This window comes from Corynebacterium sp. 1103A, assembly GCF_055700955.1.
In genome coordinates this window covers 1-56,856 of the sequence record NZ_JASTTF010000015.1, presented here as the reverse complement: position 1 = coordinate 56,856, position 56,856 = coordinate 1, and the positions used below count along the sequence as shown (strand labels likewise).

The window sequence follows — 56,856 nt, the reverse complement described above, 5'->3', positions numbered from 1 at the left end:
CTACCTGCCAGAACCCACTCGCTCTTCCTTGACAATACGAAGCCAGAAAACCTCGACTGCCTGGCGATTTGTGTTATTCGGAGGTTTCCTAATATAGTTATGTCTCGTTGCAGCGAGCAGTCGTTGCTGCGAATAGATATTCCTCCATAGCTCAGTTGGCAGAGCATTCGACTGTTAATCGAAGGGTCACTGGTTCGAGCCCAGTTGGAGGAGCAAACCAAGCCCGCTGTTTACAGCGGGCTTTTCTTTTGTCTATATGCGGCGCTCCTCCTTGCCTCGTGAGGTATAAATAGAGACATCCACGCCATCTCCTATCGATGGCCGATGCCCTGTTTCCCTGCCCCTGAAAGGCCTCACAATGCGCCGCGTCTTACCCCTGATTTTCGCTTCACTTCTTTTCGTCAGCGCATGTGGAGACGAGCAAGGCAACTCTTCCGAGGCCCCCACTTCCGCCTTCTCTGCTAACAGCCCGTCGACAACTTCCAGCGAGAGCGTCAAGCCAAGCACTCCGCAGGAAACCAGTGAAGAACCGAGTTCCGAAGAACCTGCGGCACAATCCCAAGATCCCACAGCATCGGCTACGGAACCACAAGAGCCCTACGTTGTCGAGTGTCTCCCCGGGACACCGGGTCCTTCGCGGATGTCGGACGGAACCACTCAATCTACTGACTTCTGCGCCAACCAAGAAGGCGCTGAAGAGTATCGTGAGGCCGAGGCCAACGCCGGACTTCCCGATCCCGCGACCATCCCCTATGCCGACGGGGGCACGTGCCCTGCGGCAATCTGCGGATACGGCCACGATGAGAGCGGCAACCCGAACCCCTCCAGCGGTGAAATCCAAAGTTGGTGGATGAACTGCATTTCCACCAACTCGGAAGAATACTGCCGAGCGAACGATCCCTACACGAATTAGGCCGCCTGCTACCTCCCTAGCAAGTCAGCAGGCTCCACAGCACGTATGAGGCGTCCGGCTTTGCGTTACCCCCAAGTCCCCAGCAATCAGGAGTACAACCCCACTAATGGTTTCTATTCGGGGCAACCGCGTTTACCCCGTGATTACCCCCGGTATAGGGCATTGTTGCAGTATAGGGGTGTGTGAAAGCGTTTGTGGGCAAACGTAGAGTGCAATAGACATATTCGCCTGGTTTCGGTGCGGGGGCAAAACGCAAAGTGGGTGCGGCGCGTGGGTGGCTTCTATACGCTGGGCCGTACGACCTTGGATTTCGCAGTCGCGCGTTCGCGGGTGAGCCAAGGAATCTTTTCGCCGCGAGCCCGCAAGCGCGCTCAACACAGAAAGCAGGCCCATGACAACAAGTGAACAACCTGATACCCGAATAGACCTCATCTGGTTGTCCGAACAAGACATGATCGACGCCGGTGTGACGGATGCCGCCAAGTGCGTCGAAACGATGGAAGAAACCCTCATCCTGCTCGACAAGGGTGACTACCGCATGGCTGGTGCCTCCGCTAACAGCCACGGCGCGCAGATCAACTTCCCCGATGACCCGGAGTTCGAGGGTATGCCGGCCAACGGCCCCGACCGCCGCTTCATGGCCATGCCGGCCTATATCGGCGGCCGCTTCAACAACACCGGTGTGAAGTGGTACGGCTCCAACGCGGACAATCGAAACCACGGGCTGCCGCGTTCTATCCACGTCTTTGTCCTCAACGACACGGTCACGGGAGCGCCGAAGGCCATCATGTCCGCGAATTTGCTCTCCGCCTACCGCACCGGCGCCGTGCCCGCCGTGGGCGTGAAGCACCTGGCCGTGGACAATGCCGAGGAGGTCGGCATCATCGGGCCGGGCGTGATGTCGCGGACCATCCTGGCTTCCTCGATTACCCAGCGCCCGTCCATCAAGCGCGTCAAGATCAAAGGGCGCACGGCAGCCTCCACTGAGCGCACCGCGAACTACCTGCGCGAACAGCACCCGGATATTGAGTTCACCGTCGTCGACAGCGAGCAGGAGGCGGTCGAAGGTTCCGACATCCTCATCGCGGGCACCTCGACCTCCCAGGACGGCCCGCAGGGCTTCCCGTACTTCAACAAGGACTGGCTCAAGCCCGGCGCGCTGGTGCTGGCCCCAGCCGCCGCCCGCTTCGACGATGACTTCGTCGCTTCCGGCGGCGCCCGCCTCGTGGTGGACTACAAGGGCCTGTATGCCGAGTGGTTCAACGAGAACGGCCCTGACGTGACCTACGAGCGCCTGCTCGGCATCCCTGGCAACCGCTGGTGGGACATGGTGCAGGAGGGCAAGCTGGAAGAGTCCGACATTGCCAATATCGGCGCCATCGCCGACGGCCAGGCCCCCGGCCGCGCCAACGACGAGGAAATCTTCTTCTACTCCATCGGCGGCATGCCCGTCGAGGACGTCGCGTGGGCCACAGACGTCCTGGAGCAAGCCCGCGACAAGGGCTTGGGCACACCGCTCAACCTCTGGGACGTGCCGGCGCTGTCCTAGGGCGTCGGTGCCAGCCCAGCCCCATCTATGTCCCATTAATTCCCATCCCCAACTACACCCTAAGGCGTGTTTTCCACAGTGAGCTTGCAGGCTTCCTCAGTCCACGATGTCATCGACTTCATCCAGGCGGAGCAGGTCCGATACCTCGATATTCGCTTCAGCGACGTGTTCGGCGCCGAGCATGCCCTGACCGTGCCCGCCCGCCTACTGACGGAGGAGACCGCCCACGAGGGCTTCGCCTTCGACGGCTCCTCCATCCCCGGTTTCGCCACCGTTGATAAGTCGGATATGACGCTCATTCCCGATCCGGGCACGGCGTACCTCGACCCGTTCCGCGCCCACAAGACGCTGAACATGCAGTTCTTCGTCCGGGATCCCCTCTCCCAGGCCTCCTACTCCCGCGACCCACGCTCCATTGCCCAGAAGGCGGAGGCCTACCTGCAGGAGACGGGCATCGCCGATACCTGCTCCATCGGCGCGGAGGCGGAGTTCTACGTCTTCGACTCGGTCCGCTACTCCTCCGGCGTGAACCACTCCTTCCACCAGGTCGACTCCGACGAGGGCTGGTGGCGCTCGGGGGAGGAAACCATGATGGACGGCAGCCCGAACCGCGGTAACCAGATCCGCATAAACGACGGCTACTTCCCGGTTGCGCCCTACGACAAGACCATCCCGGTGCGCGACGACATCGCCTACAACCTGGAGCTCATCGGCTTTGATGTCGAGCGCTTCCACCACGAGGTCGCCACGGGCGGCATCCAGGAGGTCAACTACCGCTTCGCCGATCTTCTCAAGGCCGGCGACGACATGCAGGCCTTCAAGTACGTGGTGCGCAATACCGCGGAAAGCCACGGGCAGACAGCCACCTTCATGCCCAAGCCTTTGGCCGGCGATGGCGGCTCCGGCATGCACGCCCACCAGTCGCTGTGGAAGGACGGCAAGCCGCTCTTTTACGACGAGAACGGCTACGCCGGCCTGTCCGATACCGCTCGCTACTACATCGGCGGACTGCTCAAGCACGCACCGGCCGTGCTGGCGTTGACCAACCCCACGGTCAATTCCTACCGCCGTTTGTTCTCCGGCTTCGAAGCCCCGGTCAACCTGGCCTATTCTCAGTCCAATCGCTCCGCGGCCATCCGCATCCCCCTGAGCGGTGAAAACCCGAAGGCCAAGCGCATCGAGTTCCGCGCGCCCGATCCTTCGGCCAACCCCTACCTGGCGTTTACCGCGCAGATGATGGCCGGCCTCGACGGCATCCTCAACCGCATCGAGCCCGGCGAGCCGGTGGACAAAGACCTTTACGAGCTCGCCCCGCAGGAGCGCAAGGACATCCCCCAAGTCCCCCACTCCCTGGAGTCCTCACTCGCGGCACTCGAGGCCGACCACGAGTTCCTCACCGCCGGCGACGTCATGACCGAGGACTTCCTCGAGGCCTACGCCCGGCTCAAGTTCGACCGGGAAATCCTGCCCCTGCGACAGGGCCCGTCCCCGAAGGAATTCGAGCTGTACTACAACGTCTAATTCTTGTAAGACTACCCCGTCCCGGGCTTTGTATTCCCCAGGACAGTTGGTTACAGCACTGCCGAAGAACTGGTTTTGTGCTAAAGCAAACGCCCCACTTTTTCAAGTGGGGCGTCGCGATAAGTACGGTAAGTGTTGCGGTATGGGATCCGCTTTCCATGGGTAATGAGTCTGAGACTCGGCCCATCGGGCGCTTGCTTCTAGTCTGAGACTAAGGCTTCAGCGCCTAATTGGATCATACCCCACCCCTAAGTTCTGTCAAGGACAGCTCATGGCTTGTTTGGAGTTTCAGCAGGTCAGTTCGACAGTCTTTAAAACACGTTTCGCCCAGTGCAGCCGCAATATCTTTCGCCAATCGAGCCTTAGGTGTTTTGTCGTCGAGAAAATGCTCCAATCCATTTTCTTCAAACTTCTTTCTCGTGTGAAAGACCGCGCTAGCCAACAAATCAGCGATTTGTAGTGGAGGGCAAGTCCTAGAATCGAGACTAACTGCGGTGACCACTCGCTTGTTTCCAAACCTCTTATTTAAACCGGCTGCAAGCTCATCACCATACGAAATCCCTTCCGGGACATCAATGTCATCCACCATCAGCACACTCACTTCGCGCCGAGTTATAAGCCCTCGAAGCAACCGGTCGGTGGCAAATCGGTGTCCCTGCCACTGATCCCTGTTAGACCAGGGGTCAAAATGCCGTTTATCTAAAACAAACGCTCCAAAGGTGCACCCTGCTGACACTGCTTCCGAAAATAGCTCAGCAAGTATCGGCTCGGAATTCTTTGTCACCTTGGAAAATTTTATTTCTTCGGCTTTCGTAAAATTATTTCTATCGCGACAGGCTTTGATAGCCCTAGAGAGCTTGTCCGGATCAGAAGTCCTCACCGCTGCTGTCACAAAGTGTTTCCCGAGAGAGCCCTTACTCCCCGCCTCATCCACGAAGTACGCCACTCCCCCTGTTGACAAAGGAAGGTGGACTTGAGGAGGGCTCTTGGGAGACAAGCTATCCATGAGTTCAGTTTACCGAAGCCGTCCAGATCGAATTGTGTATTCTACCGAGTCTGAAACTCCGCAATCTCCAACACCATCAAAACCCGCCCTGGTGTGTTCTCCCAGGGCGGTGCAATAAGTCACTAGTCCTGCGGGTAGAGCCCCTTGGCGGCGCTCAGCTGCGTGGCGGGCTGGCTGGGATCGGCCGGGGCGTCGTCGTCCGGCAAGAGACCGGGGCGGACGTACTCGTCGGCGGCGTCGATGAATTCCTGCGGCGGGGCGAAGAAATTCGCGCCCGTCAGCGGGGTGGAGAAATCGAGGATGCGGTCGTAGTTGCCGCGGGGCTCGCCCAGGAACATGCGGCGCAGCATCAGCTCGGTCACGCGCACGTCGTTGGCGTAGCTCATGAAGAAGGTGCCCTGCTCGCCGGTGCCCTTGCCGAAAGCCAGGTTGTCGCGGACGATCTCAAGGGAGTTGCCGTCGGCGTCCTTCACAGAGTTCAGGAAGACGTGGCTGTTGTGCGGTTTCTCGGCGTCGTCGAACTCGATGTCCTCGGCCTTGGTGCGGCCGATGACGCGCTGCTGCTCCTCGACGCCGATTTCCTCCCAGTCCTTTAAATTGTGGGTGTATTTCTGCTCCACGATGTAGCTGCCGCCGGCCCACTGGCCCTCGGCAATCAGCGCGGCGTCGGCGCCGGCGCGCCCCTGCGGAGACTCGGTGCCGTCCACAAAGCCCAGCGGGTCGCGGAAGTCCATGTAGCGGAAGGCGTGGACCTCGTCGAGGGTCTCCACCCCGTCCCCCAACAGCCTCTTAATGCGGCGGGTCAGCTCGAAGGCGCGGTCGAATTCGTCGGAACGGATGTGGAAGAACAGGTCCCCGCCCGTCGAGGGCGCGGAGTGCTTGTCGCCCTCCAACGGCACAAAGTCGTGCAGCCCCTCCGGCTTCGGCGCGGTAGACGGGTCGAAAAGCCGGTCCCACAGCTGGGAGCCAATGCCCACCACAGCGCTCAGGTGTGAATGCGGATCACGGAAGCTGACGCCGTCGACGGTGCCGGACAGGCCGGTCAGGGCATCGATAGCCGCCTGCTCCTGCCCCTCGGGCACCTTGAGGTTGATAAAGAAGGCCACCTTGGTCTGCGGCAGGATGATCGTCTGGGAAAGCTCATAGGGTTGCATGTCCCCCAGTATAGAATGTCGGGTGCGTCCCAACCGGCGGAACGCGGCGTCAAATCCCGCAGCGGGGCGGGCACCCTAGTCAGCGGCAGACGGCGCGAAGTCCGGCAGGCGCTCGCCCAGGCCGAACAGGTTCGCGATGGCGGCCACCGAGCGCGCCGCGCCCTGGCCGTCGCCGTAGGGGTTGACCGCATTCGCCATGGCGGCGTAGGCAGCGTCGTCCTCGAGCAGGAGTCGGGCCTCCGCGATGATGAGGTCGCGGTCGGTGCCGACCAGCTTGACGGTTCCGGCCACGACGGCCTCCGGGCGCTCGGTATTCGAGCGCATCACCAGGACCGGCTTGCCCAGCGCCGGGGCCTCCTCCTGGACCCCGCCGGAGTCGGTCAGGATGATGCTCGCGCGGTTCTGCAGCTGGGTGAACTGGTCGTACGGCAGCGGATCCGTGATGATGACGTTGTCCAGATTTTCGACCTCCGGCAGCACCGCCTGGCGCACCTTCGGGTTCAGGTGCAACGGCAGGGCAAAGTAGGTGTCTGGATATTCTGTGGCCAGGTCGGCGACCGCGTCGCCGATATTCTTCATCGCGTCCAGGTTCTCCCGGCGGTGGGTGGTTACCACGACCAGGCGCTTATCCGTGGCCGCGGCGGCCTGCAGCGCCGAGTCGGCGAACTCGGTGTCCCAGCCAGCGGCCTCCAGCAGCGCGTCGATGACGGTATTGCCCGTGACCACGATGTCCTTGCTGCGGAAGTTCTCCTTGCGCAGGTTTTCCATCGCACCCTCGGTCGGCGCCAGGTGCAGGGCCGCGACCTGCCCGATGAGCCGGCGGTTGGCCTCCTCCGGGAACGGGGAGGAAATATCGCCGGTACGCAGGCCGGCCTCCAGGTGGATGACCTTGACGCCGCGGTGGAAGCCGGCCAGTGCCGCTGCCATCGCGGTGGAGGTATCCCCCTGGGAGATGATCGCGTCCGGGTTCTCCTGGGCGATGACCTCGTCTAGGCCCACCAGCGCGCGGGAGACCAGTTCGTTCAATCCCTGCCCCGGCTTCATCAGCCCCAGATCGTGGACCGGAGAGATCCCGAACATGGAGTTGACCTGCTCGAGCATCTCCTTGTGCTGGCCGGTGGACACCGGCACGGATTCAAAACGATCATCCTGGTCGAGGGCCTTGATGACCGGCGCCACCTTGATGGCTTCTGGGCGGGTACCGTAGACCGTCATGATCTTCGGGGCAGGCATTACGCTCCTTAGGCGAATTTAGGAATACAAAATAAGTAGGTTAACTAGTTAGAATCTTACCGAGGCCGAAACAATCCCGCTACCGTTATGTCGCCCGCAGGAGGGTGAATTTCGCGCGCGCTCCCCCGCCGCGCCCGCACGGGCTCGCCGCCCGCGCCGTTTCGCGCGGTCTTTTCTAGGTCGATTCCTGTGAACCCGCCAGCAACAAAGCGGCCCACGCCAGGCCCGCTGCGGTCTCATTAACAGCGGGTACGGCCGGTATCATTCCCATGTCCACCCCCTAAATATATAGTGCCGAATGCATATACGGAAGACTTGGAAAACACTTCGTGGATCTCACCCCCGTTCGGGCGAGGAGGGAAAATAGGTAGGCTGGGAGCGTAAAAAGCACCACACCTATCGCCGATTTTTCGCAAGGGAGTAATCTACCGCCCATGATTCAGTTCGTTGTTGGCGCCGCAGCCGGGTACGTCTTCGGCACTAAGGCCGGCCGCAAGCGTTATCACCAGATCAAGGGTGCCTACCAAAAGGCCGTCAATTCCCCCGCCACCAAGTCCGCCTTGCGTTCCGCACGCAAGGCGGTAGCCAACCGGCTGGACCCGGAGCCGCGCATGCGGGAGGTCAAGGACCTGCGTTCCCGCGGCACCCGGTCGACCGGGCAGCCGGATATCCCCCGGGATCGCATCTACGAACCCGACGAGGACTAGCCTCGCTTAATCTCGATTAGCCCAGCGCGCGGGCCCAGGAGGGCCTGCGCTTGATCTGTGCCTTTTCAAGCCGCCCGCCGGCGGTCAGCTTGGGTTTAGCCGTGCTTTGGGAGTGCTTTGGGTGCGCGTTCGGTGTGCTAGAGCGCGCGCTCGTTGAGCTCGCGGCGGGCCTGCTCCAAGGCGACCAGATCGGCGAAGAGGCTGTTGTAGGCACGCTCGTCGTCGCTGGGGCGCATGCGTCCCAGGCGCGCCTTGAGCTGGGCGATCTGGTCGGCCACGCGGGATTCCTGCAGGCGGGACAGCACGGAGTCCGCGTAGCTTTCCAACAGGATATCGCCGGTGGGCAGGATGGTTTCCACGGCCAGCTCCGAGACAAAATTGCGGCCGGTGAGATCGCGCATCTGGCCGGCGACGTCGGCGAGCCACTCGACGTTGGGCAGCTGCGCGCCGCGCACGGCGCCGCCCTCCGCGGCGATCGCCTCCCGCACGATCCGGTAGGCGTCGTTGGTATAGGAATCCGCTGGCAGGCCATCGAAGTACTCGCCCACCACGGCCGGGTGCTGGAGGGCCAGCTTGAGGGCCTCGCGCTGCGGCCACAGATGGGTCTCGTTGGGGCTGGGCGGGCGAATGGCCGGCACGTCCTGCTGGGCGGGCTGGGCCTGCGCGTTGTCGAAGCGCTTGGCCTGCATGACCGGCTTGCGCTGGGCGTTGGAGCGGTTGTCACGGGCGGCCTGGTCGACCTGGTGCATGACCTCTTCTGGCTCCGGCCAACCCACCCAGCCGGCCAGGCGGCGGGCGTATTCACGCTGCAGGGGCTTGTCGCGGATCTGCGCGACGACGGGAACAGCGCGGCGCAGGGCCTGCAGGCGGCCTTCGGCGGTATCGATCCGGTAGCCGGAAATCAGCGACTCGATGACGAACTCAAACATCGGGATGCGGTCGGCGACCAGCTCGCGCACGGCGGCATCGCCGCGCTTGAGCCGCAGATCGCACGGATCCATCCCGTTCGGGGCGATAGAGACGAAGGACTGGCCGGTGAACTTCTGCTCGCCCTCGAAGGCGCGCAGGGCGGCCTTCTGCCCGGCCTCGTCGCCGTCGAAGGTGTAGATGAGCTCGCCGTTGAAATAACTGTCATCCAGCATCAGGCGCCGCAGCAGCTGCAGGTGCTCCCCGCCAAAAGCCGTGCCGCAGGAGGCTACCGCGTTGGGCACCCCGGCGGCGTACATGGCCATCACGTCCGTGTAGCCCTCCACGATGACGGCCTGGCGCTGCTTGGCGATGCTCGACTTCGCCACGTCCAGCCCAAAGAGCACCTTGGACTTGTGGTAGAGCATGGTCTCCGGGGTGTTCATGTACTTGCCCAGGTTGTCGTCGTCGAAGAGCTTGCGCGCGCCGAAGCCGATGACGTTGCCGGCCATGTCCTTAATCGGCCAGAGCAGGCGGCGGTGGAAGCGGTCGATGGGTCCGCGCCGGCCCATCTTGGACAGCCCAGCGGCCTCCAGCTCCTCGTAGTCGAAGCCCATGCGCAGCAGGTATTTGGTCAGCGTGTCCCAGCCGTCCGGGGCGTAGCCGCACTCAAAGTCGTAGATGACCTGCTGGGAAAAACCGCGATCCAGCAGGAAGTTGCGGGCCGTGGCGGCCTCCGGGGTCTCTAGCTGCTGGCGGTAGAACTCGTGCGCGGCCTTGTTGGCCTGGATGAGCCGCTGGCGGGTGCCCGGTTTCACGTCGCGGGCGCCGGTGGTCCCGCCCTGGTAGTTGATGTGGTAGCCGATCTTCTGTGCGACGGCCTCGACGGCCTCGGGGAAGCTGAGCTGTTCCATCTCCATCAGGAAGGTGAAGACGTCGCCGCCCTTGCCCGTGGAAAAGCAGTGAAAATAGCCGCGCTGGGGGCGCACGTGGAACGACGGGGTCTTTTCGTCCTTGAAGGGAGACAGGCCTTTCATGGAGTCGTGCCCCGCCGGTTTGAGCTGGACGTATTCGCCCACGATCTCCTCAATCGGTGCACGCTCTCGGATCTGCTGAATATCGCTTTCCGGAATCCTGCCTCGCGCCATGTGTAACAGCGTACCCAGCGCGGCAAACCGACGCCCAATTTCGGTATCGGCTGGCACACCTGTTACAACTTAAAGCCATGAAAAGCGGTAGCTCCCAAAAATCGTGGCCGGTGGCCTTAGGCGGGCTCGCGGTGGTTCTCATCGCGGGCTACTTCGGCCTCGACTTAGGCGGCAATAGCTCCGGCTCGGGTGCGGGCTCGGAGACCGGTTCCGGCGGCACGGGGAGTACAGGGAGCTCGGCGACTGCCGTGTCGGCAGAGAATGATACGTGCGAGCTGTCCACCCTGCCGGGCGAGGCCGCCGAGACCGTGGAGACCATCCAGGCCGGCGGGCCCTACCCGCACCCGGACAACGACAACCAGCGCTTCGGCAACTACGAAGGCGTGCTGCCGGACCAGGCCTCCGGTTACTACCGCGAGTACACCGTGGAGACCCCGGGGCTTAACCACCGCGGCGAGCGCCGGATCGTGACCGGCGGCGGCAGCGAGACCGACCCCGAGCACTGGTACTACACCTCCGACCACTACGAAAGCTTCTGCGAGATCCCAGATGCCGAACACTAAACGCGTACTGATAACGGACCGCTTGCGCAGCGAGGCCGACTTCTACTGGGCGCTGGGCAACCTGCGCCAGGCTGGCGAGCGCCCCGCCCCGCGCAACCTCGACGCCCTAGCCGATTTCCTGCGCGAGCTCGGCCTGGATTCCATCGTCTGCGCCGACTGGTGCCTGCCCGAGGCCGACTCGCGGCGGCTGCGACGGGTGCTCGACGAGCTCGGCGTGCGCCTGCTGCGCTAGCCGCACCTATTCGCGGCGAGTTCTACCTGGTTGTTCCTTGGTCGCACTTGGTCGTGGCTAGTCGTGACTAGTCGTAGAAGCCGGCCAGGTCCGCGGACTGGCGGGCCAGCCGCTCCAGGCGGGACTCGGTCATTGACGCGATCTGATCCACGATGACGCGGCAGCGCTGCGCCGGGGTCTCCGCCTGGTCGTACCAGAGCCTGAACATCGGGTCCAGCGCCCCCGGCGCGCCGGCGGTCAGGTAGTCGAAGACGCGGTAGATGCGCTCGCGCTGCCTATCCTGGCGGGCCAGGTGGGTCGGCTCGTCCATGACGTAGAGGACCGCGATGGTTTTCAGCAGCCGCACCTCCGCATCCGCTAGCGGCGGGACCACCAGGCGGCCGTGCTGGCGGCCCAGCTGGTTGCTGGCCAAAAGGTCCGCGTTGGCCGCCCGCGTGGCCTCCACCGTCGCGCCGACGTAGCGGCCCACCAGCTCCGAGGTCAACTGCTTGAGCGCGACGTAGTCGTCCAGGGTGTGGTTGAAGTCCGCGGCGCGGTTGACCACCGGCAGGCGGCGCAGGGAATCGGCAGCAGCCAGCAGCTCCTCGGCCGTGCCGCCGAAGGCGCCCGCGCCTTTGTCAGCCAGGGCGGCCAACTCCACCAGGTCCCAAAGCACCTGCAGAGAGATGCGGCCGGAGACCACCCCGTCCTCGACGTCGTGGACGGAATAGGCGATGTCGTCTGAGAAGTCCATGGCCTGGGCCTCCATGGAGGGCAGATCGTCGGCGTGCCCGTCGCGCAGCCACTCGAGCGTGGCCGCGTCCTCGTCGTAACAGCCGTATTTGCGGTTGGTCGTGCCGTCCGGGTTGGTCTTGGTGCGCGGGTACTTACACGCCGCGTCCAGGGCCGCGCGCGTCAAGTTGAGCCCGTAGGAGGTCTCGCTTTCCGCGCCGATCCCGAGGATCTTCGGCTCCAGGAAGCTCAGGATGCGCAGGGTCTGCGCGTTGCCCTCGAAGCCGCCGCAGTCCGCGGCGACCTCGTTGAGCGCGTTCTCGCCGTTGTGCCCGTAGGGCGGGTGGCCGATGTCGTGGGTCAGGCCGGCCATGTCGCACAGGTCCAGATCCAGCCCCAGGCCGGAGCCGATGCCGCGGGCGATCTGGGCGACCTCCAGCGAGTGGGTCAGCCGTGTGCGCGGAGTGTCCCCGTCGTGGGGGCCGACCACCTGGGTCTTGTCGGCCAGGCGGCGCAGCGCGGCCGAGTGCAGCACGCGGGCGCGGTCGCGGGCGAAGGCACCGCGATGGTCGGCATCGGCAGGGCTGCCGGAAGGAAAGCTCGAGCCCTTGGCCCCTTCCGGGCTGCGGCGCTCGCGGTCAGCGGGTTGGTAGCTATAGGTCACCTTGCCAGTCTAAACGCCGGGCCGGGCCGCGGTCGGTTGGCTAATCGGCGCGTAGGAAATGGTTGCGGCGGGCGCGCGAGGGCCGCAGGCGGTTTTCGATGCCGTGCAGCACCCCTCGTAGCTGCCGCGCCCGGCGGGGCCCTACAGTCATTTCCGCGCCGAGGACGGCCAGTCCCCCGCCCTCGTGGGCAGCCGCGCGCCACCAGGAACGGTGCGGGAAGCGCTGCGGGCAGTCGCGCGCCCCGCAAGTGCTAGCGCGCAGGCCGGCCCGCCGGGCCAGGGCGGCAGTCCGCGCGCGGTGCAGCGGATCCGTGACGATGACGCCGGCGCCCAGCCCGCGCGCAGAGACCTCGCGGGCCAGCGCGGCCAGGGAGCCGGCCGTGTCGTTGCCCTCCGGCAGCGCCGTGACCCGGGCGCTGTCGATGCCGCCTGCCACAATGTCCCGGGCCGCCACACCGGCCTCGGTGAAGCGGTCGCCGGGCAGGTTGCCGCCCAGGGTGCAAACCGCCGCGGCCGGGTGCCTATGGGCGAGCTGGATGGCGGTGGCGATGCGCGCAGCGAGCACACGGGAGGCCACCCCGTCGTATTGCGCGGTGCCAAGGACCGCGATCCAGGCCGGCGCCTCAGGCGTGCGGAAAGGTTGTGTTGCGGCTGGTTTCACCGTGCCCAGTATGCCAGCAACACGGTATTCTGGTGGCCATGACAAAGCGCGTTCACCTGCCCCACCCCGTCGCAAACTCCCGGCTGCCACTGCGGCTGTCAGCCATTTCCGCCGCCGCGCTGGTGGCCTGCGCCGCCCCGGCCGCCCTGGAGGCAACGGCGGCGCCAGGCGAGCACGGGCCGGTCCTCGCGCTGGCTCCCAGCCAGGTGCGCCAGCCTGTCACGGACGAGACCGGCGTGCTCTCTGATGCCGAGGTGAGCCAGCTTTCCGAGCAGATTTCGGAGCTGCAGACCGAGCAGCAGCGCCTTCTCTACATCATCTATTCCAACGACCTGTCCGGCCTGCAGGCCCAGGACTACGCGCAGCAGGTGGTCAACTCCCGCGGGCAGAACACCGCCGCCTTCGTGGTCAACGTGGACGCCCGGGACGCCGGCGTCTACGTGGGCGGCGAGTGGAACCAGAGCGATATCGACCGGCTCTACGACGCCGCCTATACCCGCCTGGCCGCCGACGACTTCCCCGGTGCGGCGCAGGCCGTCGTCGAGGAAGCGCTCAACAAAGGGCACGGCGACGAGGGCGCCGGCGGCACCGGCTGGTTGCTGGGCGGCGGGGCCGCACTCGCCGCGGCCGGCGGCGGCATCTGGGCCTATTCGCGCCGCAAGACCAAGAAGCAGTCGCAGGCCACGCTGACCGATGCCCGCAGCATCGACCCGGCCGACACCCGCCGGCTGGGCGCCCTGCCGCTCGAAACCCTGGAGGAGCGCGCCCGCGAGGAGCTGGTCTCCACCGACGAGTCCATCCGCCGCGGCAAGGAGGAGCTGCAGCTGGCCCAGTCCGAGTTCGGGGCGGAGCGCACCCGCCAGTTCACCCGCGCGATGAACCACTCCACCGCCACGCTGCGCAAGGCCTTCGACATCCGCCAGCGCCTGGATGATTCCATCCCGGAATCCGAGTCCCAGCGCCGCCAGATGCTGGTCGACATCATCTCCTCCTGCGGGCAAGCGGACCGGGCCCTAGACGAGCAGGCGGAAGAATTCGCCGAGATGCGCAACCTGCTGGCAACCGCGGACAGCAAGCTGGACGAGCTGACCCAGCGCGTGGTCGACCTGCGCGCCCGCCAGCCGCAGGCGCAGGCCACCTGGGAGTCGCTGCAGGCCGACTACTCGGCCGAGATGCTCGAGTCCATCGCCGACAACGTCGAGATGGCCGCGGTCAGCCTGGACGAGGCGGACAAGGACTTAGAGCGCGCCCGGGGAATTGCCGCCCAGCCGGCGGGCCAGCAGGGCGGGCTTATCGACGCCATCCGGTCCTGCGAGCACGCCCTCGAGGTGGCCAACCGGCTGCTGACCGGCGTGGAAAACGCCGAGACCAATATCGCCACCGCCAAGTCCCAGCTGGGCGCGTTGATTGCCGAAGTCGACGAGGAGCTCGCCGAGGCCGAGCGCCTCAAGCAGCAGGGCCAGTCCCAGGGCACCGCCGCCGACTGGGCCGCCCTAGACGGGCTGATCGGCCGCGCCCAGCGCTCCCTCGAACGCGCCCGCACCGAGGGCGAGGCCGATCCGCTGGGCTGCTACACGGAGCTGGCCACCATCGACACCGAGGTCGATCAGGCCTTGGACCGTGTCCGCGAGGTCACCTCGACCCACGCGCGCCAGCTGGCGCTGCTGGACCAGCAGCTGAACGCCGCGGCCGCGCAGATCCAGGCCGCCGAGGATCTTATCTCCTCGCGCGGGCGGCTCATCGGCGCCTCCGCGCGTACGGCCCTGGCGGATGCGGAGCGCCTGCACGCCCAGGCGCTGCAGTACAAGAAGTCCGATATCCAGCGCGCCCTCGATTCCGCCCGGCAGGCGCTGGCCGCCGCCCAGGCCGCGCTGCAACGGGCCAAGAGTGACATCGACGACTACCGCCGCTCCCAGCGCCGCGCGCAGGCCAGCAACGTCGCCGGCAACGTGGTCACCGGCATGGTCATCGGCCAGATGCTCGGCGGCGGCAACCGCGGCGGTTTCGGCGGCGGCTTTGGCGGGGGCGGCTTCGGTGGGGGCGGCGGCTTCAGCGGCGGTGGCCGCGGCGGCGCCTTCTAGCCTTTCTAATTTCCGCCCTGTCCCTCCCGCTCGCGGGAGGGCTAGATGCGCCGGGTCTGGCCCGGCAGGTCCACCAGGCTAATCCCCCAGGTCAAAAAGGCCAGGTCCGCCAGCGGGAGGGCCTCGCCGGCCGGGGTGCGGGTGATCACAAGGTCCCCGCCCAGCTGCGGTCTGGTGCGCGCAATGGTCACCGGGGCGTCCTCCCCCGTGCCCAGGACCTTCACGCAGCGTTCCCGCTTAAAGGGCCGGGTGCGTTCCAGGATGTAGCGGCGGGGCCCGCAAATGGCGGACAGGCGGGAGACCGAGAAAGTGGTCTGCTGGAGGTTGAAAAACGTTCCCTGGGAGGACGTTCCGCGCAGACGGAAGCGCATCTGGCTGCCCAGGTTCTCTAGCAACAGATGGTCTCCGGCCACGGTGAGGACCTCGTCGTTAGCGCTGGCGATGACGCCGTCTGCCTCATCCAGCAAACGACCACCGCTCCAGCGCAATTGGGCCTCTACCCGGTGGCCGGAGTGCCCGTTAGATACACCCGCCTTGTCATTCACGGATGCAGTTTAAATCAGAACCGCCAGCACCGCCACCGCAGAGAGCAAAACCAAGGTGCCGATGATGGCCACGGAGCGCTGGGACAACCGGTTCTCCAGGACGACGCGGCTAAACCAGCTCAGCGCCGCCACCTCCTGGCGGCTCAACTCCAGCGCGGAGTCCGGGTCGGAATCATCCTCGTCGTTGTCGAATTCCAGGATCGACTCGCGCACGCCGTTGTTGGCGCCGCTGAACTGGGCGACCTTGTGGTCATTGACGTCGAAGATGACCCAGTTGCTGCCCGATTCGTTGACTAGGCTGAAGGTGCGGCCCTCCAGGGAGGCCTGTAGGGTCTTGTCCTTTTTCAGGTTGCCGGCCAGGCGGTAGGTGCGCCCGTCGTCCGAGGTGGCCGAGGCTCCCAGCTGCTCATCGACTTCGGTGCGCCAGTGCTGGCCGTCGACCTCCGCGCCGGAGGCGGTGAAGGAGGCCAGCTCCTCCGGCCCGCGTCCCACCAGCAACGCCAGCCGCTCCTTGTCACTGCGGTCCCAACTGGTGAAGTGCATGGTTGCGCCTTCTCCCTCTTAGCAGCCGATGAGGCGAGCGGCCAGGTAGGCTTCCAGCTCGTCAATTTTGACGCGCTCCTGCTCCATAGTGTCGCGCTCGCGTACGGTGACCGCGCCGTCCTCCAGGGAGTCGAAGTCGAAGGTCACGCAGAACGGCGTGCCGATCTCATCCTGGCGGCGGTAGCGGCGGCCGATGGCGCCGGAGACGTCGTAGTCGATGTTCCAGTGCGCGCGCAGCTTGTCCGCCAGCTCCTTGGCCGGGGTGGACAGCTCCGGCTTCTTGGACAGCGGCAGGACCGCGACCTTGACCGGCGACAGGCGGCGGTCAAGGCGCAGCACGACGCGCTTGTCGGTGCCGCCCTTCGCGTTCGGGGCCTCCTCCTCGTGGTAGGCGTCCACCAGGAAGGCCATCATGGAGCGGCCCAGGCCGGCGGCCGGTTCGATGACGTACGGGATCCAGCGCTCGTCGGCCTGCTGGTCGTAGTAGGACAGGTCCTCGCCGGAGCCTTCCGCGTGTACGCGCAGGTCGTAGTCCGTACGGTTGGCCACGCCCTCGAGCTCGCCCCACTTGGAGCCGGTGAAGCCGAAGGCGTATTCCACGTCCACCGTGCGCTTGGAGTAGTGGGACAGCTTCTCCTTCGGGTGCTCGTACAGGCGCAGGTTCTCCGGGTTAATGCCCAGGTCTACGTACCAGTTGTAGCGGTCATCGATCCAGTACTGATGCCACTGCTCGTCCTCGCCCGGCTTGACGAAGAACTCCATCTCCATCTGCTCGAACTCGCGGGTGCGGAAGATGAAGTTGCCCGGCGTGATCTCGTTGCGGAAGGACTTGCCGATGTTGGCGATACCGAACGGCGGCTTCATACGCGCCGAGGTCAGCACGTTCTTGAAGTTGACGAAGATGCCCTGGGCGGTCTCCGGGCGCAGGTAGTGCAGGCCCTCCTCGTCATCGACCGGGCCCAGGTAGGTCTTCAGCAGGCCGGAGAAGGCCTTCGGCTCGGTCCAGTTGCCGGGCTGGCCGGTCTCCGGGTCGTTGATATCGGCCAGGCCGTTTTCCGGGGCGTGGCCGTGCTTTTCCTCGTAGGCCTCCAGCAGGTGGTCCGCGCGGTAGCGCTTGTGGGTGTAGAGGGACTCCACCAGCGGGTCCGTGAAGACCTCGACGTGGCCGGAAGACACCCAGGTCTGACGCGGCAGGATGATGGAGGAGTCAATGCCCACGACGTCGTCGCGGGACTGGACCATGTGGCGCCACCATTGGCGCTTGATGTTTTCCTTGAGCTCCACACCCAGCGGGCCGTAGTCCCACGCCGAGCGGGAACCGCCATAGATTTCACCCGCCTGGTAGACCAAACCACGTCGTTTACACAGGTTAACTACGGTATCAATGACGGATGCCATGAGTGTTTCTGACTCCTCTAGTCGGGATTTCAATCCCCGGCCGGTTGCAGGGGATATAGGTCAACCACAGTCTAGCGTGTCCACCAGCCCAGCTCGCAGCGGGGGCACTCTGCGACCACCCAATCCAAAATGTGGACGGGGGTACTCCATTTACTTTTCCGGCTGCCTGCTGGACGGCCAGTATATCATTGTGACTACACTAACCAATATAGATTTGGTATATCTTGGCGTTGCAGTATGGCGATATTTTATAGAAATTAGCCCATTATTGGTCTAATGCGAGAGTAAAAACTTCCTATACCCCCGCGCCCGCAGGAGAAAGAACACCCGCACATGTGTAGAAAGCAGGACGCCGCCGACGTTGAACCCGCGGTTCGGGTTCTCAGCGCGCTCGATTCACCGCTCAGGCTCCACATCCTCCTCCTTCTCCGCGAGCGCGAACACTACGTCCACGAGCTGGTCAAGGCGCTCGACAAGTCCCAGCCGCTCATCAGCCAGCACCTGCGCGTGCTCAAGCAGGCCGGCCTGGTCCGCGCCGAGCGCTCCGGGCGCGAGGTCACCTACCGGCTCGCTGCCGAGGAAATCCTCGACATCTACCGCCAGGCCGCGGCGCTCAGCGCCGCCCTCGAGGCCGAAGGCTAACCGGCGGGCCGGGCCAACGGCGCGCTCTGCCTAGTCGTAGAGATAGTTGTAGATGTATCAACGCTGGTAAACTAGCGGTATGGTCATCCAAAGCAGTATCCCCAAGCTGGGTTCCCGCAACACCCGTCAGCGCACCGCCGTCATCGAGGTCCTGCGGGACATGGAGAAATTCGCCTCCGCCAAGGACATCCACTTCGCGCTCCAGCAGCGCCAGGAAAAGGTGGGCCTGACCACCGTCTACCGCACCCTGCAGTCCCTCAGCGATATCGATGCCGTCGATGCCCTCCACATGCCCAACGGCGAGACCCTCTACCGCCACTGCGACTCCAACGCGCACCACCACCACCTGGTCTGCACCAAGTGCGGCCGCACCGAGGAAATCGACGGCGGCCCCATCGAGGACTGGGCGGCGCGTATCGCCAAGGACTACGACTTCGAGCTGACCGGCCACGACGCCGAAATCTTCGGCACCTGCAGCCAGTGCCGCCTAGCCAATAAGGGCAGCGAAGCCGACGCCGAGTAGGTAGGTAATCCCGGCCGCGCCCAGCCCGATTACAAGCTGGCGCAGCGCCTGCTTCAGCGGCGGCTTGCCGGAGATTACCCCCACGACGCCGCCGGTAAACATCAGGGCGGTGGCCACCAGCATCAGCGCGATCACCGCGCCCACGGTGGTCGAGGCCCCGAAGAGGAACGGGATGATCGGGATAAACGCGCCGGTGGAGAAGAAACAGAAGCTCGACAGCGCCGCCGACCACGCCTGGCCGATGCCCCCCGGCGCCCCGCCGTCGGTCTCACCCGCGGCGTCCGCAGCCGGCAGGCCCATCGCGCCCAGCCCCGCCGAGGGGTGCGCGGCGCGCTGGCGGGCCTGCATCTTGTCGAAGACCTCCTGGGCCTTGGTCTCCGCGGCCTCCGCGCCCATGCCGCGGGCCCGGTAGATGAGCGCGAGTTCGTTGGCGTTGACGTCCAGGTCCGGCACCAGCGTGTGGGCGTCCGGCGCCGGGCGGGAGGCCTCCAGCAGCTCGCTTTGGGACTTCACCGAGACGTATTCGCCCGCCGCCATGGACAGCGCGCCGGCCAGTAGGCCGGAAATGCCCGTCAGCAGCACCGCCGTCGATGCGGCGCCCGAGCCCATCACTCCAATGACCAGCGCCAGGTTGGAGACCAGCCCATCGTTGGCGCCGAAGACGGCGGCGCGGAAATTGCCCGACATCTTCTCACGCCCGCGCGTGGCCAGCCCGCGCACGACCTCGGCGTGGACGTGCTCGTCCGCGGCCATCTGGTCGCTGGCGTCGATATCGTCCGTATAGGGGGTACGCGTTTCCGCCGTCTGCATCAGCGCCAGCGTGAACACGGATCCGAAGTGCTGCGCCATAAAACCCAGCGCCCGCGTGCCCAGGTCCGGCTTGCGCGGGAAACCGACGGCATCCCCTAACTTGTCCCGCCAGTACTGCTCGTGCCGGGACTCCGACTCCGCCAGCTGCAGCAGGATGGAGCGCTCCTCGCCGACCTTCTTACGCGCCAGCTCGCGGTAGACCGCCGCCTCGGCGCGCTCGTTGGCCAGGTAGCGCCGCCAGCGGTTGATCTGCTGCTTGGTCGGCTCGCTCGGAACAGCCACTACTTCGTCCCCCCGAAGCGACGGTCGCGGCGCGCGTACTCCTCCACGGCGGCGAACATGTCCTCCGGCGTGAAGTCCGGGAAGAGCTTGTCCTGGTAGATCATCTCCGCGTAGGCCGACTCCCACAGCAGGAAGTTTGAGGTCCGCTTCTCCCCCGACGGACGCAGGAAAAGGTCCACGTCCGGCATGTTCGGGTCGTAGAGGTGCTGGGCGATGGTCTTTTCATTAATCTCGCGCGGGCGCATCTCCCCGCGCACGACCTTGTCCGCGATGACCCGCATGCCGTCGACCAGCTCGGCCCGGCCGCCGTAGTTCACGCACATCACCAGGGTCATCCGCGTGTTGTCGCAGGTAAGCTCCTCGGCTGCCTCCAGCTCACGCACCACGCTGCGCCACAGGCGCGGGCGCCGCCCGGCCCAGACCACGCGCACGCCCTTCTCGTGCAGCCAGCCGCGCTGGCGCCGCAGGACGTCGCGGTTAAAGCCCATCAAAAAGCGCACCTCTTCGGGGCTGCGCCGCCAGTTCTCCGTGGAGAAGGCGTAGGCCGACAGGTAGTCCACGCCCATGGCCAGGCAGGCGTCGACGGCGTCGAGCAGCACTGCCTCGCCGCGCTTGTGCCCCTCGGTACGCGCCATGCCACGCTCCTGCGCCCAGCGGCCGTTGCCGTCCATGACGAGCGCGATGTGCTTCGGCATAAATTCGGCAGGGATCTGCGGCGGGTGCAGCACTCTGTTCGGATCGGGAGTAATCACAGCCACCCATTCTACTGTCTGTACACCGCCCTGCCGCAAGCGGTGCGGTTAGCTCTGATCCATCACCGACAGCGCCGTGACCTTGTGCTCGATATGCCACTGCAGGTGCGCTCGCGTCAGCTGGTGGGCCTGGGCCCCACGCGTGGGCACCGCGGCTATCGGTGCCTCCGCCTGCCCCAGCCGGTCATGCGCCAGCAGCCACATCACGTGCAGGGTCTCCGGGTCCACCTCCGCCGCCCCGGGCGGGCGGCATTGGTGGCAGGCCGCCCCGCCCACCGCCGGGTGGAAGGCGTGGTGGGGGCCTGGCGCCCCGCACTGCGCGCAGTCGAAGAGGCTGGGCGCCCAGCCGGCGTGCGCCATCGCCTGCAGCAGGAAGGAATCCAGCACGGCGGTGGGATCGACATCGGTCTGCAGCAGGCTAAACGTCGCGCGCAGGGCCTCATACAGGTACGGGTCAGTGTCCGTGGCGGCCAGGCGCTCGGCGGACTCCAGGGCCGCGCAGGCCGCGGTGTAGCGGTCGTAATCATAGGTGATCTTGGCCCCGTAATACTCCACGGTGTCGGCCTGGGAGATGGTGGCCAGGTTGCGGCCCGGGTAGAGCTGCACGTCCAGATTGACGAAGTGCTGCAGCCGGGACCCGAACCGGGACTTGGCCCGGCGCACCCCCTTGGCCACGGACCGGACCAGCCCGTGCTCGCGGGTCAGCAGCACGACCACGCGGTCGGCCTCGCCGAAATCGTAGGTGCGGATGACCCAGGCGCGGTCCCGGTACGACGCCCGCGACATGGTCTAAAAGCCCAGCCGGCCCAGCGACTTCGGGTCGGACTGCCAGTTTCTGAGAACCTTGATGCGCAGGTCCAGGTAGATGTTCTGGCCCAGCAGGGAGATGATTTCCTTGCGGGCGTTGCCCACGATCCGGCGCATCCGGCGCCCGTCTTTGCCCTCGATGATGCGCTTTTGGCCCGGGCGCTCCACATAAAGTACGGCGTGGACGTCGAGCACGCCCTCGCGCTCCGGATCGGGCAGGATCTCATCGACCTCCACGGCCACCGAGTGAGGCAGCTCGTCCTTGAGCCCGGACAGCGCGGCCTCGCGGATGAGCTCCGAGATGCGGGTGTCCCGGTCGTCGTCGGTGACGTGGTCGTCCGGGTAGAACTTCGGGCCCTCCGGCAGCGCCTCGGTCAGCACACCGATGAGCTCATCGATCTGCGTGTTTTCCCGCGCGGAGACCGGGATGACCACCGCATCCGGGTCATCCTGGCTAAGCAGCTCGTGCAGGGCCAGCAGCTGCGCGCCGACCTGGTCCTTGGTGGCCTTGTCCAGCTTGGTCACGATCCCGACCACCGGGGTGCGCGGGGCGACCTTTTTGACGTTGTCCAGGATCCAGCGATCTCCCGGGCCGATCTTTTCGTCCGCCGGCACGGTCATGCCGATGACGTCGACGTCGGCGTAGGTGTCCTTGACGGCCTCGTTGAGGCGCTCGCCCAACAGCGTGCGCGGCCGGTGCAGGCCGGGGGTGTCCACCACGATGATCTGGGCATTATCGCGGTGCACCAGCCCGCGGATCGGATGACGCGTGGTCTCCGGCTGATCCGCGGTGATGGCGATCTTCTGCCCCACCAGCGCGTTGGTGAGGGTGGACTTGCCGGTGTTCGGACGGCCGACGAAGCTGACGAACCCGGAGCGGAAGCCCTCCGGGGTGCCGGCCGTGCCGGCCAAGAATGTTTCATTAGTCATCGTGGGAACTATCCTACAAGGTCACGCGCGGGGGCAGGAAAACCTAGAGTTCGTCCACGCTGAACTGCAGCTGTGGGTGGGCAAAGCAGTCCTGGGCGGAGATAAGCTCCAGCTCGCGCGAGTCCGCCTCGTAGGTGGTGCGCAGCAGATCGTAGACCTGGGAGGCCGTGGCCTTCAGCGCGGCGTGCGCGTCTTGGTGGCGCACGTAGTGGCCGGTGAACAGGGCGGCGGTCACGTCGCCGGAGCCGTTGTACTTGACCGGCAGGCGCGGGGTGGTCACCGTAAAGGCGCGGTCGCCGTCCACGGCGATCATCTCCACCTTATCCTCCGGGGTTTCGGGCCGCTCGACGGAGGTCACCAGGACCACGCGCGGGCCGATCTCCTGGGCCACCTTGACCGCCTGCAGGGTCTCGTCCAGCGTGCCGGTCGGCTGGCCGGTCAGGTAGCCTAGCTCGAACTGATTCGGGAAGATGATGTCGGCGACCGGCAGGATTTTATCGCGCAGCAGCGGCGGGATCTCGTCGGAGACGAAGCAGCCGGACTTCTCGTTGCCCATCACCGGGTCGCAGGCGTACAGCGCCTGCGGGTTGGCCTTCTTGACCCGGCGCACGGCGTCGATGATGACCTCCGCGATATCGGAGCCACCCTGGTAGCCGGACAGCACCGCCGCGACATCCGGGAAGGCGCCGCGGCGCTCGATGCCGTCGATGATCTCGGTGACCTGCGCGGCCGGCAGCTGCGGCCCGCCCCAGTCACCGTAGCCGGTGTGGTTCGAGAAATTAACGGTGTGCACGGGCCAGACCTCGTGGCCGGCGCGTTGGAGGGGAAAGACGGCAGCGGAGTTTCCCACGTGTCCGTAGGCTACGTGGGACTGCATGGAAAGGATACTCATGGCAGATAAGTCTAGTCGGCGTCCACGTCACTGTTGTCCGGTTTGGCCACCGGCTCCCCCACCGGCGGGATGCCACCGCCGGGCACCTGGCGGTCCAGGTCCGCGCGGTCGGCCGCGGAGGGGAACGCCCGCGGGCCCGTCGGCTTGGGCTGGTAGCTCACCCCGCGCGCGGACAGGTCGTCGTACCAGTTGGCCAGCAACTCGTTCTGCAGGCCGAACATCTCCTTTTCCTGCGCGGGGGTGGCGTGGTCGTAGCCCAGCAGGTGCAACACCCCGTGCACGGTCAAAAGCGCCAGCTCGTGGCCCAGCGAGTGGCCGGCGGCCTGGGCCTGGCGCTCGGCGAATTCGGGACACAGGACGATATCGCCCAGCATCGCCGGGCCGAATCCGTCGGCGGCCGCCGGCGCATCCGGGCGCAGGGTGCCAGTGCTCGAGCCCGGGGTGACCTCGTCCATCGGGAAGCTCATCACGTCCGTGGGCCCGGCCAGGTCCATCCAGCGCACGTGCATGTCCTCGATTGTGGCCAGGTCGACCGCGGAGATGGTCGCCTCGGCCTCCGGGCTGACGTCCATCTGCGCCAGGGCGAAGCTGGCGACGTCGCCCAGCATTTCCTCGTTCACGCCGGCGTAGCCGGACTCGTTGACAAATTCAATGGCCATGGTTTTTCTAGCCCTCCTGCTTCTGGCGGCCGCGCTCGGTGGCGGCATCGTAGGCATCGTAAGCATTGACGATCCGCCCGACCAGCGCGTGTCGCACCACGTCGTGGGAACCGAGATCCGCGAAATAAATATCGTCCACCCCGTCCAGGATGCGGCGCACGGTCTTCAGCCCGGAGACCTGCCCGCGCGGCAGATCCACCTGGGAGACGTCGCCGGTGACCACGATGGTCGAGCCAAAGCCCAGGCGGGTCAGGAACATCTTCATCTGCTCGGGCGTGGTGTTTTGGGCCTCGTCGAGGATGACGAAGGCATCGTTGAGCGTGCGACCGCGCATATAGGCCAGCGGGGCGACCTCGATGATGCCGGCGTCCATCAGCTTCGGGATCATCTCCGGGTCGAGCATGTCCCGCAGCGCGTCGTAGAGCGGGCGCAGGTAGGGGTCGATCTTGTCGTTTAAGGTGCCGGGCAAAAAGCCCAACTTCTCTCCCGCCTCGACGGCCGGGCGGGTCAGGATGATGCGCTGGACCTGCTTGTTCTGCAGCGCCTGGACGGCCTTGGCCACGGCCAGGTAGGTCTTGCCGGAGCCGGCCGGGCCGATGCCGAAGACCACCGTGTGATCATCAATCGCCTCAACGTACCGGATCTGCCCCACCGTCTTCGGCCGGATGGTCTTGCCGCGCCGCGAGATAATATCCGCGGCCAGCGCCTGGCTGACCGACAGCGGCGCTTCCGTCTCGATCATGGCCACGGTGTGCTTGACCGTCTCCGGGGAGATGGCGTGCCCGCGGCGGGCGATGGCCTCCAGCTCGTCGAAGACCTTGACCGCCCGGGCGATCTCGAAGTCGGGGCCCGTGACGGCCACCGTGGTGCCGCGTGCGAAGAGGTCGGCATCCAGCTGGTCGTTGAGCACGCGCAGCGTAGCATCCGCCGTGCCCAGCACGGCGTTGACGTAGACTGGGTCGAGCTCAATCTTTTGGGTATCAATAGCCACGCCCATAGGCTACCAGCGCTCGGTTAACGCCCCGATAGCCGCTAGGGCCACCATGGCCGCCGATGCCGTCCGCAGCACCTGCGGCCCCAACTTGATAGGTTGCGCCCCGGCCTGGGTCAGGCGTTCCAGCTCCGCGCTGCCGATGCCACCTTCCGGGCCCACCAGCAGATAGACCGTGCCGGAAAGCTGGGCCTCGCGGATGCTGCGGGTGGCCTCCTCGTGCAGGACTAGGGCGTGGTCGGCCTGGGCCAGCAGCTGGGTCAGCTCGCCGGTGCTGACCGGGCCGCGCACCTGCGGGATGCGCGCCCGGCGGGACTGCTTGGCCGCCGCCTGGGCCGCGGCCTCCCACTTGGCCAGCGCCTTCGGGATCTTCTTGCCCTCCCACTTGGCCACGCAGCGGTCGGCCTGCCAGGCGATGATCTCGTCCGCGCCGGCCTGGGTGGCCAAGTCCACGGCGAGTTCGGCGCGCTCCGATTTCGGGATGGCCTGCACGACGACCACCTTCGGCTCCGGGGCCGGTTCCTCGCGCACCGCGGTGACGGCGGCGTCCAGCTGGTCCTTTCCGGCGGTGGCGGTGACCTCCGCGGTGACCACGCGGCCGGTGCCGTCGATAAGCTCCAGCTGCTCGGCGGGTTTGAGCCGCTTGACCGTCACGGCGTGGCGTCCCTCCGCGCCGTCCAGGTGGACGCTCTGGCCGGGCGCGGCGCCGCGAAGGTCCGGGTGGATGAATACGGGCAGCGACATTAGCGGCGGAAGCGGCCCCGCAGGCGGGAAAACAGCGACTCGTCCTGGCCGTCGCCCTCCTCCTTGACAGTGGCGGAGTCGTTCTGGCGGTCGCGGATCTTCTCCAGCGCCTCGCGGGTCTTCTTGTCCAGGTTGCGCGGGACCACCACGTCCACGTGGGCGTACAGGTTGCCCGCGCCCTCGGTGCGCAGGCGGGTCATGCCCTGGCCCGGGATCTCGATGGCCTCGCCCGGCTGCGTGCCGGCGGCCACGCCCACGGTGACCTCCTCGCCGCTTAAGTGCGGCAGCTTAACCTGGGTGCCCAGGGCGGCATCCACCATGGGCACGCGCAGGGTCACGTGCAGGTCGTCGGCGTCGCGCTCGAAGACCTTGTGCGGGCGGGTAGCAACCTCCACGTAGAGGTCACCGGCCGGGCCGCCGCCGTGGCCGACCTCACCCTGGGAGGCCATGCGGATGCGCATGCCGTTGCCAATGCCCGCCGGGATATTGACCTTCAGGTCCCGGCGCTTCTTCACGCGGCCGTCGCCGCCGCAGTGGTTGCAGGGGTCCTCGATGATTTCGCCGTAGCCCTGGCACTGCGGGCAAGGGCGCGAGGTAAGAACGTTGCCCAGGAAGCTGCGCTGGGTCTCCTGGATTTCGCCGGCACCGGAGCAGATCGGGCAGGTCACCGGCTTGGCCTTGGACTCCGAGCCGGAGCCCTCGCACTTGTCGCAGAGCACGGCGGTGTCCACGGTGACCTGCTTCTGCAGGCCGGTAAAGGCCTCCTCGAGGGTGATGCTGGTGCGCAGCAAGGCGTCGTTGCCCGGCTGAACGCGCGAGCGCGGACCGCGGGAGCTGCCGGCCGCCCCACCGAAGAACTCGGCGAAGATATCGCCCAGGCCGCCGCCCCCGAAGCCGCTGAATCCGCCCGCGCCGGCACCGGCCCCGCCGCCGCGCTGCTCCATGGGATCTCCGCCCATGTCCACGATCTGGCGCTTCTGCGGGTCCAGCAGAACCTCTTGGGCCAGGGAGGCCTCGCGGAACTTCTCTGCCGCCTCGTCGTCGCCCGGGTTCACATCCGGATGGTACTTGCGCGCGAGCTTGCGGTAGGCCTTCTTAATCTCCGAGTCGGACGCGGACTTGTCCACGCCCAGAATGCCGTAATAGTCACGAGCCACGGTAAATTGCGTCCTTACTTGCTTAGTCGATAGGGGTGTTTAAAAATCTGTAGCGGCCTTCCAGCCTACTAGCTGCTGCAGCGGCTATTTCTCCCCGGCCAGAATTTCGCTGACATAGCGTGCAACAGCAGAAACCTTAGCGATTGTTCCCGAGTAATCCATAAACGTCGGCCCCACCACGCCGAGGCCGCCCAGCGTCTCGCCGTCCGTGCCGTAGGCGGTGGTCACCACCGACGATGTGCGCAGGGCGTCCGCCTCGTGCTCGTCCCCGATGACCACGGAGACGTTGCCCATATCCGGCACGCGCGCCAGCAGCTTGAGGAAGACGACCTGCTCCTCGAGGGCATCGATAATACCCGGCAGGCCTTCGGGGAAGTCCCGGGCCAGGCGGGTCAGGTTGGAGGTGCCGGCCAGCAGCAAGCGGTCGGCCGGCTGGTTGACCAGAGTCTCGATCAGCGTCGTTGCGCTGTTAAGCACGTGCCCGCGCATATCCACCGGGGCGACGTCGACCAGGTCGGCCAGGGACTGGGAGGCCTCCGTGATGGTCTTGTCCGCCAGGGCGTTGTTGAGCAGCTCGCGCAGCCGGTGCGTCTGGTCCGGGTCGATGACCGCGTCCAGCGCCACGTTGCGCTGTTCCACCCGGCCGGTATCCGTAATCAGCACCAGCAGCAGGCGGACGGGGCTTAAGGCCACGACCTCGCAGTGCTTGACGCGCGAGGACTGCAGGTTCGGCATCTGCACCACCGCGGCCTGCTTGGTGACCTGAGCCAAAAGCTGCACCGAACGCGAGAGCACGTCCTCCAGGTCCACCCCGCCTTCCAGAAAATTAAGCATGGCCCGGCGCTCCGATGCGCTCAAGGGTTTTAAGTCGTGGATGGCGTCCACGAAGAGGCGGTAGCCCTTCTGCGTGGGCACGCGCCCGGAGCTGGCGTGGGGTTGGGTGATAAGGCCTTCGGATTCCAGCGCCGCCATGTCGTTGCGGATGGTCGCCGATGATACCCCCAGCTGGTAGCGCTCCAGCAGGGTCTTCGAGCCCACCGGTTCCTGGCTGGCAATATAGTCCGCGACGATGGCACGCAGGACTTCTTTGCGGCGCGCATCAGTAGTGCTAGACATGCCTTTAAGACTACCCGCGGTCTTCGGCCACCAAGATATCGGTGATAATCCCGTCCACCAGCAGGCGGCCAGCGTCCGTGACCTTTAACCGCCCGTCGGCTTCCTCCAGCAGCCCGCGCTGCCGATGCCGCCCCACCACCTCGTCGGCAGCCTGCGACACCCAGTCGCGCGGGATACCCTCGCTCAACCGCAAGCCCAGCATGATGGCCTCGGTGTGCCGGTCGGCGTCGGTGAGAGTTTCTTCACCGGCGATGGGCAGGGCGGCATCGGCAAGCAGGCGGGAGTAGCGGGCCGGGTGCTTGACGTTGAAAAAGCGGGTATTACCCAGGTGGGAGTGGGCGCCAGGCCCAGCGCCCCACCAGTCGCCGTCGCGCCAGTAGACGAGGTTGTGCCGGCAAGCCCCGCCCGGCTTCGCCCAGTTGGAGACCTCGTACCAGCCGTAGCCCGCCTCCTCCAGGGCGCCGGCGATGAGCTGGTAGCGCCGGGCCAACACGTCCTCATCGGGGGCGGGCAGCTGGCCCTTGGCGACCTTGCGGGCCATGCGGGTGCCGTCCTCCACGATGAGTGAATAGGCGCTGACGTGGTCCACGCCCGTGGCCAACACGCGGTCCAAGGTGGCACGCACGTCGTCGTCGGTCTCGCCCGGGGTGCCGTAGATCATGTCCAGGTTCACGTGCTCGAAGCCGGCGGCTAGGGCCTCGACGGCCGCCTCGAAAGCCCGGCCCGGCGTGTGGGCGCGCTCCAGGACCCCCAGCACGGCCGACGATGCCGACTGCATCCCCAGGCTCACCCGCGTGAACCCCGCCTCGCGCAGTCCGGCGAAAAACGCCGGGTCCGTTGACTCCGGGTTGGATTCCGTGGTGACCTCTGCGCCTTTGGTCAGGCCGAAGGTCCCGCGCACGCGGTCCAGCACGCGGGCCAGGCCGTCGGCACCCAGCAGCGACGGGGTGCCGCCGCCGATAAAGGCCGTCTCCGCCGGGCGCTGGACCTTCGCCGCTGCCAGCTCGAGTTCCTGGTCCAGGGCGTCGAGGTAGCTGGCCTGCGAATTCGGCGCGCCCAACTCCCCGGGCGTATAGGTGTTGAAATCGCAATACCCGCAGCGTGTGGCGCAAAACGGGACGTGGATGTAGAGCCCAAAGGAATCCTGCATGGGTATCAGCCTAGCGAAAGCGGGAACAAACTTGGGGGTCAGGGCGGTTATACATGTAGTCTAAGAAGGTAAAAATCCCCGTCCCCAAGGAAAGAAAGGCTACTTTAGTGAAGCCTCCCAGTCGATGTCCCCGCTACCTGCATCTAGGCGGTGGGGTCTAAACCATGTGGTCCGCAGCTTTGATGCTCTTAGCGGGCATCGTGGTCATTGCTCTCATCATTGTGGCCAACGCGTATTTCGTAGCGCAGGAATTCGCGTTCATGTCGGTCGACCGCACGCAGCTTCGCACCGCGGCCGCCCACGGGGATAAAACCGCCCAACGGGCCTTGCACATCACAGATCGCACCTCTTTCATGCTCTCGGGCGCGCAGCTGGGTATCACGATCTCCGGCCTGCTCATCGGCTATGTCGCCGAGCCTCTCGTCGGCGAGGCCCTGGGCGTGTTACTCGGCGGCGTCGGCGTGCCGCGGTCGGTCTCGGTCACCGTCGGCACCGTGCTGGCGCTGGCGCTGTCGACTATCGCCAGCATGCTCTTCGCAGAGCTGTTCCCTAAAAACTACGCCATTGCCGCGCCGATGAAGTCGGCCCGCTTCCTGGCCGCCTCCACGCAGTGGTACCTGCGCATCTTCGGCTGGATTATCCACTTCTTCGAGTATTCCTCCAACGCCATCCTGCGCCTGTTCCGCGTGGAGCCGGTCGACGACGTGGATTCGTCGGCCACCACCGACGACTTCGAGTCCATCGTGGACGCCTCCCACGAGGCCGGCGACCTGGACCAGGACACCTACATGGTGCTCGACCGCCTGCTGGATTTCCCCGAGCACGACGTCGAGCACGCGATGATCCCGCGTTCCCGCGCCGACGCCGTCGACCCCGAGACCACCCTCGGCGAGGTCCGCGCGCTCATGGCTGCCAACCACACCCGCTACCCCGTCGTCGACGAGGAGCACAACCCCATCGGCGTCGTTCACCTCACGGACGTCCTGGGCACCGAACTGGCCGCCGATGCCCCGGTCACCCGCGTCATGCGCGAGCCCGCCGTGGTCCCGGAAATGATGCCGCTGCCGGATCTGGTCTCCGAGTTGCGCGGCCAGGACCAGAAGCTGGCGTGCGTGATTGATGAGTACGGCGGGTTTGTCGGCATCGTTACGCTCGAGGACCTGGCCGAGGAAATCCTGGGTGATGTCACCGACGAGCACGACATCGAAGAGACCGAGGAAATCACCGAGCAGGGCGACAACCACTGGATTGTCGACGGCGACACGCCGCTGGACGAAGTCTCGCGCGCCATCGGCCACGACCTGCCCGAGGGCGACTACGAGACCATCTCCGGGCTGCTGATGTCCCAGACCGGCGCGCTGGTCGAGGCCGGCGAAGTCCACACCATCGACTTGGAGGCCGAGCCCGAGGACTGGGTAGACGCCGACGATGCCCCACTGCGCCACCTCAAGGTGCGCGTCGAAGAGATCGACCGGCACGTGCCCTCGAGCCTCGCGCTGGAGCTAATCGAGGAGTACCGGGAGGAGGAGAAGTAATGGACAACTGGTTTTTTAACCTACTGGTGACGATCGTCATTATCGTCGCCTCCGCGTTCTTCGTGGTCATCGAGTTCTCCCTGCTGGGCGCGCGCCGCAACCGGCTCGAGGAGATGGCCGAAGACTCCCGCAGCGCCCGGGCCGGCCTGCGCAGCCTCAACGAGTTAACGATGATGCTCGCCGGCTCCCAGCTCGGCATCACCGCCGCCACCTTCATCCTGGGCGCGGTCACCAAGCCGTGGTTCCACCACCTACTGATGCCCGTCTTCGAGGCGCTGAGCATGCCCGCGCGCATGGCCGACATCGCGGCGTTTATCGTCGCGCTGTTCCTGGCGACGTTCCTACACCTGGTCATCGGCGAGATGGCCCCGAAGTCCTGGGCGATTACCCACCCGGAGACCGCTTTGCGGCTAATCGCCATCCCCGCCCGCGCCTTCATCTGGGTTTTCCGCCCGCTGCTGGACTGGATCAACCGGATGGCCAACCAGCTGGTGCACCTAGCCGGCGAGGAGCCCGTCGACCGCGCGGCGGCCGCCGGCTACAACGTCGAGACGCTGCGCAGCCTGGTCGAGCACTCCCGCGAGACCGGCGCCATGGACGACGAATCCGCCTCCCAGATCACCGGCGTCATCGAGCTCGAGTCCTCGACGGTCGCTGAGCTCGCCCGCGAGCACGGCTCCGCCGTGGTCCCCATGCCCAGCGACACCACCGTGCGCGAGCTGCAGGACCTGGTGCTACGCAAGGACATCATGCGCGTGCTCGTCTTCGGCAAGTCCTCCCGCGTGCCGCGGCTGGTCCACGTCCGCGACACCCTACTCGCCGATCCGGAGACCCCGGTGCTGGAGTTCTCGCGCCCGTGCTTGACCGTCGCCGGCGGCACGACCGTGCAGCACACGCTGGACCACATGCGCGCCCGCAACGAGCAGCTCGTGGTGGTCGGCCGGGCCGACAAGGACAACGCGATGAGGGTACTGACCTGGGACGACATCATGGGTCAGCTGTGGCCGCAGATTGCCGAGAAGCTCGACCAGGTCACCGAGACGAAGTAACCGAAACTAAGTAACAGTTCTACCCGCCTTCCCGCAGCCTGGGCACATTCCTATGCTGCGGATCTTTTTCGCAGGTGGCGCCGCAAAAACGGGCGTTTTCGCCTCGTTCGGGGCCCGTGCAGGATGGTTACTTTGCCCCGGGTTATCCACAGATCCGTATTTCGGCCCTTGTGGGGGTTGTCAGCCGCTTCTAGCGTGTGAGGCATGACAGCAACGACAGCCTTGGACACTGTGAAATCAGCGCACGCCATCTTCGCGGACGGGATCAGCTACCTGGACCTGTGCCGCCAGCTCAGCCTGCCCGCTTTGAAGGCGGTCATGTCCGATGTTGCCGCCGCCGCGCACTGTCGTGCCTGCCACACCTTCTTCGGGACGACATCCTTTACGAAAAAGCAAGCCGCCGCGAGGAAGGCCGCCGCCGAATCCGGACACCACCTCGACACCCTCTTAGTGTTGGACAACGCCTTCCGCCGAGTACGCAACCAGGCCGACGCCTGGGCCATGCTCATCGAATTGTGCAACACCCCCGGCACCACCACACAACTGCGCCGCCTAGCCAACCAAAAAGTACTCCAGCTCAACCGCCCCGCCCCACCCACCGAAGGAATACGAGTCACCCGCCGCAAAAACGGACCCAACACCTTCTCCATTACCGGGGACCCGCAGCTGATAGAAAACCTCTGGGCATCAATTAAAACCATCCCCGACGTCGAAGCCCTCTTTAGTGGCGGCCTCGAAAAACAACCCAAAACCACCCACGTGGTCATCTCCCTACCCGACTGGGTACGCATCCTTACCGGCGACGGCGACGAGATCACCCTGCAGCTCAGCAACGGCACCACCATGACCGGAGCCGACTACATCCGCCAATGCCTACTCGACGCGGGCCTAGCCACCCTGGTGGACCCGAGGCGCGGGCCGGTCAACCAATACCGCTACCAACGGCACGCCTCGCCCAAGCAAAAAGACATGGCCAAAGCCGAAACCACCCGGTGCGCCTGGCCGAACTGCCGCAAACCAGCCGACGAGTGCCAAGTCCACCACATCCACCCCTGGGCAGACGGCGGTGAAACCAACCAAGAAAACCTCACCCTGTTGTGCGAGTTCCACAACTCCTGGAACGACGACGACCCGACCTACCCCAGACACGGCAGGATCAACCGAAGACACGGCACAGTCACCTGGGACCCACCCTGGAGCAACAGGCCCTAGGCCAGCCGCGAGAACAAAACCGCGGGGCTGACGGCTGACGGCTGACACGGCGGTCAGCCGAGGGAAAAGAAACAACAAAGTCAACCAAACCCCACGACTGCCGGCCAACAAGCAAAGGCACAAGAAAAGGCGCCACGGACCACATCCGTAGCGCCTACTCGGCGTGCCTGAAGGCGAGTTATCCACAGGAACGCGTCCCCGCCACGCCCCAAGGGTGACGAACCGCACAACACCGCGTTAGTTGTCCACAGGCGGCGGGTGGGCCCCTTCCGCGGGGGCGGGTCGCCCGCAAGGCTGGGAACCATGAACTTTTCACCACAGTATTTCCGCTCGCCCGCACCCGACCACACCAACGCTCTAATCAACCTCTCCAAGACCCCCAGCAACCACCCATTCGTCTGGCACCGCCTCGAAACCGGGGCGCTGCTGCGCATCGCGGGCCGGTTTGCCGTCTCCGCGCGCTACTTCCACTCCCTGCCCCACCAGGAGCAGGGCCGCCTGCGCGCCATCGCTGCGGGCCTGAGCTCCTATAGCGCGGTGGCGATTTCTGCGGCGGCGGCGCATATGCATCGTTTGCCGGTGGCCGGCCCGGCCGCCAACGCGCCGACCGAGATGTCCTTGCCCAATAAAAACCTCCCGCCCCACGACCGGCATATCCCCGGAATCATGTTCCGCAAAACGCGGCTGAACCAGTACGACTCTGTCGACGGCATCCGCTGCGTCAATCCCGCCCGCGCCGTCATCGACGTGGCGCGCTTCCACGGCTTTATCTCCGGGCTCATCGCCGGCGATGCCGCCCGCGCCCTAGGTGTCACCCCCACCGACTTCCGCCGCGAGATCGAATTCCTAGGCCGCGCCCGCAACATCCAGGTCGCCCGCCGGGTGGCGGAACTATCCAACCCGTCGGTGCGCCACGTGGGCGAGTCCTACGCCCGCGCGCTCATCCTCTCCTCCGGCCTCCTGCGGCCCCACCTCAATGACATGAAGCTGTGCACGTTCGCCAGCACGGGTGCGCTCATCGGTATCCTGCTGAATAACTGGCTGGCCGTCGAGGTCGAGGACCCGGCGTGCGGGAGCACACAACTGCACGCCTCAGCCCTCCAACAGCGCGACGATGCCCTCCGCCACGCCTCCTACCGCCCACTCAGGCTCCGCTACGACGACCTGACCGAGCACCCGCGCCAGACGGAGGCCCTCCTGCTTAGCCACCTGAAGTGGCCGGGGAATTCCGGCGCGCACGCTGCCTAAACGCACCCATTTTCAACAGCCGGGAACTTTTCTGTCAGCGATAACGACTTCTTAGAAGAGTTTCCGGCTGCAGACGCGACGCTCCTTGTCCTTGACCGTTTCTTCCTTCCACAAGGGATACTCCCATGAACTTTATCAACACGGGCCTGGGCGCCCTGACTAAACGCCTGCACTTCTATGCCGGTCTTTTCATCGCACCGTTCATCCTGGTCGCGGCCATCAGCGGTGCCGGCTATGCCGTGGCCCCGCAGATTGAGAACTTCGTCTACCGGGACCTGCTGCACGTCAGTGCCAACGATGCCCCACCCCAGCCACTCAGCGACCAAGTCCGCTCCGCCCAGGCGGCCTACCCGGACTACCCCGTCGAGCAGGTCTGGCCGGCCGACTCCGCCACGGACACGACCCGCGTGCTGGTGGCCGACCCGGCGCTGGGCGAGTCCCGGCTTCTGGCCGTCTTCGTCAACCCCTACGACTCCCACGTCCTGGGCGCGCAGCCGTCCTACTCGGGTGTCGGCGAGCTGCCGGTGCGCTACTGGTTCTCCCAGCTGCACAAGTCGCTTCACCTGGGCGACATCGGCGCCTTGTACTCGGAGTTGGCAGCCTCCTGGTTGTGGTTCGTCGCCCTCGGCGGTCTGGCCATCTGGCTGTGCTACCGCCGCCCCCGCACCACCTGGTCCGGCCGCCGCGGCCTGATGCGCCTGCACGGCAGCCTCGGCACCTGGCTCCTGGTGGTCCTGCTCGGCCTGTCCGCGACCGGCATCACCTGGTCGAACGTCGCCGGGGCCAACGTGGCAACGACGATCAGCGCCATGCGCGGCAGCGCCGACCCGGTCGATACCGCCCTGCCGCACCCGCCCGTCGTCGCCGGCCAATGGTTCGACGCGGAAATCGCCGACCAGGCTGACGGCGTCTGGCGCACCGCCCGCGATGCCGGACTCACCGGGCCCCTGCGCCTCTTCCCCGGCGAGGACACCGCCCACGGCTGGCAGGCTGCCGAGCGCTGGGTGCCCTGGCGCCTGGCTTCCGATGCCGTGGCCATCGATCCGACCGCCCAGGCCGTCACCGCCTCCCTCCCCTTTAGCGACCTTCCGCTGTTTTCTCAGCTGACCTCGTGGGGCACCTACCTACATATGGGCATCATGTTCGGCCTGCCGCTGCAGATCCTGCTGCTGGCCTCGGCGGTGGCCATCGCGGTGATGATCGGCGCGGGCTACGCGATGTGGTTCAAGCGCCGCCCGACGCGGATCCCAGGCCGCCACCCGCGGCTGAGCTGGGGCGAGTGGGCCGTCGTCGGCCTGTTCGTGGCGACGGCCGGCACCTTCCTGCCGCTGTTCGGCGCGACCCTGGTGCTGTTTATCGCCGTCGACCAGTGGAAAATGAAACGCCGCTGGAGAGGGAATCCAGCGGCGTCGGCCCTTCCCTCAGACCAGAAGGAAGGAAGTCTAGTTAAGTCCTAAGCGGTAGCGTTGCTCGCCTTTTGGGCGGCGCGCTTCGCGGCGACCTTGGCCACGACGGCCTGGACGCGGGCGCGCTCTGCCAAGAACGGCGGCGGGTTGTGCCCGCGCATGGCACGGACGTAGCCGGGGTGGGCCTCGGCAACGCAGTGCTGCCAGGCCTGCAAGGCCCCGCCGACGGTTTGCCCCACGCGCTTGTACAAGTGCGGCAGGGAGACCATGTCGAGGTTGCGCGCCACGGCATCGGTCTGCGCCAGGACGTAGTCGACCTGTTCGCGCAGGTTCTCGGCCGTCGCCCGGGTGCGGGCGTTGAGCGCGGTGGCCAGCTGGTGGACGTCCACCGGCGGGCCTGCCACGGCGTAGTCAGCCTCCAAACGCGCCGCCGTCAGCCCGGCCGGCGGGGTCACGTCGAACTCGCCCGACCCTGCCGCGGAGATGGTCCCGGAGCGCACCCCGGAGACCAGCGCCTGGCGCAGGCCGATGAGCTCGCCGACGCAACGGCCGGCGTCCACGCGCGCGTCCTCAATAATGTCATCGAGCTCGGCCACGCAGTCCACGACCAGCTCGACGTCCCAGTCCTCCAGCGCCTCGATGAGGTGCTCGATGTACTCGGCCACTTCGTCGCCGATGTTGTAGATCTCCTGAGTCAATTCGCGGTGGCGCAATTCAGCAGCCAGTTTGTGCATATCGTCCTTTCCGCGAACAAACCCAATCCTGAAGTAAAGGTTGAGACTTACCGTTGACGCTTGCTGACTTTAGGCGAGAACCTGGCAACTTTCTGGGCGACACTCCGAGAAGATTTTTATCTCTAGCGCTTGTAGATGTGCTCGATGGCGGACGCGTAGCGCTGGGCGACGACGTTGCGTTTGACCTTCATCGTCGGCGTGAGCTCGTTTTCCTCCTCCGTCAGGTCAGATTCCAGGATGTAGAACTTTTTGATGCCCTCCGCGTGGGAGACGGTCGCGTTGACCTGGTTGATGGCGTCCTGGATTTCGGCGCGCAGGGTCGGGTCGGTGGCCACGTCCTGGGCGCTGCGGTTGGCCGGGATGTTGTACTCGCGCTTCCAGCGCTCCAGCGCCTCCGGCTCCAGGGTCAGCAGCAGGCCGACGAAGGGCTTGCCGTCGCCGACGACCATCGCCTGCGAGATGAGCGGGTGGGAGCGCAGCATATCCTCCATCGGCCCCGGCGAGACGTTCTTGCCACCGGCGGTAACGATGAGATCTTTCTTGCGGCCGGTGATCATGATGTGGCCGGAATCCAGAATTTCACCCAGGTCGCCAGTGTTGTACCAGCCGTCCTCTACGGCGGCCGCGGAGGCCTGCGGGTTGTTCCAGTAGCCGGCGAAGACGATGTCGCCCTTGATGCAGATTTCGCCCTCTTCGTTGGTGCGGATGGTAACCCCCTCCAGCGGGCGGCCGACGGTGCCGATCTTCTGGTCCTCAAAGTCCACCGCGGCGGCCGCGGCGACCTCGGTCAGGCCGTAGCCCTCGTAGACCGGCAGGCCGATGCCGCGGAACCAGTGCAACAGGTCGTGGCTCATAGCCGAGCCGCCGGTGATGGCATAGCGCACCTGCCCGCCCACACCCTCGCGGATCTTGGAGTAAACCAGCTTGTCGAAGAGCTTGTGCTGGGCGCGCAGCAGGCGGTTGGGGCCTTCCGGGGTGTCCTGGGCGCGCGAGTAGTCCTGGGCAACCTTCTCGGCCTGGCTGAACAGGGCGGCCTTGACACCGGAGCCGTCGGCGGCCTTGGCGGCGGCGGAGTTGTAGACTTTCTCGAACACGCGCGGCACGCCCAGGATGAGGTTCGGGCGGGAGCGGGCGAACTCGATGGACAGGCTCGAAAAATCGGACCAGTGGTTCTGGGTGGCGCCGCCGATGGCCACCGCCAGCGAGACCGCGCGCGAGAGCACGTGGGCCAGCGGCAGGAAGGTCAGCACGCGGGTGCCCGGCACGGCGATGTGCCCGATGGGGTTGGTCAGAAGGCCGCGGACCTCGGCCAACCAGTTGCGGTGGGTGAGCATGCAGCCCTTGGGCCGGCCGGTCGTGCCGGAGGTGTAGACCAGCGAGGCCAGGTCGTCGGTGCGCGTGGCGGCGATACGCTCCTCGATAACCGATTCCTCCACCCCGCGGCCCTCAAATTTCAGCGTGTCAATGGCCGCGGAGTTGATCTCCAGCACGCGGCGCAGCTGCGATGGGGAGTCTTTGAGCATCGGCTGCCCGTCGTCCTGCAGGACCAGGTGGCGCACCAGCTCGGAGTGCTCGCGGGTTTCGGTAATGGCCAGGACGGCGCCGGAGTCTTCCATGATCCACTGGACCTGGGACATCGACGAGGACGGGTAGACCGGCACGGAGGCCGCACCCGCCGCCCAGATGGCGTAGTCCAAAAGCGACCATTCGTATCGAGTGGCCGAAATCAGCGCGATGCGGTCGCCCTTTTCCACCCCGCAGGCGATGAGGCCCTTGGCGACCTCGAAGACCTCGTTGATGAATTCCTTGGCCGTGACGTTGACCCATTCGTAGTTGGCCGGGCGGGTAAACATGACCCCGTGGGGGCGGGCCTTGGCGGTGGCGATGAGAGCGGTCAGGCAGGTCTCGCCCTCCTCGATCTCAAACTCTGCAGGGGTATGTACTTCCGGTAGGGTCACAATTTTCCTTTCAGGCCTGCTTCAAGAACATGACCATTTCCTCATAAAACCGTGGTCCACTCTACCAATTCCCGCCCTATATTCAGCAAGCAACACCGCGGCTTTCATGGCAGAATAAGCACCGTGACTTCCCGCCACCTCCTCGACGAGCTCGCCGCCCACCACGGGGTCGTGACGGCGTATACCGCTCAATCCGGCGAGCACATTGTTATTGATGCCCCCACCATCATTGGCACCCTGCGCGCCCTCGGCGTGGGCATTCCCGCCGAGCCCAGCGACGAGGACATCACTCTGCAGCTCTACTGGGATTACCAGGCCGCCGCCTCCCGCCCACTGCCGGCCTGCGTGGTCGCCACGGCCGGCAACGAGGAGCCGTTTCTGGTCCACGTGCCCGCCGGCGCGCCCGCCGAGGTTACGGTAGAACTGGAAAATGGCGGCACCGCGCCAACCTACCAGGATCCCAACGACTCCCCCGACGTCGACGTCGGCGGTAAGTCCTGGGGCGAGGCCAGCTTCCACGTGCCGGGCGACTTGCCGCTGGGCTACCACGAACTGCACCTGCGCAGCGAGGATCTGGAGGCGAGCTGCCCGCTCATCGTTGTGCCGTCCCACCTGGATACGGCCGACGAGCTGCTCACGCAACCGGGCACCGGCGTCATGGCGCAGCTGTACTCGGTGCGCTCGGCTGCCAGCTGGGGCATGGGCGATTTCCACGACTTGGGCGCTGTGGCCGAGCTCGTGGCCAAGCAGGCAGACGCGGATTTCCTGCTGGTCAACCCCTTGCACGCCGCCGAGCCCTTCCCGCCGGTGGAGGATTCTCCCTACCTGCCCACGACCCGCCGGTTCATTAACCCGCTCTACCTGCGCGTCGAGGACGTGCCGGAGCTTGCGCTTCTCGATGCCAACACCCGCGCCGACGTCGACGAACTCGCCGCCGAGTTCCGGCTGGCCAACAACACCGCCGAGGTCATCGATCGGGACGCCATCTTCGACGCCAAGCTGCAGGTGCTGCGCGAGCTGTTCTTCCTGGATCACACGGAGGAGCGCCGCGCGCAGTTCCGCGAGTTCACCCGCACCGAGGGTGCAGGCCTGGCGGAGTTTGCCCGCTGGTGCGCCGAGGCGGAGTTGGCGGCGCAGGCGGGGAGGCGGCATCGGCAGCAGGCGGGGCTGGACCAGCTGACCGAGTACTACAGCTGGCTGCAGTTTTTGTGCGCCGAGCAGCTGGGCGCCGCCCAGGAGCGGGCGCGGGCGGCCGGCATGCGCATAGGCATCATCATGGACCTGGCCGTGGGCATCCACCCGGGCGGAGCGGACGCGGTCAACCTGGCCGAGTACCTGGCTCCGCTGGCCTCGGTGGGTGCGCCGCCGGACGAGTACAACCAGCTGGGCCAGGACTGGTCGCAGCCGCCGTGGCACCCGGTGCGTCTGGCCGAAGCCGGCTACGGGCCGTGGCGGGACCTGCTGCGCACGACCATGCGCCGCTCCGGCGGACTGCGCGTCGACCACATCTTGGGGCTGTTCCGCCTCTACTGGATCCAGCGCGGCCTACCGCCGACGGCCGGGACCTACGTGCGTTACGACTCGCGCGCCATGGTGGGCATCCTGGCGCTCGAGGCCCAGCGCACCGGCACCGTGGTCATCGGCGAGGACCTGGGCACGGTGGAAGCATCCGTGCGCGGCGAGCTGGCCCGCTTCGGGATCTTGGGCACCAACGTGGTCTGGTTTGAAAAGGCCGGGGACACGGAAAACGCGCGAGCCTCGGCAGACTACCGGCGCCTGGCGCTGGCGGCGGTGGGCACGCACGACATGCCGCCGACGCTGTCCTACCTGCGCGGCGGGCACATCACCCTGCGCGAGGAGCTAGGCGTGCTCACCCGCCCGGCCGAGGTGGAAGACGCCGAGGATCGCGCCTGGCAGCAGGCCGTCTTTAACCAGCTGGCCGCCGAGGGCGTCCTCGACCCGGCCGTCACGCCGCGGCCGGACGACGAGCTGGCCGTCGTCGAGGCCCTCCACCGCTTCGCCGCAGCCACCCCGGCCGCGCTGACGGTGACGAACCTGGTGGATATGGTCGGCGATACCCGCGCCCAGAACCAGCCGGGCACCACGCGGGATCTCTACCCCAACTGGTGCGTACCGCTGTGCGATAGCCAGCAGCGCCCCGTCCTGCTGGAAGATATCGCCGGCCAGCCGCTCTTTGCCCGCCTGGCGGCGGCCGCTAGACGAGCAGCCCGCTAAACGAACAGCCCGATAAGCGCGGCGACGATTACCAGGGCGATAAGCAGCCGCAGGGTCGGGGTGACCTGGGAGCGCGGCAGCGAGCGCTTGCGCTTTTGCTGCCCTGCCCGCGCCGCGTGGCCGGCTCCACCCCCGGCCGTCCCGGCTGCTTCGGCCGCTTCGGCTGTTTCGGGCGCCTGGGACCCGGACAAGCCCTCACGCGGCTGGTAATCCGGGCGCGACTGATCCGCCGACGGGTTTACCCGCGGGTCCACCGGCGAATACGGGCGGTGCGAGCGCCCTACCTCTTCCGGGGCGTCCGCGGCGTGCTTGTCATCCATAATGACTCATCCTAGTGCCGCCCGGGCCGGCGGCGGAAACGGCGAGCGCACCAGTCGACGACCAGCATGAGCACCCAGGCCGCCACCACCAGCGCCGGCACGACCGTCAGCAGCATGATCACCACCTGCAGCCACATGGGCGCCGAGGCCACGGCTTGGGAGGCGGCATCAGCAAGCTCCGAGAGAGGGTCCATGGCCTATGATTTTAGAGCATGGCGCCAGAATCCCTCGAGCTTCCCGCAGCTGCTCCGAAAGATCCCTTCGATGCCGCCCCACAGGTCGGGGCGATGACCATCACGCGGCCGGCCGGCACGCGCCCGGGCGCGGACCTGCCTGTGGTGGTCTTCATCCATGGCGGCGGCTTTGATTCCGGCTCCCACCGCGACGCCATCGGCGACTACCCTGCCCGCGCCGGCCTCGTCCTGGTCCAGCTCAGCTACCGCCTGGGCCTGTCCGGCTTCGCGCGCTTGCCCGGCGACGAGCCGCGCTCCTACCGCGGGATCAACGACTGCCTGGCAGGCCTGGAGTGGGTGCAAAAGAACATCGAGGACTACGGTGGTGATCCGACCAACGTGACCCTGGTGGGCCAGTCCGCCGGCGCGGCCATCGCGCTGTGGCTGTGCCGCCGCGATCACTTCCGCGGTGGCTTCCGCCGGGCCGTAGCTCTTTCCCCCGCCTTTCCGCGCGCCCCGTTTTCCCGCCGCAAGGCCAGCCTGCGCACCGCGCTCGCGGCCCCGGTGACCCGCCGCAGCCTGTCCAAGCTCGCCAAAAACGGCCACCTGGAGCGCGGCTACCGGCGCTTCCGCGCCCGGCACGCCCTCGACATTGCGCTCGGGCCATGGCCGCTGGAGCCGGCGGAGTTCGCCGCGGTTCCCCTGGTAGTTAGCAGCACCCGTGAGGAGATGTGGGACCAGCCCGGCGCGCGCCGCCTCGACCGGCTCAAGGTCCCGCCGCGCCCGCTGGCCGCGGCGCTGAACCTGCCGCGCTTTGCCAACTGGCGCGCCGGCACTCACTCGGTTAGCAACCGCGCCGTGGTCGGCGATGCCACCATCCGCCGCTGGGTCGCCGCCGTGGCCCACCAGCACCCGCACCCGGAGCTGGTCCGCCACATAGAGTTCGTTCGCTCCGACGGGGCGCCGGCGCGCCACTGCGACGATCTGCCGGCCCTCTTCGACCCCGCCGACGGGGTCTTCGCCGAGTGGCTGGCCCACTTCGCGCGCACCGGCGACGCCGGTTTCCCGGCTGGGTCGGCGCAGCGTTTCGATCTCGCCACCGGCGCCCGCCAGGCGCACCCCGGCCCGCTGGACTACCTGTGGGCCTGCTACCGCCCGGATGCCCCCAGCAGGTAGTCGCGCAGGGCAGGCTCAGCCAGCTCCTCGACCATCCAGGGACTAAAGGCAAACGGGGTCGCGCGGGCGGCATCGATAAGCGTACGCGCAGTAACCCACTGGTAAGAGTCCACCTCGTCCGGATTGGGGGCCGGCTCAGTCCCCGGGGCCAGTTCTAGGACGTAGACGGGGCAGATCTCGTTTTCGACCACACCAGAAGAGTCCACCGCGCGGTAGGAGAAATCGGGCAGCACGCACTCCGGCCGCGCGGCATCCCACAGGCCTAGTTCGAAGGCGGCGCGGCGCAGGACGGCATCGGCGGTATCTTCGCCGGGCCCGGGGTGCCCGCAAAAGGCGTTGGTCCACACGCCCGGCCACGTCTTCTTAGCCAGGGCGCGGCGGGTGACCAAGACTTCGTCGCCGCGGTGGACCCAGGCGGAAAACGCGAAGTGCAGCGGCGTGTTGTCCGTGTGGACCGTGGCCTTGTCGGCGGTCCCGGCCGGCTGGCCGTCGGCGCCGGCGAGCACGACGAGTTCTGGAGCGGGCGTCATAGGCGTCTTCGGCGTCACAGGTTCAGGTTCCCCACCCAAGTGACGTTGCCCAGGGTCAAGCGGGCATCGGTCAGCGCGGTCGGGGAGGCGTCCACGCGGTACTGGACGTTGGTGGTCGCCTTCTCCCCCAGCGGGTAGTCGAGGCCTGGCGGGTTGACGTCGGAGTTGACCTCCGGATCGTAATCCAGCAGGTCGACTTCCTCAAAGCTGCTACCAGAGCGGTATTCCAGCTTGGGCTGGCCAATGGCATCGGCGGGCAGGGGCACGTCGTTGAGGTTTTTCAGCGCGACGGTGACCACGGAGCCCTGGACGTTGTCGGCGTAGACACCCTGGAGGGTCCACTCGACGTTGAGGCCCTCGTCCTTGATGGTCTGGGTGAGGTCGTCCTTGACTTCCTTGTCGGGCACGTCCTCCGGGTTGAAATCGGGCATCTCGGAGGAGGTGACCGTGATTTCTTCGTCGGGGCTCAGGCCGGCTTCTCCAGGCTCGAGCACGCTGCAGGCCGCCAGCCCGAGCGCGCACACCGGCACCAGCCCGAGGGCCCGCCACTGCGAGTTATTCACCGTGGATTATCTCCCGTCCGTGTAGTACTTGCTCGCCGTAAGCTTAACCGACGCGGCTGCCTTTTAACGCATCGACGTCCCGTTTGCCAGGCGTGCTTGGCGGGCTTAGTATCTGTGGGTTCCCGTGGCTTAACCAAAAACAACGCTTTAGGTAGTGGAGGCAGGGCATGAATTCTTTGGCCCGGATCGTCAAAAGCGCGAGGGCACTGTGGCCCTATTACCTCGGGGCGGTGTTAACCGCCACCCTGGCCGCGGCGCTGTCGCTGGCCTCGCCGTTTATCGTACGCGAGGCCACGGACACCATCGTCGCGGCCGTGACCGGCGGCAACCCCGCCGAGACCGCCCTGCGCACCGTCCTCTGGCTCGCCCTGCTGCTTTTTGCCGCCGATGCCCTAGGCTCCATCTTCAACAACCTGGGCGGCTATGTCGGCGACGTCATGGTCTCGCGCCTTCGGCAAATCCTGTCCACGCGGTATTTCGCTAAGCTGCTATCGCTGCCGCAGCGCTACTACGACAACCAGATAACCGGCACTATCATCGCGCGCCTGGACCGCTCGATCATGTTCGTCACGCAGTTTCTGCAGTCGTTTTCCAACAACTTCATCTCCATGCTGCTGCAGGTCGTGGCGATCCTGATCATCACCGCCTTCTACTACTGGCCACTGGCGGTTATGCTGGCGCTGCTCTTTCCTATCTATATGTGGCTCACTGCGCTGACCTCCAAGCGCTGGCAGCGCTACGAGGCGGTCAAAAACGAGCACATCGACGTTGCCAACGGCCGCTTCGCCGAGGTCATCGGCCAGGTAAAGGTCACCAAGTCTTTCGTGGCTGAGCTGCGCGAGCTAACCAGCTTTGCCCGCCACTACCGCGGGTACGTGGAGACCACCCGCCCGCAGTCGCGCTGGTGGCACACCATGGACGGGCTGCGCGGGCTGGCGATGGCCGCCATCTTCTTCGGCATCTACGCCGTTATCTTCTGGCGCACCCTGGGCGGACACTTCGGTCTGGGCGATATGGTCATGCTCATCCAGATGGTCACCATGGCCAAGCAGCCGGTGTTCATGATGAGCTGGATTGTCGACTCCGCGCAGCGGGCCATCGCCGGCTCCCGCGACTACTTCCGCGTCATGGGCGAGGACGTCGAGCCCACGGCCAACCCGGCTCTTATCAACGCCGCCCGCGCCGCCGATGCCATCGAGCCCGGCTCCCAGGACGTCGCCCCGCTGGAACAGTCCCCAGGGCGAGCGGGCTTTGCCTTCCACGACGTGTCCTTTTCCTACGAGGAGGGCAAGCCGGTGGTCGAAAACGTCAGCTTCACCGCGCACGAGGGCCAGCAGGTAGCCCTGGTCGGCGAGTCCGGCGGCGGCAAGTCCACCCTGGTCAACCTGCTGCTGGGCCTGTACCGGCCGACGGAGGGCAACCTCGAGGTACTCGGCCACCCAGTCCGCGACCTGACCGCGGAGCAGCTGCGCGCCTCCGTGGGCGTGGTCTTCCAGGAGCCCTTCCTGTTTTCCGGCACGGTGCGCGAGAACATCGCCTACGGCAAGCCGGGCGCTAGCGATGCCGAGATCGTCGCCGTCGCCCAGCGCGCCAACGCTCACGGCTTCATCACCGCCTTCCCCGACGGCTACGACACCGTCGTCGGCGAGCGCGGCCTGCGGCTGTCCGGCGGGCAAAAGCAGCGCGTAGCGGTGGCACGCGCGATGCTCAAGGACGCGCCCATCCTGGTCCTCGACGAGGCGACCTCGGCGCTGGACACCAAGGCCGAGCGCGCCGTTCAGGCCGGCCTGGACGAGCTGATGAAGGATCGCACCACCTTGATCATCGCCCACCGCCTGTCCACCATCGCGTGTGTGGACACGATCGTCACGCTGGATCGCGGACGCGTCCAGGAGATCGGCTCGCCGGCGGAGCTGGCCCGCTCGGGCGGAATTTATGCACAGCTGCTGCAGCTGACTCAGTCGGCCTCCGCGGCGAATAGGCGGAGGTTGAAGCGTTTCGGCTTCGTTGACGGCAGCCCGGAGCACGAGCCGGAGGATGAGTCCGAGATTTAAGCCCGGCTAGGCTGGGGCCATGGAATTTCCGAGTCTTGAGCAACTAGCCGCCCGCGGCACCCGCAAGTGGACCGTCTACGACTCTGACGTCATCCCCCTGTGGATTGCCGAATCCGACTTCCCCACCGCTCCCGCAGTCAAAGACGCAATCCAGGGCATGGTGGACCGAGAGACCTTCGGTTATACCCCGGCCCCGCGCGTCAGCGATCTGCCGGGAGCGCTCGCGGACTTCTACGCCGAGCGCTTCGGCTGGCGCCCGGACGAGAAGGGGATTTTCTGGATCGGCGACGTCGTGCGCGGCATGCTGCTGGGCGTGCAGTATTTCACCCGCCCGGACTCCCCGGTCGTCGTGCCGGTACCGTCCTACCCGCCGCTTTTGGAGGTACCCGCCACCGCCGGCCGCGAGAAGGTCGAGGTCTCCGCGGAGCTGGACCTAGCCGAAATCGAGCACGCCTTCGCCGCCGGCGCCGGCTCCATCCTGCTGGCCAACCCCTACAACCCGCTGGGCCGCGTGCTGGACGGGGACTTCCTGCGGGGCCTGGTGTCCCTGGCTCGCACCTACGATGCCCGCATCCTGGCCGACGAGATCCACGCCCCGCTGGTCTTTGAGGGCAAGCACACGCCGGTGGCATCGTTGGGCCCAGACGTGACGATCACGGCAACGTCGACGTCCAAGGCCTTCAACGTGGCCGGCCTTAAATGCGCGCAGATGATTTTTTCCAACCCCGCCGACATCGCTACCTGGAAGAAGCTGACCGGGGTGGCCAAGGACGGCACCGGCGCCCTGGGCGTTATCGCCGCCGAGGCCGCCTACCGTGACGGCGGCGAGCACCTGGACGAGGAGATCGCCTACCTGAAGCAGACGCGGGACTGGCTGCTGGAAGAGCTTCCCCAGCGCGTGCCCGGCATTAAGACCGCCTGCCCCCGGGCGACCTACCTTTTGTGGCTGGACTTTTCCGACACTAAGATTGGCTCCGATCCGCACCCGGCCCGCTGGGTGCTGGACAACGCCCGCGTCGCACTAAACGAGGGTTCCACCTTCGGCACCGGCGGCGAGCACCACGCGCGGCTGAACTTCGCGACCTCGCGGGAAATCCTGCTGGAGGTGATCGACCGGCTGGGCCACGCCTTCGAAAACTAGCACCCCGTCTTTACTTTCTCATACAGTGGGCGGTATTGTCTCATTATACGAACGGCGCGACCCGCCGGCCATAACCCGCCGCTGGGCCCCACACCACCCCGTGGGGCGCGGCAGTGGTTGCGATACTATACGACCCCCTGTCAATGAAGGGCTTAAGCAATGGCTCAACCCGTTACGTCCGCACCGAAGCGGCCCGCTGTGACCATCGTCGTGGCGGCGCTCATGCTGTTTTCGATGTTCTTCGGCGCCGGCAACCTCATTTTCCCGCCCATGGTGGGCGTGTCCTCCGGCACCAACTTCTGGCCCGCCGTCCTAGGTTTCCTCGCAGCCGGCGTGCTGCTGCCGGTACTGGCGGTCGTGGCAGTCTCGCTGTCTGGCCGCAGCGTCCGTGACCTGGGAGCCCACGGCGGCGCCTGGTTCGGCGTCGTCTTCTCCGCCATGGCCTACCTGGCCATTGGCGCCTTCTACGCGCTGCCGCGTACCGGCGCTGTCTCCATGGAAACCGCCATCACCCCGCTGCTGGGGTGGGAGGGCACCGCCGCCAACGGCATCTTTAACGCTGTGTTCTTCCTGATCGCGCTGGCGCTGTCCTGGAAGCCGAACTCCATCATGGACACTCTGGGCAAGTTCCTGACCCCGGCCCTGGTGGCCCTGCTGGCGCTGCTCATCATCCTGGCCACCACCGCCAACCCGCGGAACCCGGGCGTGCCTACCGAGGACTACTCCAGCTCCCCCATGGCCACCGGCCTGTTCGAGGGCTACAACACCATGGACGCCATCGCGGGCCTGGCGTTTTCCATTGTCATCGTGGGCTCCCTGCGCAGCAAGGGCTTCAAATCCACCAAGTCCCTGACGGGCGGCACCATCACCGCCGCCCTCGTCGCAGGCGGCCTGCTGGCGGCCATCTACCTGGGCCTAGCCTGGCTGGCGCAGACCCTGCCCAACAGCCAGGACTATGAGTCCGGCGCGGTCCTTTTGGCCGATTCCGCCAACATGACCATGGGTACGGTCGGCCAGGCGGTCTTCTCCGCCATCGTGCTGCTGGCATGTATGACCACCGCCGTGGGTCTTATCACCGCCTGCTCCGCCTTCTTCGAGATGCTGGTCCCCAAGACCACCTACCGCTTCTGGGCCGTGGCCTTTACCGCCCTGTCCATCCTGCTGGCCTTCCAAGGCCTGGAGACCGTACTGTCGGTGGCCGTGCCGTTCATTACCTTCCTGTACCCGCCGGCCATCACGCTGATTTTCATCACGCTGCTGCAGCCACTGGTCAAAAAGGCCGTGACTTTCTACTGGGGCTACCGGCTGAGCCTGTGGGTCTCCGTGCTCTGGTCCGCCCTGACGGTCATCGCCGACCTGGGCTGGGCCAGCGCCCTAGAGCCGATGCTCAACCTCTCGCCGGGCCAGGCGCTGTCGCTGGGCTGGGTCGTGCCCACCGCGATTGCTTTCGTCGTCGGCGCGGTTATCGATGTCCTCGTGCGCCCCGCCGCCGAATAAAATCTGCCGCAGGTAGGGTGGGTAGCAAGATGTCGTCTTCTAAAGGAGCACCATTGACCACCCGGACTGCCCACGCACCGCTTTCCGTTCTGGATTTCTGCACGATCTACGAGGGGGAGACCACCGCCCAGTCCATGGCCCACTCGGTCACCCTCGCCCAGCGGGCCGAGGAGCTGGGGTACAAGCGCCTCTGGTACACCGAGCACCACAACATGTCCACCATCACCTCCTCCGCCCCGGCGGTGCTGATTTCCCATATTGGTGCCCACACCAACAGCATTCGGCTGGGCTCGGGCGGGGTGATGTTGCCTAACCACGCTCCTTATATCATCGCCGAGCAGTTCGGCACGCTGGCCGGGCTCTACCCGGACCGCATCGACCTGGGCGTCGGCCGCGCCCCCGGCACCGATATGCACACGCTAGGCCGCGCCCTGCGCCGCGACGGCAACGCCGCCGAGCGCTTCCCCGAGGACGTGCGCGAGCTGACCGCCTACCTGGCCGGCAAATCCATCATCCCGGGCGTCCAGGCAGTGCCGGGCGCCAACACGCACGTGCCGGTCTACATCCTGGGCTCGTCGATGTTCGGGGCATCGCTGGCGGCCAAGTACGGCCTGCCCTACTCTTTCGCCTCCCACTTCGCGCCGCAGCACCTAGAGGCCGCGATGAAGTACTACCGAGACAACTTCCAGCCCTCCGACGTCCTGGACGAGCCCTACGTCATCGCCGCGGTCAACGTCACCGCCGGCGATACCTCCGAAGAGGCCTCCGAAATCTTCGAGCGCGTCAGATTCAACCGCGTCAGGGCGTTTGCCGGCCGCGGCAAGTTCCTGACCGACGAACAGGTCAACCAGATCATCGGTTCCTACCAGGGCCAGCAGATCCTGGAGATGCTGCGCTACTCCGCCGTTGGCACCGGCGACGAGGTCCGCGAGTACCTCGAGTGGTTCCAGGATCACGCCAGCGCCGACGAACTGATGGTCTCCATCCAGGCCAGCAGCCGCGCCGAGACGCTCAAGTCCCTGGACATCCTGGCCAAGGCCTGGTTCTAGGCCGGGCTCTAGGCGGGCTTTAGGCCCCAGCCTCAGACCCGCTCCCCTTAAGCGCGCGACTTGTCCCTGGGCCGGCGGCGTCCTCGCCGTCCCAGTCGTCGTCAAAGTCGCCGCCGACCCCCAGGTCGCCTTCGACGATGATATTGCCCGGGATGCGCATGTTACCGTCCTCGTCGTATTCGAGTTCGGGGCGATCCAGCTCGTTGCCCTCGCTGTCGTAGCCGGGGGCCGGACGGGCATCGGCGGCCTCGTATTTCTCCGGCGTGTCCGTCTTGCCCCAATGGCGCGTGCGGGTGCGGCGCTGCGCCGCCGAGTCATCGCTCATACCCTTGACCAACGAATACATCATCACGAATTCCATCAGGAAGAACGGCAGCGCCACCACGATGACGACTTCCTGGATGGCCTCGATGCCCGTGTCATTGATGAACAGCAAGGCCGCGGTCACCAGGCCTACCGAGCAGGCCCACGAGACGCGGTAATACGTCGGGGTCTTGTTTTCCTCGCCACTGGCGAAGGTGTCCATGACCAGCGCCGCCGAGTCCAACGAAGTAATAAAGAAGACGATGATGACCGTCAGCGCCAGCGTGCCGGAGAGCATATACAGCGGGTACTGCTCCAGCAGGGCGAACAGCGCGACCGGGGTGTCGCCGTCCTCGACCACCGGCTTGGTCAGAATGCCGGGGTTGTCCAGCTCCGTCTCAATGGCCGCGCGGCCGAAGATGGAAAACCACACCACAACCACGATGGTCGGCAGCGCCAAGACGCCGCCGATGAACTGGCGCACCGTGCGCCCGCGCGAAATGCGTGCAATGAACATCCCCACGAACGGGGCCCAGCAGATGGTCCAGGCCCAGTAGAAGGCCGTCCACGTGCCCTGCCAGCCCGGGTTCTCCTCGAAGGAGTCCGTCCAGAACATCAGCTCCGGCAGAGAGCTGGCGTAGCCGCCGAAGGCCTCCACCGTGTGCTTGAGCAGGGTCAGCGTCGGGCCCATCACCAGCACGAAGAACATCAGCACGAACGCGGCGACGATGTTGACGTTCGACAAGATCTTCACGCCCCGGTCCAGGCCGGAGGCGACGGAGATGGAGGCAATCGCGGTGACCGCCACGATGATGAGCACCTCGACCCAGCCGACCAGCGGCACGCCGAACATGATGTTCAGGCCGGCGTTGATCTGCAGCACGCCCAGGCCCACCGAGACGGCGAGGCCGAAGACGGTGCCGATGATGGAGAGGGCATCGATGAGCTTGCCGGGCCAGCGGTAGACGCGCTTGCCGAGCAGCGGGGAGAATACCGAGGACATGCGGGCGGGCATCTTGCGCTTGTAGACGAAGTAGCCCATCGCCAGGCCCGGCAGAGCGAACGGGACCCACATGTGGACCGCGAAGTGGTAGTAGGTGAAGCTGAAGGCCTGGTCGATGGCCGCCTGGCTCATCGGCTCCAGTCCCCCGCGGGGCGGGTTGAAGGAGTGGTGGAGCGGCTCGGCCGCGCCCCAGAACAGCAGGGTCGCGCCCAGGCCGGCGGCAAAGAGCATGGAGAACCATACCGGCAGGGAGTACTCGGGTTCGTCATCGTCGTCGCCTAGGCGCAGGTTGCCATAACGAGAGACGAAGATGCCAATCAAGAAGACGAAAATAACCGAGAAGCCACCGATGTACAGCCAGCCCAGGTTGGTGAGCAAGGAATTGGAGGCCACCGCGTAGAGATCGCGGGCCTGGGCCCCGAAGAACAGGGTGCCGGCCACGAAAACCACGATGAAGCCGGCGGCGACCAGAAAGACAAAGGGGTCGGTCTTGAGCCCAAGAAACCTCTTGGGCTGATCAGAAGACATAAGGAATGATCCAATCTTTGGACGAAATATGCCATCACCAGAGTAGCGGACGCCACTGCCCGAATCGACGAAACTGAGAATTAATAATCAACCCCGCCCGATTGACCACCGACGGAAGCAAAAGATCAACAGATGTAGACATATACGCAGATCAAAGCGGCACAGCTATGCCACATGCGAACGGCGCGGACGCGGATTTGTATACACTCCCCCCGTGACACCCCGCCGGTTGTGTGACTTATCTACCTTCCTGAGTTTTCTCTTAGCTTTGCGCGGCGTCCCTGCGCCTTGGCTACACGCCCCGGCAACCCTATAATCGCGCTAGCTAGGAGCCGAAAAGCGCGCCGGCGACCAGCTTTTCCAGATGGTCGCCAACCCATCTCCGCGACCTAAACAAAACATGTCTACATCCAAATAATTACTTGTATGTCGTTTCTTATAAAACCGTTATTCGCTACACTTGACACAACTGAGACAAACCGTTAATTGGGTCCGCGTTCTCCCCAGCTCGCGGGCGGCCGGCGCCTGCCACCCCAGGTCGCGGAAGCGTCGGCGTTTTCCAGCCTGCCTGGATTGAAGGGAGCACTGAACAACTAGTGAGGCAGCGCCGAGAACCGCAGCAGCACCTCAAGATCTGCGACTACCTCAAGGAGCAGATCCGCAGCAGCGAACTCCAACCGGGAGATCAACTGCCCAGCGAGGCCGAACTGTGCGCGCAGTTCAACACGTCGCGCGGCCCCGTCCGCCAGGCGATGGCCGCCCTGCGCACCGAGGGCGCCATCTCCTCCGGCCGCGGCCGGCGCTCCGTCGTGCTCGGCAACTTCAACGCCGAGACCTTCGACTCCGTCATCTCCGTGAGCTCCTGGCTCAGGCAGCACGGCTACACCCCGCAGCAGAAGACTTTCTGGCTGGCCCGCCGCCCCGCCCCGGAGGACGTCGCCCAGCGCCTGGGGGTCGGCTCCGACGAGCAGGTGGTCTACGTCCACCGCCTGCGCAGCTGCAACGACCGCCCGATGGTGATCGAAAGGCTCTACTTCCCCATCGACGTCGGGCAGGAAATCCTCAACTTCGACGCCGACTCCGGCTCGCTGCACACCCACCTGCGCGCCGCCGGCGTCGACTTCGACAACGTCAACCGCCGCATCCACATTGGCACCGCCACTGCCGACGATGCCGAGGCCCTGGACATCGAGCCCGGCTCCCCCATCTGGACCGTGGAGATGCTTATTTCTAACCACCAGGGCCGCCCCGTCGAGCTGGCGGTCTACTGCTACCGTGCCGACGCCCTGTCGGTGAACCTGTCCTCCGTGCGCGGCGGAGCCTCGCCGTTGGAGGTCTTCCCGGGGGTCTAGCGGCAGCTAGTGCGTGGCAATTTCGCCAAATAGTGACGGGATGCACTACCCTTTCGATATGACTTTCCGAGGCCGACGCAGCGCGTCGCTGGTACTCGCCGCTACCCTGCTATCCGGGTGCGCGGCCGGTCATACCGCCGTCGTCGACCCGGCCCCCACCGGCCAGGCCGGCGATGCTCTAACCGTCGCCACCACCTCCCCCGCCACGTCCCTGGACTTCACCACCGTCGGCGGCGCGGCCATCCCCGCCGCCCTGATGAACAACGTCTACGAGACCCTGGTAGCCATCGATTCCAAGACCGGCGAGGTCGTGCCCCAGCTCGCCACCGACTGGGAGGTCTCCGCCGACGGCACCCACTACGTCTTCCAGCTGCGCCGCGACGTGCACTTTTCCAACGGCTCCCCCTTCGACGCGAAGACCGCAGCCTTCAGCCTAGACTACGTCAAAAACCACTGGTCGAACGCCCTGTCCTCCCAGATGGACGTGGTCAAAAGCGCCCGCGCGACCGGCGAGCACGAGCTCACCGTCGATCTGCACCAGCGCTCCAACAGCTGGCTGTGGCAGCTGGGCACCACCGTCGGCGCGATGATGACGCCTAACGGCGTGGACCAGCTCGCCAGCCGCCCCGTCGGCACCGGCCCCTACGCCGTGAGCAAGTTCAGCCCCAACGAGTTCGTGGCGCTCGACGCCCGCGACGACTACTGGGGCACCCCGGCCGCCCAACCGGTCACCATCAGCTACTTCCCGGATTCGCTGACCGCCCTCAACGCGCTGCGCTCCGGCGGGGCGGACGTGGTCTGGGCCGTCCAGTCGCCGGAGCTACTCGACGATTTGCCGGACGGCACCGAAAAGCACGTCGGCACCTCCAACGGCGAGGTACTGCTGTCGCTGAACAACCAGGCCGCCCCCTTCGACGACCCGCGGGTGCGCCAGGCCGTGGCCTATGCCGTTGACCGTCAGGCCGCTAGCGAGATCCTCTTCGGCGGGCTGGCCACCGACACCGGCGCCGCCCCAGTGGCGCCCACAGACCCCTGGTTCACCGGCGAGGACTACTACCCCTTCGACCCGCAGCGGGCGCGCCAGCTGCTCCACGATGCCGGAGCCGTCGGCGCCCCCATCACCATCACCGTGCCCACCCTGCCGTACGCCCAGACCGCCGCCGAGCTGATCTACTCGCAGCTCACGGAGGTCGGCTTCGACGTGCGGCTAGAGTCCGCGGAATTCCCCGCGGTGTGGCTGGGCCAGGTCATGGGCGCCCACGACTACCAGGTCTCGCTGGTCTCCCACGTCGAGCCGCGCGATCTTACCACCCTGTTCGGCAGCCCAGACTACTACCTAGGCTACGATTCTCCGCGCGTGCGCGCGCTTTTCGCCGCCGCCGATACCGCCGCGACCCCCGAAGGATTCCGCGCGCTGACCTCCCAGGCCGTCGACCAGATCATGGCCGAGGCCGGCGCCGTAACACTGATGAACATGCCCAATATCGTGCTCAGCCGCCCCGGCGTGACCGGGCTGCGCCCCGACATGGTCACCGACTCCGTCGATCTCACGGAGGTGAGCGCGCGGTGAGGGCAGTCGGCACCCTGAAGCTGGTGGGCCGCTACGTCTTCGTACTGGCGGTGGCCAGCGTGGTCATCTTCGCCATGATGCGGGCGGTGCCGGGCAACCCGGCCCGAGTGGCGCTGGGTATCAACGCCACCGACGACGCCGTCGCCGCGCTCAGCGCCACCCTGGGCCTCGACCAGCCCCTTATCACCCAGTACGCGGACTGGATGGGCGGGTTGCTGCGCGGCGATTTCGGCGTCTCGCTGGCCTCGCAGACCTCCATTACCGGCCAGGTGCTCGACCGCGCCCAGGTCTCGCTCATCCTGGTCGGCCTGGCGCTGCTGCTGGCGCTGGTCATCGCGGTGCCGCTGGGGATTGCCAGCGCCCGCTACCCGGGGCTGTCGGTGCTGAGCCAGCTGGGCATCGCACTGCCGAACTTCCTGGTCGGCCTGCTGCTTATTAACGCCTTCGGGCGCTGGCTGCCCACCGGCGGGTGGGTGCCGCCCAACCAGGGCTTCGGCGATTTCGTGGCGCACCTTATCCTACCGGTGATCTCGTTAGCACTGGTGCAGGCGGCCATGCTGACCCGGTACGTGCGCGCCGCCGTCCGCGAGGTCATGGGGCAGGACTATATCCGCACCGCCCGAGCGCTGGGGGCCTCGCCCACCCGGGCACTTATCCGCCACGGCCTGCGCAACGCGGCCCTGCCCGTGCTGACCGTCGCCGGGGTGCAGCTGACCACGCTGGTCATCGGCGCCGTGGTCATTGAATCCGTCTTCGTGGTCCCAGGCCTGGGCAGCATGCTTCTCGATGCCGTCGCCAACCGCGATCTCACCACCGTCCAGACGCTGGTCATGCTCCTGGTGGCGTTCACCCTGACGGTCAACCTGCTCGTCGACGTGACCTACCGCCTAATTGACCCGCGCCTGGCGGGCGGCCGCGCGGGCGCCCGCCCCAGTGTTAAGGAGGCCGCGTAATGCAGAAGTACCTAGGCGCCGTCCTGGTGGCCATCCCCGTCATCTTGGCGCTGGTGTCCCTGGTGTGGACGCCCTACCCACCGGACCTAGCAGATACCGCCGCCCGGCTGGTCGGCCCCGGCGCCGAACACCTGCTGGGCACCGACCGGTTTGGGCGCGACGTGGCCGCGCGCATCATGGTGGGCTCCCAGGTCACGCTGCTGGTCGGCGTGCTCGCGGTCGGGATCGCGGCAGCCGTCGGCGTGCCGCTGGGGGTGATGGCCGGCATGGGCTACGGCGACTGGCTCATCATGCGCGGCTCCGACCTGGTGCTCGCCTTCCCGGCACTGCTGCTGGCGATTGTCGCCGGCGCGGTGTGGGGCCCGTCGACGGTAACGGCGATGGTGGCCATCGGCATCGCGGGCATCCCGGCGTTCGCGCGCGTGGCCCGCTCCGGCACGCTGCAGGTCATCCACCAGGACTATATTTCCTCCGCCCGGGTCTCCGGCGTGTCCGCGCCGCGGATTGCGCTGCGCCACGTGCTGCCGAATATCCGCGGGCTCATCATCGTCCAGGCCTCCGTCTACTTCGCCCTGGCCGTGCTGGCCGAGGCCGCCCTGTCCTACCTGGGGCTGGGCACTGCTCCCCCGGCCGCGTCCTGGGGGCGGATGCTGCAGGACTCGCAGACGCTGATGAGCACCGCCCCGTGGCTGGTGTGGGCGCCGGGGGCGGCCATCGCCGTGACGGTGCTGGGCTTTAACCTGCTGGGCGACGGGCTTCGCGACGCCTGGGATCCGAAGGAGGACGCATGACTTTGCTTGCCATCGAGGGCCTGCGCGTGGGCGACGGGCTCGTCGACGACGTCTCCCTGCACCTGGACCGCGGCCAGCGCCTCGGCCTTATCGGCGAGTCCGGATCCGGCAAGTCTTTAACCGCCCTGTCGGTGATGGGGCTGCACGACCTGCCCGTCGCCGGCAGTATCCGCTTCGATAGCCAGGAGTTGGTGGGGCTGGCGGATAAGCGGCATCGGCGGCTGCGCGGCGAGCGGATGGCGATGGTTTTCCAGGAGCCCATGAGCGCGCTGGACCCGTTGATGACCGTCGGGCGGCAGCTGCGCCTGGCCGGGGGCAGCCCGGAGATGCTGGAAAAAGTGCTGCTGCCGGCATCGGCGGCGCGACGCTACCCATTCGAGCTGTCCGGCGGGCAGCGCCAGCGCGTGCTCATTGCCATGGCGATGGCGCGCACCCCTGACCTGCTCATCTGCGACGAGCCGACTACCGCCCTGGACGCGACCACGCAGGCCGAGGTCCTCGACCTCATCGACGCCCTGGCCGCCGAGCACGGCACAGCCGTGTTGTTTATCACCCACGACCTGCGCGTTGCGCAACGAATGTGCTCGCAGATCGCGGTGCTGCGCGACGGGGCCATCGTCGAGGCCGGCGAGCACGTGTTGGACAACCCGCAGCACCCGTACACCCAGCATCTGGTGGGCGCCTCCCGGCTGCCGGCCGGCGATGCCGTCCCCACCCGCCAGGACCCCGTCATCGCGCTGGAGTCGGTCACCAAGAGCTTCGGCGACGCGGCGGCGGTAGAAGGCGTGGACCTGGCGGTGCCGCGGGGCGGACGCGTCGGGGTGGTCGGCGGCTCCGGGTCCGGCAAGACGACGGTGCTCAAGCTGATTGCGGGGCTGGAGCGCCCCGACAGCGGGTCCGTTCGTGTGGACGGGCGCGTGCAGATGGTCTTCCAGGATCCGCAGGGCTCGCTCAACCCCCGCCTGACGGTGGGGCGATCCATCGCCGAGGGCGGCGCCGGACCCGAAGAGGTCGCCCGCGTACTGGAGCAGGTGGGGTTGAAAGCAAGCGATACCTCCCGCTACCCCCACGAATTCTCCGGCGGGCAGCGCCAGCGCATCTCGATTGCGCGCGCCGTGGTGGGCCGGCCCGATATCGTGCTCGCCGACGAGGCCGTCTCCGCGCTGGACGTGTCCGTGCGCCGGCAGGTGCTGGATCTGTTCGACTCGCTCATCGATGCCTACGATCTCACCGTCGTATTCATCTCCCACGACTTGTCGGTGATTCGCTACCTCTGCCCCACCGTGGTGGTCATGCGCGACGGCCGCGTCGTGGAAGCCGGGCCGACAGCCGAGGTGTGGGAGAACCCGCAGCACGACTACACGCGCGAGTTGTTGGCCGCGGTCGAGAATTCGTCTATGTAGGTATTTAGGCACGCCGAGTAGGCGCTACGGAGTGGTTTCCGTGGCGCCTTTTCGCGTGTTGAGGCAGTCGTGGGGCTTGGCTG

At 66.2% G+C, this 56,856-nt stretch carries 52 protein-coding genes and 1 tRNA gene; 26 read left to right on the top strand and 27 right to left on the bottom strand.

Annotated features, from left to right (window positions below):
* The first annotated feature begins 140 nt into the window (after positions 1–140).
* The 4 genes from QQS52_RS10215 to glnA all read left to right on the top strand — a co-directional run bounded on the left by QQS52_RS10215 (position 141) and on the right by glnA (position 3,983).
* Positions 141–213: transfer RNA gene (locus tag QQS52_RS10215), tRNA-Asn, on the top strand.
* A 427-nt stretch (positions 214–640) separates the two neighbouring features.
* The gene (locus QQS52_RS10210) at positions 641–913 is read left to right on the top strand and encodes a hypothetical protein (protein ID WP_472773758.1); all 273 of its coding nucleotides are present in this window, start codon (positions 641–643) and stop codon (positions 911–913) included.
* A gap of 391 nt (positions 914–1,304) precedes the next feature.
* Positions 1,305–2,462, top strand: a complete 1,158-nt coding sequence (locus QQS52_RS10205) for a tyramine oxidase subunit B (protein ID WP_472773757.1) — start codon at positions 1,305–1,307, stop codon at positions 2,460–2,462.
* Between the two features lie 66 nt (positions 2,463–2,528).
* Positions 2,529–3,983, top strand: coding sequence for a type I glutamate--ammonia ligase (gene glnA / locus QQS52_RS10200; RefSeq protein ID WP_472773756.1), 1,455 nt, complete (start codon positions 2,529–2,531; stop codon positions 3,981–3,983).
* Between the two features lie 235 nt (positions 3,984–4,218).
* On the opposite strand, the gene QQS52_RS10195 is transcribed toward glnA, so the two are convergent.
* The 3 genes from QQS52_RS10195 to wecB all read right to left on the bottom strand — a co-directional run bounded on the left by QQS52_RS10195 (position 4,219) and on the right by wecB (position 7,376).
* Positions 4,219–4,989 (bottom strand): DUF3800 domain-containing protein, encoded by a 771-nt coding sequence (locus tag QQS52_RS10195; protein WP_472773755.1) that lies wholly within the window; start codon positions 4,987–4,989, stop codon positions 4,219–4,221.
* 122 nt (positions 4,990–5,111) lie between these two features.
* The gene (locus QQS52_RS10190) at positions 5,112–6,143 is read right to left on the bottom strand and encodes a Dyp-type peroxidase (protein ID WP_472773754.1); all 1,032 of its coding nucleotides are present in this window, start codon (positions 6,141–6,143) and stop codon (positions 5,112–5,114) included.
* Positions 6,144–6,218: 75 nt separating this feature from the next.
* Complete coding sequence (gene wecB / locus QQS52_RS10185) at positions 6,219–7,376, bottom strand: non-hydrolyzing UDP-N-acetylglucosamine 2-epimerase (RefSeq protein WP_472773753.1); 1,158 nt, start codon at positions 7,374–7,376, stop codon at positions 6,219–6,221.
* Between the two features lie 434 nt (positions 7,377–7,810).
* Between wecB and QQS52_RS10180 the strand changes: the two genes are divergently transcribed.
* Positions 7,811–8,083, top strand: coding sequence for a hypothetical protein (locus tag QQS52_RS10180; RefSeq protein WP_296206057.1), 273 nt, complete (start codon positions 7,811–7,813; stop codon positions 8,081–8,083).
* 137 nt (positions 8,084–8,220) lie between these two features.
* Here QQS52_RS10180 and dnaG read toward each other — a convergent pair whose 3' ends face one another.
* Entirely contained in the window at positions 8,221–10,137 is a 1,917-nt protein-coding gene (dnaG, locus tag QQS52_RS10175) for a DNA primase (protein ID WP_472773752.1), read from the bottom strand.
* A 77-nt stretch (positions 10,138–10,214) separates the two neighbouring features.
* On the opposite strand from dnaG, the gene QQS52_RS10170 reads away from it, so the two are divergent.
* Both QQS52_RS10170 and QQS52_RS10165 read left to right on the top strand, forming a co-directional pair.
* Positions 10,215–10,700, top strand: coding sequence for a guanyl-specific ribonuclease (locus tag QQS52_RS10170; protein WP_472773751.1), 486 nt, complete (start codon positions 10,215–10,217; stop codon positions 10,698–10,700).
* Positions 10,687–10,932: a hypothetical protein gene (locus QQS52_RS10165; protein ID WP_472773750.1), complete on the top strand. Its 246-nt coding sequence runs from the start codon at positions 10,687–10,689 to the stop codon at positions 10,930–10,932. Before QQS52_RS10170 ends, QQS52_RS10165 begins: the two co-directional genes overlap by 14 nt.
* 67 nt (positions 10,933–10,999) lie before the next feature.
* On the opposite strand, the gene QQS52_RS10160 is transcribed toward QQS52_RS10165, so the two are convergent.
* Together QQS52_RS10160 and QQS52_RS10155 are read right to left on the bottom strand one after the other, a co-directional pair.
* Positions 11,000–12,307, bottom strand: a complete 1,308-nt coding sequence (locus QQS52_RS10160) for a deoxyguanosinetriphosphate triphosphohydrolase (RefSeq protein ID WP_472773749.1) — start codon at positions 12,305–12,307, stop codon at positions 11,000–11,002.
* Positions 12,308–12,347: 40 nt separating this feature from the next.
* Positions 12,348–12,968 carry a YdcF family protein gene (locus QQS52_RS10155; protein WP_472773748.1) on the bottom strand — a complete coding sequence of 207 codons (621 nt, stop codon included), beginning with the start codon at positions 12,966–12,968 and terminating at the stop codon, positions 12,348–12,350.
* Between the two features lie 38 nt (positions 12,969–13,006).
* On the opposite strand from QQS52_RS10155, the gene QQS52_RS10150 reads away from it, so the two are divergent.
* A complete protein-coding gene (locus QQS52_RS10150) occupies positions 13,007–15,049 on the top strand; it encodes a TPM domain-containing protein (RefSeq protein ID WP_472773747.1) in 2,043 nt (680 codons plus the stop codon).
* 41 nt (positions 15,050–15,090) lie between these two features.
* Here the strand turns inward: QQS52_RS10150 and QQS52_RS10145 are convergent, their stop codons facing one another.
* The 3 genes from QQS52_RS10145 to QQS52_RS10135 are packed head-to-tail and all read right to left on the bottom strand — an operon-like array spanning position 15,091 to position 17,535.
* Entirely contained in the window at positions 15,091–15,594 is a 504-nt protein-coding gene (locus QQS52_RS10145; RefSeq protein WP_472773746.1) for a hypothetical protein, read from the bottom strand.
* Positions 15,595–15,603: 9 nt separating this feature from the next.
* Entirely contained in the window at positions 15,604–16,137 is a 534-nt protein-coding gene (locus QQS52_RS10140; protein WP_472773745.1) for a hypothetical protein, read from the bottom strand.
* 18 nt (positions 16,138–16,155) lie between these two features.
* Positions 16,156–17,535 carry a glycine--tRNA ligase gene (locus QQS52_RS10135; RefSeq protein ID WP_070768827.1) on the bottom strand — a complete coding sequence of 460 codons (1,380 nt, stop codon included), beginning with the start codon at positions 17,533–17,535 and terminating at the stop codon, positions 16,156–16,158.
* Positions 17,536–17,868: 333 nt separating this feature from the next.
* Here QQS52_RS10135 and QQS52_RS10130 point away from each other — a divergent pair, with 333 nt between their 5' ends.
* Both QQS52_RS10130 and QQS52_RS10125 read left to right on the top strand, forming a co-directional pair.
* Positions 17,869–18,177 (top strand): ArsR/SmtB family transcription factor, encoded by a 309-nt coding sequence (locus QQS52_RS10130; RefSeq protein ID WP_472773744.1) that lies wholly within the window; start codon positions 17,869–17,871, stop codon positions 18,175–18,177.
* Positions 18,178–18,256: 79 nt separating this feature from the next.
* On the top strand, positions 18,257–18,700 hold the full coding sequence (locus tag QQS52_RS10125; protein WP_472773743.1) for a Fur family transcriptional regulator: 444 nt from the start codon (positions 18,257–18,259) through the stop codon (positions 18,698–18,700).
* Here the strand turns inward: QQS52_RS10125 and QQS52_RS10120 are convergent.
* The 11 genes from QQS52_RS10120 to hemW form a co-directional block, all read right to left on the bottom strand.
* Positions 18,665–19,792, bottom strand: coding sequence for a VIT1/CCC1 transporter family protein (locus QQS52_RS10120; protein ID WP_472773742.1), 1,128 nt, complete (start codon positions 19,790–19,792; stop codon positions 18,665–18,667). The genes QQS52_RS10125 and QQS52_RS10120 overlap by 36 nt on opposite strands.
* Positions 19,792–20,544, bottom strand: coding sequence for an isoprenyl transferase (locus QQS52_RS10115; RefSeq protein WP_472773741.1), 753 nt, complete (start codon positions 20,542–20,544; stop codon positions 19,792–19,794). The genes QQS52_RS10120 and QQS52_RS10115 overlap by 1 nt, the downstream gene beginning before the upstream one ends.
* Before the next feature lie 48 nt (positions 20,545–20,592).
* Positions 20,593–21,330, bottom strand: coding sequence for a DNA repair protein RecO (gene recO / locus QQS52_RS10110; protein ID WP_472773740.1), 738 nt, complete (start codon positions 21,328–21,330; stop codon positions 20,593–20,595).
* Between the two features lie 3 nt (positions 21,331–21,333).
* Positions 21,334–22,281, bottom strand: a complete 948-nt coding sequence (era, locus tag QQS52_RS10105; protein WP_472773739.1) for a GTPase Era — start codon at positions 22,279–22,281, stop codon at positions 21,334–21,336.
* Positions 22,282–22,324: 43 nt separating this feature from the next.
* On the bottom strand, positions 22,325–23,173 hold the full coding sequence (gene pdxY / locus QQS52_RS10100) for a pyridoxal kinase PdxY (protein ID WP_472773738.1): 849 nt from the start codon (positions 23,171–23,173) through the stop codon (positions 22,325–22,327).
* Between the two features lie 11 nt (positions 23,174–23,184).
* Positions 23,185–23,832: an rRNA maturation RNase YbeY gene (gene ybeY / locus QQS52_RS10095; protein WP_472773737.1), complete on the bottom strand. Its 648-nt coding sequence runs from the start codon at positions 23,830–23,832 to the stop codon at positions 23,185–23,187.
* Between the two features lie 7 nt (positions 23,833–23,839).
* Complete coding sequence (locus QQS52_RS10090) at positions 23,840–24,823, bottom strand: PhoH family protein (protein WP_472773736.1); 984 nt, start codon at positions 24,821–24,823, stop codon at positions 23,840–23,842.
* 9 nt (positions 24,824–24,832) lie between these two features.
* Entirely contained in the window at positions 24,833–25,567 is a 735-nt protein-coding gene (locus QQS52_RS10085) for a 16S rRNA (uracil(1498)-N(3))-methyltransferase (protein ID WP_472773735.1), read from the bottom strand.
* On the bottom strand, positions 25,567–26,724 hold the full coding sequence (gene dnaJ / locus QQS52_RS10080) for a molecular chaperone DnaJ (RefSeq protein WP_472773734.1): 1,158 nt from the start codon (positions 26,722–26,724) through the stop codon (positions 25,567–25,569). The genes QQS52_RS10085 and dnaJ overlap by 1 nt, the downstream gene beginning before the upstream one ends.
* A gap of 84 nt (positions 26,725–26,808) precedes the next feature.
* Positions 26,809–27,840 (bottom strand): heat-inducible transcriptional repressor HrcA, encoded by a 1,032-nt coding sequence (gene hrcA / locus QQS52_RS10075; protein WP_472773733.1) that lies wholly within the window; start codon positions 27,838–27,840, stop codon positions 26,809–26,811.
* A gap of 10 nt (positions 27,841–27,850) precedes the next feature.
* A complete protein-coding gene (gene hemW, locus QQS52_RS10070) occupies positions 27,851–28,990 on the bottom strand; it encodes a radical SAM family heme chaperone HemW (RefSeq protein WP_472773732.1) in 1,140 nt (379 codons plus the stop codon).
* A 164-nt stretch (positions 28,991–29,154) separates the two neighbouring features.
* Here hemW and QQS52_RS10065 point away from each other — a divergent pair, with 164 nt between their 5' ends.
* The 5 genes from QQS52_RS10065 to QQS52_RS10045 all read left to right on the top strand — a co-directional run bounded on the left by QQS52_RS10065 (position 29,155) and on the right by QQS52_RS10045 (position 35,491).
* Complete coding sequence (locus QQS52_RS10065; protein ID WP_472773731.1) at positions 29,155–30,525, top strand: hemolysin family protein; 1,371 nt, start codon at positions 29,155–29,157, stop codon at positions 30,523–30,525.
* Positions 30,525–31,574, top strand: a complete 1,050-nt coding sequence (locus QQS52_RS10060; protein WP_472773730.1) for a CNNM domain-containing protein — start codon at positions 30,525–30,527, stop codon at positions 31,572–31,574. The genes QQS52_RS10065 and QQS52_RS10060 overlap by 1 nt, the downstream gene beginning before the upstream one ends.
* A gap of 204 nt (positions 31,575–31,778) precedes the next feature.
* A complete protein-coding gene (locus QQS52_RS10055; protein WP_472773729.1) occupies positions 31,779–32,786 on the top strand; it encodes an HNH endonuclease signature motif containing protein in 1,008 nt (335 codons plus the stop codon).
* Between the two features lie 303 nt (positions 32,787–33,089).
* Complete coding sequence (locus QQS52_RS10050; protein ID WP_472773728.1) at positions 33,090–34,034, top strand: hypothetical protein; 945 nt, start codon at positions 33,090–33,092, stop codon at positions 34,032–34,034.
* A 125-nt stretch (positions 34,035–34,159) separates the two neighbouring features.
* Positions 34,160–35,491: a PepSY-associated TM helix domain-containing protein gene (locus QQS52_RS10045; protein WP_472773727.1), complete on the top strand. Its 1,332-nt coding sequence runs from the start codon at positions 34,160–34,162 to the stop codon at positions 35,489–35,491.
* Here QQS52_RS10045 and QQS52_RS10040 read toward each other — a convergent pair.
* Together QQS52_RS10040 and QQS52_RS10035 are read right to left on the bottom strand one after the other, a co-directional pair.
* Positions 35,488–36,174, bottom strand: a complete 687-nt coding sequence (locus tag QQS52_RS10040) for a hypothetical protein (protein ID WP_472773726.1) — start codon at positions 36,172–36,174, stop codon at positions 35,488–35,490. The two genes, QQS52_RS10045 and QQS52_RS10040, sit on opposite strands and share 4 nt — an antisense overlap.
* Before the next feature lie 122 nt (positions 36,175–36,296).
* On the bottom strand, positions 36,297–38,132 hold the full coding sequence (locus tag QQS52_RS10035; protein ID WP_472773725.1) for an AMP-dependent synthetase/ligase: 1,836 nt from the start codon (positions 38,130–38,132) through the stop codon (positions 36,297–36,299).
* 123 nt (positions 38,133–38,255) lie between these two features.
* On the opposite strand from QQS52_RS10035, the gene malQ reads away from it, so the two are divergent.
* Positions 38,256–40,367 carry a 4-alpha-glucanotransferase gene (malQ, locus tag QQS52_RS10030; RefSeq protein ID WP_472773724.1) on the top strand — a complete coding sequence of 704 codons (2,112 nt, stop codon included), beginning with the start codon at positions 38,256–38,258 and terminating at the stop codon, positions 40,365–40,367.
* Here malQ and QQS52_RS10025 read toward each other — a convergent pair.
* Together QQS52_RS10025 and QQS52_RS10020 are read right to left on the bottom strand one after the other, a co-directional pair.
* A complete protein-coding gene (locus tag QQS52_RS10025; protein WP_472773723.1) occupies positions 40,364–40,687 on the bottom strand; it encodes a hypothetical protein in 324 nt (107 codons plus the stop codon). The two genes, malQ and QQS52_RS10025, sit on opposite strands and share 4 nt — an antisense overlap.
* A gap of 11 nt (positions 40,688–40,698) precedes the next feature.
* The gene (locus tag QQS52_RS10020; protein WP_472773722.1) at positions 40,699–40,881 is read right to left on the bottom strand and encodes a hypothetical protein; all 183 of its coding nucleotides are present in this window, start codon (positions 40,879–40,881) and stop codon (positions 40,699–40,701) included.
* A gap of 18 nt (positions 40,882–40,899) precedes the next feature.
* Here QQS52_RS10020 and QQS52_RS10015 point away from each other — a divergent pair, with 18 nt between their 5' ends.
* A complete protein-coding gene (locus QQS52_RS10015) occupies positions 40,900–42,036 on the top strand; it encodes a carboxylesterase family protein (RefSeq protein ID WP_472773721.1) in 1,137 nt (378 codons plus the stop codon).
* Here the strand turns inward: QQS52_RS10015 and idi are convergent.
* Together idi and QQS52_RS10005 are read right to left on the bottom strand one after the other, a co-directional pair.
* Positions 42,009–42,566 (bottom strand): isopentenyl-diphosphate Delta-isomerase, encoded by a 558-nt coding sequence (idi, locus tag QQS52_RS10010; protein ID WP_472773720.1) that lies wholly within the window; start codon positions 42,564–42,566, stop codon positions 42,009–42,011. The two genes, QQS52_RS10015 and idi, sit on opposite strands and share 28 nt — an antisense overlap.
* 14 nt (positions 42,567–42,580) lie before the next feature.
* Positions 42,581–43,129 (bottom strand): hypothetical protein, encoded by a 549-nt coding sequence (locus QQS52_RS10005; RefSeq protein WP_472773719.1) that lies wholly within the window; start codon positions 43,127–43,129, stop codon positions 42,581–42,583.
* A gap of 167 nt (positions 43,130–43,296) precedes the next feature.
* Between QQS52_RS10005 and QQS52_RS10000 the strand changes: the two genes are divergently transcribed.
* The 4 genes from QQS52_RS10000 (at position 43,297) to QQS52_RS09985 (ending at position 48,870) form a co-directional block, all read left to right on the top strand.
* Positions 43,297–45,183: an ABC transporter ATP-binding protein gene (locus QQS52_RS10000; RefSeq protein WP_472773718.1), complete on the top strand. Its 1,887-nt coding sequence runs from the start codon at positions 43,297–43,299 to the stop codon at positions 45,181–45,183.
* Between the two features lie 19 nt (positions 45,184–45,202).
* Positions 45,203–46,324 (top strand): MalY/PatB family protein, encoded by a 1,122-nt coding sequence (locus QQS52_RS09995; protein ID WP_472773717.1) that lies wholly within the window; start codon positions 45,203–45,205, stop codon positions 46,322–46,324.
* Positions 46,325–46,483: 159 nt separating this feature from the next.
* Positions 46,484–47,821, top strand: a complete 1,338-nt coding sequence (brnQ, locus tag QQS52_RS09990; RefSeq protein ID WP_472773716.1) for a branched-chain amino acid transport system II carrier protein — start codon at positions 46,484–46,486, stop codon at positions 47,819–47,821.
* 29 nt (positions 47,822–47,850) lie between these two features.
* Positions 47,851–48,870, top strand: coding sequence for an LLM class flavin-dependent oxidoreductase (locus QQS52_RS09985; protein ID WP_472773715.1), 1,020 nt, complete (start codon positions 47,851–47,853; stop codon positions 48,868–48,870).
* Between the two features lie 19 nt (positions 48,871–48,889).
* Here the strand turns inward: QQS52_RS09985 and QQS52_RS09980 are convergent, their stop codons facing one another.
* Entirely contained in the window at positions 48,890–50,704 is a 1,815-nt protein-coding gene (locus QQS52_RS09980; protein ID WP_472773714.1) for a BCCT family transporter, read from the bottom strand.
* 596 nt (positions 50,705–51,300) lie between these two features.
* Here QQS52_RS09980 and QQS52_RS09975 point away from each other — a divergent pair.
* From QQS52_RS09975 to QQS52_RS09955, 5 genes are read left to right on the top strand one after another with little or no spacing between them, the layout of a single operon-like run.
* A complete protein-coding gene (locus QQS52_RS09975; RefSeq protein WP_472773713.1) occupies positions 51,301–52,056 on the top strand; it encodes a GntR family transcriptional regulator in 756 nt (251 codons plus the stop codon).
* A gap of 58 nt (positions 52,057–52,114) precedes the next feature.
* Positions 52,115–53,626, top strand: coding sequence for an ABC transporter substrate-binding protein (locus QQS52_RS09970; RefSeq protein ID WP_472773712.1), 1,512 nt, complete (start codon positions 52,115–52,117; stop codon positions 53,624–53,626).
* Entirely contained in the window at positions 53,623–54,579 is a 957-nt protein-coding gene (locus QQS52_RS09965; RefSeq protein WP_472773711.1) for an ABC transporter permease, read from the top strand. Before QQS52_RS09970 ends, QQS52_RS09965 begins: the two co-directional genes overlap by 4 nt.
* Positions 54,579–55,370 (top strand): ABC transporter permease, encoded by a 792-nt coding sequence (locus QQS52_RS09960; protein WP_472773710.1) that lies wholly within the window; start codon positions 54,579–54,581, stop codon positions 55,368–55,370. Before QQS52_RS09965 ends, QQS52_RS09960 begins: the two co-directional genes overlap by 1 nt.
* Positions 55,367–56,773 (top strand): ATP-binding cassette domain-containing protein, encoded by a 1,407-nt coding sequence (locus QQS52_RS09955; RefSeq protein ID WP_472773709.1) that lies wholly within the window; start codon positions 55,367–55,369, stop codon positions 56,771–56,773. Before QQS52_RS09960 ends, QQS52_RS09955 begins: the two co-directional genes overlap by 4 nt.
* The last annotated feature ends 83 nt before the right edge of the window (positions 56,774–56,856 follow it).

Coding starts and splice junctions, on each gene's coding strand:
- QQS52_RS10210 (WP_472773758.1), top strand. CDS start 641: ATGTCGGACGGAACCACTCAATCTACTGACTTCTGCGCCAACCAAGAA.
- QQS52_RS10205 (WP_472773757.1), top strand. CDS start 1,305: ATGACAACAAGTGAACAACCTGATACCCGAATAGACCTCATCTGGTTG.
- QQS52_RS10195 (WP_472773755.1), bottom strand. CDS start 4,989: ATGGATAGCTTGTCTCCCAAGAGCCCTCCTCAAGTCCACCTTCCTTTG.
- QQS52_RS10190 (WP_472773754.1), bottom strand. CDS start 6,143: ATGCAACCCTATGAGCTTTCCCAGACGATCATCCTGCCGCAGACCAAG.
- wecB (WP_472773753.1), bottom strand. CDS start 7,376: ATGCCTGCCCCGAAGATCATGACGGTCTACGGTACCCGCCCAGAAGCC.
- QQS52_RS10180 (WP_296206057.1), top strand. CDS start 7,811: ATGATTCAGTTCGTTGTTGGCGCCGCAGCCGGGTACGTCTTCGGCACT.
- dnaG (WP_472773752.1), bottom strand. CDS start 10,137: ATGGCGCGAGGCAGGATTCCGGAAAGCGATATTCAGCAGATCCGAGAG.
- QQS52_RS10170 (WP_472773751.1), top strand. CDS start 10,215: ATGAAAAGCGGTAGCTCCCAAAAATCGTGGCCGGTGGCCTTAGGCGGG.
- QQS52_RS10165 (WP_472773750.1), top strand. CDS start 10,687: ATGCCGAACACTAAACGCGTACTGATAACGGACCGCTTGCGCAGCGAG.
- QQS52_RS10150 (WP_472773747.1), top strand. CDS start 13,007: ATGACAAAGCGCGTTCACCTGCCCCACCCCGTCGCAAACTCCCGGCTG.
- QQS52_RS10140 (WP_472773745.1), bottom strand. CDS start 16,137: ATGCACTTCACCAGTTGGGACCGCAGTGACAAGGAGCGGCTGGCGTTG.
- QQS52_RS10135 (WP_070768827.1), bottom strand. CDS start 17,535: ATGGCATCCGTCATTGATACCGTAGTTAACCTGTGTAAACGACGTGGT.
- QQS52_RS10130 (WP_472773744.1), top strand. CDS start 17,869: ATGTGTAGAAAGCAGGACGCCGCCGACGTTGAACCCGCGGTTCGGGTT.
- QQS52_RS10125 (WP_472773743.1), top strand. CDS start 18,257: ATGGTCATCCAAAGCAGTATCCCCAAGCTGGGTTCCCGCAACACCCGT.
- recO (WP_472773740.1), bottom strand. CDS start 21,330: ATGTCGCGGGCGTCGTACCGGGACCGCGCCTGGGTCATCCGCACCTAC.
- era (WP_472773739.1), bottom strand. CDS start 22,281: ATGACTAATGAAACATTCTTGGCCGGCACGGCCGGCACCCCGGAGGGC.
- pdxY (WP_472773738.1), bottom strand. CDS start 23,173: ATGAGTATCCTTTCCATGCAGTCCCACGTAGCCTACGGACACGTGGGA.
- ybeY (WP_472773737.1), bottom strand. CDS start 23,832: ATGGCCATTGAATTTGTCAACGAGTCCGGCTACGCCGGCGTGAACGAG.
- QQS52_RS10085 (WP_472773735.1), bottom strand. CDS start 25,567: ATGTCGCTGCCCGTATTCATCCACCCGGACCTTCGCGGCGCCGCGCCC.
- hrcA (WP_472773733.1), bottom strand. CDS start 27,840: ATGTCTAGCACTACTGATGCGCGCCGCAAAGAAGTCCTGCGTGCCATC.
- hemW (WP_472773732.1), bottom strand. CDS start 28,990: ATGCAGGATTCCTTTGGGCTCTACATCCACGTCCCGTTTTGCGCCACA.
- QQS52_RS10065 (WP_472773731.1), top strand. CDS start 29,155: ATGTGGTCCGCAGCTTTGATGCTCTTAGCGGGCATCGTGGTCATTGCT.
- QQS52_RS10060 (WP_472773730.1), top strand. CDS start 30,525: ATGGACAACTGGTTTTTTAACCTACTGGTGACGATCGTCATTATCGTC.
- QQS52_RS10055 (WP_472773729.1), top strand. CDS start 31,779: ATGACAGCAACGACAGCCTTGGACACTGTGAAATCAGCGCACGCCATC.
- QQS52_RS10050 (WP_472773728.1), top strand. CDS start 33,090: ATGAACTTTTCACCACAGTATTTCCGCTCGCCCGCACCCGACCACACC.
- QQS52_RS10045 (WP_472773727.1), top strand. CDS start 34,160: ATGAACTTTATCAACACGGGCCTGGGCGCCCTGACTAAACGCCTGCAC.
- QQS52_RS10040 (WP_472773726.1), bottom strand. CDS start 36,174: ATGCACAAACTGGCTGCTGAATTGCGCCACCGCGAATTGACTCAGGAG.
- QQS52_RS10025 (WP_472773723.1), bottom strand. CDS start 40,687: ATGGATGACAAGCACGCCGCGGACGCCCCGGAAGAGGTAGGGCGCTCG.
- QQS52_RS10020 (WP_472773722.1), bottom strand. CDS start 40,881: ATGGACCCTCTCTCGGAGCTTGCTGATGCCGCCTCCCAAGCCGTGGCC.
- QQS52_RS10015 (WP_472773721.1), top strand. CDS start 40,900: ATGGCGCCAGAATCCCTCGAGCTTCCCGCAGCTGCTCCGAAAGATCCC.
- idi (WP_472773720.1), bottom strand. CDS start 42,566: ATGACGCCCGCTCCAGAACTCGTCGTGCTCGCCGGCGCCGACGGCCAG.
- QQS52_RS10000 (WP_472773718.1), top strand. CDS start 43,297: ATGAATTCTTTGGCCCGGATCGTCAAAAGCGCGAGGGCACTGTGGCCC.
- QQS52_RS09995 (WP_472773717.1), top strand. CDS start 45,203: ATGGAATTTCCGAGTCTTGAGCAACTAGCCGCCCGCGGCACCCGCAAG.
- brnQ (WP_472773716.1), top strand. CDS start 46,484: ATGGCTCAACCCGTTACGTCCGCACCGAAGCGGCCCGCTGTGACCATC.
- QQS52_RS09985 (WP_472773715.1), top strand. CDS start 47,851: ATGTCGTCTTCTAAAGGAGCACCATTGACCACCCGGACTGCCCACGCA.
- QQS52_RS09980 (WP_472773714.1), bottom strand. CDS start 50,704: ATGTCTTCTGATCAGCCCAAGAGGTTTCTTGGGCTCAAGACCGACCCC.
- QQS52_RS09970 (WP_472773712.1), top strand. CDS start 52,115: ATGACTTTCCGAGGCCGACGCAGCGCGTCGCTGGTACTCGCCGCTACC.
- QQS52_RS09960 (WP_472773710.1), top strand. CDS start 54,579: ATGCAGAAGTACCTAGGCGCCGTCCTGGTGGCCATCCCCGTCATCTTG.
- QQS52_RS09955 (WP_472773709.1), top strand. CDS start 55,367: ATGACTTTGCTTGCCATCGAGGGCCTGCGCGTGGGCGACGGGCTCGTC.